We start from the raw sequence: 57,671 nt of genomic DNA, 5'->3' as shown, positions 1-57,671 counted from the left end.
TATGACAGAAACCGGGTTTATCCACTATGTTGCCGTCCAGGTAGATGACGTGGCATCTCCGAATGTCCCGGAGGGAATGGTTCAATTTGAAGTTCCGGCACATGATTATGTGAAATATAGCTATATCAAAGGAGAATCCATTGAATCTTCTTATCATTTAATCTATGCATGGATTGAAGAACAGGGACTTTTTCTATCGAATGAACCGCTTACGCATTATGAAGTGTACCCCATGAAGCAGGATTCCAATGATCATGAACCTGAGTTTAACATTTTTGTACCGGTAAATAAAAAAAGTTAGAGTAACGACACAATAAGCCACAGACCGCGTCACAGCGGTCTTTTTGACATGTCTGACGATGTGAATGATCTGAAAACTTCTTGGAAATTAAAGAAAAATTAAGGAATTGGACTACACATGTTAAGCGATATGCCTTTTAATAGATAGAGAGCTTAATGGACTAAGTCATATTTAACATATTGACGAATACATAAAGGAGAACCTCTAAACCATGAGTCGAACACTGAAAAGAGAACGAATCCCGGAGTTAAATCTCGTACGGGCTGTGGCGATTATCGGTGTGCTATTTGTACATTCCACCTCCAATGCTACGCTGGAAATGACCAATTCCAGTTACTATTGGTTGTACAACTTTGTTAATATTTTCATGAAATATGGTACACCAACCTTTATTTTTTTGAGCAGCTTTGTGCTGTTCTATAATTATTATACCCGTCCGCTAGACAAGAGATTAGTCACGAATTTTTACAAGAAGCGCTTTGTCTACATTTTGTTGCCTTACTTCCTGTTTTCGATTATGTATTTTGTTGTGCTGCATTACCTGTATTACCAGGGACGCCCGTTTAATGAGTCGTTGATTACTTTTATTGAAAGGCTGTTTACAGGCAAAGCCTACACACATCTATATTTTGTTTTTATTAATATGCAATTTTATCTCATCTTCCCACTGGTGCTATGGCTATTGAAGAAACATCCTTCTGTTGTAAAGTGGTCTATCCCGATCGGGCTTTTTATTCAATGGGCCTTCATCGTCAGTAATAAATACGGGTTCCAGGTGCCCAACAAAGGAAGCTGGGCTTTCTCTTATTTCTCCTATTTCATGCTTGGAGCTTTTATGGGCGTGTATTTCCCGCAGATCAAACAATGGTTTGTGATCAGCCGGGCGAATGCAACTAAAATCCGCGTAGTTTCATGGATTGTGCTGTGGGTTGTGTGGATCACGGCGGGACTTGCTCACGTATATATTTATTATTTGCTACGGTTGAAAATTGCGACCTATAACACATTATGGTATGAGCTTTTCTGGAATGTGCATACCTTTGCCTGCGCACTGGTCATTATCCAGATTGCATACTTGCTCTACCGCAAAGGTCCTGCACTAATCGTCAAACCGCTAAATCGACTGGGTGCATTATCCTTCGGCATTTATCTGATTCATCCGTTTTTCCTTTTGTTTTATCGTGAGCATCCACCCCAAACGGGGGTATCCTGGTTGATTCATCTGTGGTACGCCGCCGGATTTGGTATTGCACTGATCGCTTCATGGATTGTGGTCGGGCTGGCGGCACGATTCCTGCCACATGCCTGGATTATCTTTGGTAATTTGCCCAAACCGAAGCCGCGTCTTGTACCGCAACAACATTCGGGGCAAGTGGATGTATGATCTTGAAGTCAGATCATACCTGATTAAAAGCCATTTTCCGGTTCAGCCTTAGGCTGAGCTCGAGAATGGCTTTTTGTTGTGCTGAAGTGATTCCGGGGTTTTGCAGATACTATGGGTGTTTATCGTGGGAACGAATGTTTCTTTTTCAGAATACAAGGGTAATCATAAGGCGGAAAGATAATAACTACTATATAAGTTGAACTATTTATTTACACAGAAACGGAGAGGACAGAAAAATCCGGGGATAACAGCAATGGGAAGGTTATTCTGTCGTCGTAGTGTTCAGTTTAGATAGCTTTTAGTTCAATTTATAGAAAACTTCGAGAACAGGATCAAGGTGATCATACATGACAAGATGTGAACAATGCGGGAAACCGATGCAAGATATATTGGAATATGTGGAGCACATTCTCCACGAATGCAGTGAGCAGGCAACTGAATTTAAGTCGGAAGAATACAAGTCTTATAGCTATGAGGGTGTTCGCGAGCAGTTGTGATACAATAGAAAGAAACCGGATTCATTCGGAACCGAGGTGATAACCATGGAGACAGGATCAGCCCCTTTCCGCGAAGGGAAGACAGCACACGAAACGCGACAAACCAAGACATGTATGCATTGCGGAGAGCGACGGCCTGCGTCGGAGTTTCGGCGTAGAACGGGAAGGCGTGCGAGTTCCGGAGCCAGACGCGGAGCCTGTCGCCGTTGTCGTCAACTCGGTGTACGAGAGCAACATAACCGTGATATGCGAGTAGCCCAAGCATCTCCATCTGCAAAGCTGGAGCGTCGTGGACAAGATGGGATGGACAGCGACCTTCGGGAAGACATGGTGTCATCTCTGGTGAAGAATGAACGGGAACGGAATGAGCGGATTGCGCTGCAGGGGTCAGCCGCAGGTAAGGAACAAGGCCGTGATTTGGGGAAACACGTAAATTCACATGCTGAAGCTGGGGCTGTGCTGATCGACCAGATGGAGAAGGATGTAGCGATCGTTTCGGTTAGTGATACGCCCAGCCAGCGGAAAAAACGCCGAAGACGGCGGAAAAAGAAGCCGTCAGAGGTGATACATGCGCATGCCTCTGTTCAGGCAGAGAGCGAGAGTGAGGCATCCACCGATCTGTATGCGGTGGATAGGAGGCTGCCGGGCGGGGAGCTTCCGCCCGGCGATGTGCATTCGCCAGGCGTAGCCGCTGCGAATGGCAAGGGCAGTGCACAGCGGGCGCGCAAGCGAGCTGCCGCTGCAGTTCCGGCCGCCGAGCAAGCATCGGCGGCCCAAGCCCTGCTGCCGGCTACGCCGCAAGGCCCGGCAGCAGGGCCAGCGCCTGTGGCTGCGGACGAGCCACCCGCAGCCCGGCGCAAACGCAAGCGGCGCCGCAAGCTTGCAGCGGCGCTCGCGCCCGGCGCAGGACAGGCCCGCAGCGGAGCTGCTGAGGCCCATGCGCCGGAGCCTGGCCTTGCCCGTGACGAGGCCAGCACGGGCAAGGCTTCTTCGGCGGCGAAGGCACAGCCAGCCGCCGCCGGGCGCGAGCCATCGCATGCCAGCCGCAGTCACGGGGCTGGCATGGATGGCCGACCGCGGCGTCATCACGCGCCGCCGGCAGCGATTGACCCGGAAGATCCGGCTTCGCTCCGGACCAACCGTCAGGGCATGGTGCGCATGCGCGGCAAAACGGACAAAGGACGCCGCTGGCATCAGGAAGTGGATATGGAACTTGCCGTTACACTGGTGAAGGAAAAAGCTGCCGTTGTGATTAATCGCTATACCATTCGCCGATTGTTCAGCAACAAGGATTTCAAGCGGTTTATTCTGGACCGTGACAAGTATACCTGTTACTTCTGCGGCTCCTATGGAGATACTATTGATCATCTTCTTCCACGGGCCAAAGGTGGACATACAACACCGCTCAATTGTGTATGTGCCTGCAATCTGTGTAATCAATCCAAAGCGGCGATGGATGCGGACGAGTTCATGCGTTCGGGCATTCCGGAGTGGAATGCAGCCCATCAGGCAGAACTACTTGCGCTGGAGGTACAGGAAACGGGATTGGAATAAGCGATAGACAAGCTATGCTCCTGAAGTTTCAGGAGCTTTCATATGTAGAGCACACCTGGGTGAATGATCAGGGTGTGCTTTTTTGATGTGCTCTCCTATTCAAATATTTCTTCAAATTGACAACGATGCGACATCCTAATGTACGTTATACTTGGAGGGCGGCAGTCGAATTGTTTTTTAAAACGTACTGCTTTTATAGATCGAATAGATTGGATGGATGCGGATGACACCAGCAGCACTTGATATTATGTCATACATCACGGAAGAAAATATTCGGTTCTGGCTGGAGAAGTTTCGTTCTCTCGGTCCATTGCCGGGCATTTTGCTTACGTTTATGAAGTCTTTTGTACCACCGCTTCCAACGTTATTAATTGTGGGTGTGAACGGAGCGGTGTACGGGTTGTGGGCAGGATTTTTGTACTCCTGGATCGGCATGGTGCTTGGCTGTACCGTGACATTCCTGATCGTGCGAGAGATCGGGAAGTCTGCTTTTGTGGAAAAGTGGGCACGCAAACCGCGTGTACAACGCAGCATGGTATGGATTCGTAGAAACGCATTCAGTTATGTATTCCTGCTAAGCATTTTTCCTGTGGGGCCATTTGTCATTATTAATGTGGCTGCAGGTATCGCCCGTATGCGATTGTTATCCTTCCTGCTTGCGGTGGGGCTCGGTAAAGGTATTATGATTTTCTCTGTAACGTATATTGGTTCAAATGTAGAGCAGTTTCTGGAGCATCCGGTACGCTGGATCGGCGTCGTGTTATTTATTGCACTATCTCTGTGGGCGAGCCGGAAATTGGAGCGTCACTTCACCCGGTTTAACCCTGATCAGGATGAACGACATCCGATACATCAGGCTTCAGAAAAATCGATTTCCTCATAAGAAGACAAGGCATACGATTGGGAATACCGGGTGCGTCAGCTTGTGCTTCAAGGCAAGCTCGATGTGGAGGGTAATCCGCGTGAGATGCGTTTCTATCGTGTTCGAATAGCAGGGGGAATGTAGCTCCAATCGGAAAATCTTCCCCCTGCTTATATGGTTTTCATTACGACAACAACTCAAACCCTGTGATTGAGCCACAGCTTGGTTAAAGGCCCGCCTTCCCCATACACGGGGTCTGTGCCCGGTACAGGAACCTCTAGAATTTCTTGCAACGCCTCAGGCCGCTCCCCTGGTTTGCCTGTTCGAGTGTTGTAACCCATACCTCCAGGATAAGCTCCCGCGATCCGAAAATCGGGACTGGCTTCCAGACGTTTATGGCCGGTTCCGGCAGGCAATACAACCACGTCACCACTCTCCAGATAGACCTTCTTTCCGTTCTCACCGCCTATAATTAACTTCACAAATCCGCTCATTACCGCAAGCGCCTCGTGCGCATTGCTGTGATAATGATGATAATCGTATACACCGTTGATCCAGCTATTGCCCCATCCATTCCGGTTCAAGTCGGATTCGGCACGGGTAGGTTCGGTACGCCAGACTCCTTTGTACAGAAGTACTGGCAGATGCGGATGATTCGGAATGACTCCGTCGTCTTGAAATTTCATGGACTGGATATCGCTATAATCTTGCCTTAGATCTCTCATTTGGGTTCACCTCTTTCCATGTATTAACCTTTCAGGGAATAAAGGAATAAAAAATATTTGTGAAATGATACAAAATGTATCATTTTCAGGTTATACTCGATACAGACATTCTCTTTAAAGCGCCCGATGAAAAAAGGAGTAGGGGGAAAATGTGTGAACATTGTGGTTACAGGAGCTTCAGGATTTGTTGGATTTAATCTTTCACAGTTTTTGGCGCAAAAGGGGCATCAGGTCACTATGCTAGATCAGGATGACTACTGTCAGAGACTTGTTTACCGCTCTCCATTGCACGACATGCCATTCATCAAGTGTAACCTTGCTAAAGACAATATTCATTTACCCCAGAACATAGATTACATCATTCATCTTGCCGCCATGCCTCACGTCGACTATTCGTACCATCAGCCCGCAGAGGTATTTCGCAATAATACCCTCAGTACACAAGCTATCCTGCAATATGCTACCGATCGCGACATTCCTCTTTTACTCGCTTCGTCCGTTGAAGTGTACGGTGGCGAATGGGGCAGAGTTTACAACGAATCAGACCCTTATGCACCTGTCTCCCCTTATTCTGCCTCGAAAGTCGCTTGCGAGACACTAGCCCAATCCTACGCTCAATGTTATCAACTTCCGGTGAAAACATTCCGTCTGACCAATTTATACGGACCATGGCAACTTCCTGATCGCATTATCCCGCGTAACTTCGGGCGCATGCTGGATGGATTGCCACTGGATATTCAGGGATCAGCTGTACGTGATTTCCTGTATATCGATGATGCGTTGCGAGCGATCGAGCAGATTATGACCCATGGCCAAGATGGACAGACCTATAACATCTCTACCGGTATTGGAACGACAATGCAAGAGATCGGGATGTTACTGGAACCTCTCGATCGATCAGCAACAGCGAAGGAGATCAGGGAACTGGAGCCTACGCAATCCAGAGGTTCCAGCTTGGTTGTACACTCCGGCAAGTTGCGCGCATCGTTTGGCTGGTATCCCCAGACTACACTGGAGCAGGGTCTGGAGAGAACATTCCAATGGTACCAGGAGCATGCCGACTGGGTTAGACTATTCAACCGGGAGTACCATACAACACGTACAAGTCGCAGCTTTATCATTGATATGGCACGGTATTCCGTACCAGCGTTATAAAACAAAAAAAGCCAGGGAAGGGTGGTTGTTCGACACCTTCCTTGGCTTTTTTTTGCGCCCCCGTCATCAGATTCGGATTCAGATGTTCGGCGTATCCGAACGAATTGAGCCCAAACTTCGACGGTCAGGCTGGTTTGCCACTCTTGCGGTCTTCACACAAGGTGCGTAAAGATGATCCGAGAATGCAAACCAGAATATATTATTCGTGATGTTTTTTCACATCGGCCACTTTATCTTGAACGGCCCCTTTGGCCTTATCCATTTTACCCTCAGCCTGAAGGGACTTGTTGTTCGTCGCGTTACCGATCTGATCCTTCACTTCGCCTTTGGCCTTGTTAATGCCTGCTTTAATTTTATCGCCAGTTGAATTACTCATATCGAACATCTCCTTCGTTGTCTGGTGTAGTCCTTATTAACCGGGCTGAGAATAATTTAAACGTTCACGATTACAAGAGATTTGAGAAGGGGTTCTAACCTGAAGTTGTGAGCGCACCTTCCTAGTGTGGAATTTTGCATTCTCTTTCGAGAAGGTCCATACTTGCTTGAGTAAGATGTTTGAACGGGGAGAATAAGGCTGAGGCTGTCGCTGCATAATAACCAAAGTGACCAAATTCGTTGCATGAACGGCAGATTTTTGGAAATCCATTCCTGAAAAAACGTTCAATATGCACTTTCATATGTGCTTTTCGTACATATGGTTTGTTGTGATCATGTCTTAATACCACATATGGTAGCTCGTGGCGTTTGGAAAAGAAATATGACCCGTCGAGACAAGCCAACACTCCTTGACAAAAAAATCGATTTTGTTACAATGTTCACAATATCTTCACAAGTGTAAAAAATTTCTTTTTCATGTTCATGTGTAAGAGGTGTAATATAAGGGTATAGAGTTCGATTTCGGCCTGCTTGTCGTTTTGTGCGTCAACATGTGTTGTGCGCAACAGACCCAACATACCATGCATGCGAGAGAGTGGTCTTTCTGGATGCTCTTATCCTAATGTGTGAAATTTGGTACATTTAGTGTATTGATGTATTTGTGGTTCGGCTCAGCTTGACAGGCATCATGAAAGTCGCGGACTTCTATCCCAAAGTAAAGGAGGACTTTCTCTTATGTCACAATCGCCTACTCAACAAGAGGTGCCAGTAACAGAAGGCGCAGAGCGCCAGTCCCTGGACGTACTGGATCAACTGATGAAGCCCGAGGTACAGGAGTCTTTAACTGTATTGGTGGAGAACCTGCCTAAATTGGCTGAAATGGTTACTGCAATGACGAAAGCTTACGACTTCGCACAAGGTATCGCTACAGACAAAGTTCTGATCAGCGACACAATGAGTGCAATGGGTGAGTTCGCTAAACCTGTTGTAGACAAAGCCAAAGGTGTAGCTTCTGCTGCCATCGAGGCAAATGACCGTGCGCAAACCGAACAATCTTCGGTTGGCCTGTTCGCTATGCTTAAAATGCTTAAAGATCCAAACGTACAACAATCGCTTCGTTTTGCTCAATCTTTCTTGAGCATCTTGAACGAGCGTCAACAAACGAAACGTTAAGACTTAGAAAGAACGGAGGATGGATATGTCGAAGCAAATTTTGATCTTGGGTGGAGGATACGGCGGTCTGTTGACTGCGCTGACTGCGCGTCAATACTTGACTCCGGAAGAAGCGACAATTACTGTCGTGAACCGTTACCCTACACACCAAATTATTACGGAACTGCACCGTCTTGCAGCAGGAAGCATTGCTGAGCAAGCAGTTGCTCTCCCGCTTGAAAAATTGCTGCGCGGTAAAGATGTGAACCTGAAAATCGATACGGTGGATACAATCAAGCCGGACGAGAAAAAAGTTCTCATGACTAGCGGCTCCACATACTCTTACGATGCACTCGTTGTTGCTCTGGGTAGTGAAACAGCTTACTTCGGAATTCCGGGACTGCAGGAATACAGCTTCACGCTGAAATCTGTTAGTGATGCAAACCGTATTCGTGCGCATGTTGAAGCACGTCTGGATGCATACAAGCAATCCGGCAACAAAGCAGACGCTACATTTGTTATCGGTGGCGGCGGCTTGACAGGTATCGAGCTTGTCGGCGAATTCGTTGATCTTCTTCCAGGTGTATGTAAAGAAAAAGGTATCGATTTCAACGATATCTCCCTCTACACTGTTGAAGCAGGTCCTTCCATCCTGGCAGGTTTCCCGCCAGAGCTGGTTGATCGTGCAAAATCCAGTCTCGAAAAACGCGGCGTAAACTTCATTGTTGGCGTGGCGATTACAGAGATGAAAGAAAACGAAGTTATGCTGAAAGACGGCAGCTCCATCCCTACGAACACACTGGTATGGACAGGTGGCGTACAAGGTAATGCCGTTGTTGCCAACAGTGGAATCGAAGTGGATCGCGGCCGTGCAAAAGTAACGGAAGTTCTGCAATCCACATCTCACAAAGATGTGTTTGTTGCTGGTGACAGCGCAGTAGTCTTCCCTAGCGAAGGCGCTCGCCCTTACCCTCCAACGGCACAACTGGCTTGGCAAATGGGTGAAACCATTGGTCACAACCTGGGCGTAATGTTCAAAGGTGGCGCAATGGAATCCTTCTCGCCAATCTTCTCCGGTACGCTGGGAAGTCTGGGTCGTAAAGATGCTGTCGGCATGATCGGTGGCAACCAGACTCGTCTGAAAGGTCTGCCTGCAACCATGATGAAAGAAGCAAGTAACATCCGTTACCTGTCCCACATCCATGGCTTGTTCGCACTGGCTTATTAATCTATAACACCAACGTTAAAGGGCGCCCATTGGGCGTCCTTTTTTTTGTTATGCTCTTCTGGACTTGAACTTGCTTGATATGATCTAAGCAAGTAAGAGGAGAGAGGCTTCATGCAGATGATAAGCGAAGCACGGAGATACTCACAGGTATGAACACAAGGCTTTATACAGATATTATACGGAACGTTAGAAACCGACAGGACAGTACGTACGCACGTTCCAAAGAATTCTGTTGATATACCGTATTACGATATATCAAGGAGCCAAGAGTGTAGCGTCGAACGCATCAGCTAGCGCTTAAAAGCAGCTGCTTTCGTTTAAAAGATAAGGTAAGGCTTTTACATTAAAAGTCTATAAGATAAACAAAAATATAGCAGACAGGGAGCAATGATATCGCTCTTTTGCGCAACCTGAGAGGAGAATGAACAATGAACGTACTGGTGATTGGAGCAAATGGACAGATTGGTAAACACCTGGTGGAACAGCTGGGACAGGAAGGCAAACATCAGGTTACGGCCATGATTCGCAAGCCGGAGCAGGCAGACGCACTGAAGGAACTTGGAGCACAGGTTGTCATGGGTGATCTGGAGGATACCGTGGATGAGATTGCCGAAGCGATGAAAGATCAGAATGCCATCGTGTTTACAGCTGGTTCAGGCGGCTCAACGGGTCCGGACAAAACATTGTTAATCGACCTGGACGGTGCAGTGAAAACGATGGAGGCCGCAGAGAAACAGGGCATTTCCAGATATATTCTGGTCAGTGCCTATGGTGCCGATCAGCGGAGTAAATGGCCGGAAGAAATCAAACCCTATTATGTAGCGAAGCATTTTGCGGATCGTGCACTGTTCGCCAGTGATCTGAACTATACCATTATCCGTCCCGGAGGTCTGAAAAATGAACCGGGAACCGGCAGAGTGGCCGTGGGTACTGACCTGAAACCGGGTAGCATTGCTCGTGAAGATGTGGCACGTGTCATTGCTGCATCCTTGCAGGAAGAGAAGACGTATCGGATGGCCTTTGATCTGATAGCTGGAGATCATGCTGTATCGGACGCTTTAGGCAAATTGTAAACAGATGTTGTAAACTAGCGGGAGAAGGATATGACGGGTGAGGGGGAATCAGCATGAATGAAGCTGTGCTGGTCATTGAAGATGAGCCCAAGATTGCAAGGTTGCTTGAACTGGAGTTGCAGTACGAGGGGTATCAGGTCACGAAGGCAGGCAGTGGGACGGAAGGGCTGGAAAAGTACAGTGAAGGACAATGGGATCTGATTCTATTGGACATCATGCTGCCAGGCCTAAGTGGTATTGAGGTTTTGCGGCGGATTCGAGCGAGAGATACAGCTATCCCAATTCTTATGCTGACAGCGAAAGATTCAGTGGAGGATAAAGTGTCCGGTCTGGATCTTGGTGCCAACGACTATATCACGAAGCCTTTTCAGATTGAAGAGTTGCTGGCCCGAATTCGTGCAGCGCTACGACTTGCTGCAGTTTCTACTGCCAGAACATTGAATCATGCTCCAGGGCAGGAAACGGTGCATGAGTCAGTAGGTCAGCAACAGGAAACAGACACAGCGTGGTTAACTGCAGCTGATTTAAAACTGCATGAAGGGACGCGTGAGGTTTTTCGAGATGGACAAGCCATAGAGCTTACCCCTCGTGAGTTTGATCTACTGGTGTATTTGCTACGCAACCAGCGTCAGGTGCTCAGTCGGGATCAGATCGTACAATCCGTGTGGGGATACGATTATTATGGCGATACCAATGTGGTGGACGTGTATATCCGTTATGTGCGCAAGAAGGTGGATAACGGATTCACGCCACCTCTAATACATACCGTAAGGGGCGTAGGATACGTCCTGAAGGAGCAAACATGAGCCTGCGCAGTAAAATCTACGGATACTCGTCGGTTCTATTTGCCGTGCTGTTAATTGCAGTGAATCTGTCTGTCTACCTCGTATTTGAGCGAGTATCCATTAATAATGAGATTCGCCGAGTCGAAGCAGAAGCCGAGTCGATCGTCGCAGGAGTACGTCAGTCCGCTGGCTCGATCCCGCCAGACGACCTTCTTCGGGCTTATGCCCCCGTGAACGGCATGCTGCGCATCGTACATGAAGATGGCAGCAGTTCACCAGTAACCACAACGGGAGCATCCGAACAACTCAGCAAGTTATCTTACCAGTATGAGAATGAGAAAAAGGCAGAGTATACCCAGGTGGATCAGGTCGGATATGTGTGGGTATCCATGCCATTAATCTGGCCGGACGGCGAAGTGGTAAATCTGCAGGTAACTCAGAGTGTAGCTGAAACAGAGAGTGGACTTGCTACCTTGCGTACAGTTCTAGTCATCGTGACTATTGTTGCCCTGATTCCTGCGGTGATCTCCAGCCGAATTTTGGCGAATCGCATGACAAGACCGATCCAGCAAATGACACGTACAATGAGTGATATTCAAGCGAGTGGGCAGTTCAAGCGACTTCCGCTGGAGGCAAAATCAAAGGACGAACTGAACACGATGGGACAGACGTTTAATCGCATGATGGACCTGCTGGAATCAAACTTTGAACGGCAGGAACGTTTTGTCTCGGATGCATCACATGAGCTAAAAACACCGCTGACGATCATTGAGAGTTACGCCAGTCTGCTCCAGCGCCGGGGGAAGGAGCGGCCTGAAGTCTTTGATGAAGCTGTGGAAGCGATTCTGTCTGAATCGGTACGCATGCGTGAGTTGACGGAGCAACTGTTGCTCCTGGCCAAGCAGCCGGAGCAATGGAATGTACAACTGGAACGCGTAGATATTACGAAGTTGGCTACGGATTCTACGCGAGCATTCCGCGAAGCTTATCACCGAGAAGTACGGTGCGACGCTTCAGGCCCCATCTGGGCGATCAGCGATGAGAGCAAGCTGAAGCAGCTACTGTTTATTTTGCTGGATAATGCCCGGAAATATAGTGAAGATGCCATCGAAGTCAAACTGGAGAGCCAGGGCGAACAGTGCCGGATACGGATTGTGGATACAGGTATAGGTATGCGGCAGGAGGATCTGGAGAAAGTGTTTGACCGTTTCTACCAGGTCGATGTCTCTAGAACTAGAAGCGGAAGTGCCAGTGGGTCTGGTCTCGGACTGTCGCTTGCCAAGGAGTTGGCAAGCGCTGTCGGAGCACAGATTGAGCTAACGAGTACCGAAGGTGTTGGCACGGAGGCATGTATTATTTTACCACGATCCAAATCGGACAGCCGAGGCAACTCACTCTCATGAAATTCTCATTCTTCTCTTCTATACTGATGACATACAAGGCTAGTTATAACTTTTCAACGAGAATACTCAGATCAGTTGTGGAAGAATGTGAGGGGGAAGTGCGTATGACAGAACAGGAACAGAGGCCTGAAATGAAACGAAGTGATAACAAACATGAGCTTAGGCATGGAGATAAAAATACCAAAAGAAGTCATACTGGTAAAGGGTCACGAAAATTACTGTGGCTGGGGGCCGGAACACTGGTTGTCGTAATTGTTGTAGCTCTGGTGTGGTGGAAACCGTGGGAACCTGCTCGTGAGCAGTTATCTGCTGATGCAGTCGCGCAATCTGTGCTGAATCAATATCCAGGGGAGATCATTCATTCTACCTTGAAAGACGGTACGTATTTGATGCAGCTTCGTTCGGAGACAGGTCTATACGATGTGCAGGTCGATGCATTTACGGCGGCTGTTCAATCCATCAAACGTCTGGAGTCGAGTCCGCAGGCTGAAGAGAAGACGTTGTGGAGCCGTGAGCAGATGAAGGCGGAGTTGCTGAAGCAAAGAGCAGGGGAGCAACTTATATCGCTGGAACTGGTTGAGCAGCAGGGCAGTCCTATATACACCGCAGTGGTGAAAGCGAAGGATAACAGCTGCCAAGAACTGACGCTTGATCCATATACGGGCGAGATTATTTCCTCCAAAGCGATCAAGTCACCTCCGCCATGGGCAACGGGAGGGACGGATAAAGAGCCACAGTTTCTAAGTGAGAAGCAGGCAGAGCAGAAGGCGCTTGCGAGAGTTCCTGGCGAAGTGGATGATGTAGAACTACGTGGTACGAACAGTGGCAATCCGTATTACCTGGTTGAGATCGATCTGGAAGACGGCCGGGAAGCGACGGTACAGGTGAATGCGATCTCGGGTGCCATACGTTCGGTAACCTGGGATAAGGACGATGATTAAGAGTTGTTTCTATTATGTTATTTTCTGAAAAGGGGTAAGAATACTCTCCTCATTTTCTCATCAAATTCTAATCTTTCTCTCTCTAATCTCTCATTCGCCTAGGTTAATCTAAATATGTAGACGAGAACGAGAACAATAACGAGGAGATGAATGATGATGATGAACAAACATAAACTTTGGATTGGCAGCTTGTCCGCAGCGGTGTTGCTTGGCGGATCAGCGGTCGCGGCTAGCGGTAATATGAACGGGCAACCGGCATCACAAGTACAATCTGAAACTACACAATCCGCACCAGCCTCAGTGACACAATCCACGAGTGCGAACCAGAACAACACAGGTAAACTGCTGACTGTATCCCAAGCAAAATCCATAGCGCTGAAAGCAGTGGAAGGTAAAGTGGATGATGTGGATCTGGAGCGTAGAAACGGTCAAACGTTCTATGAAGTCGAGATCGACCGAAAAGGTAACCCGGATGTAACAGTTAGGTTGGATGCCTATACAGGTAAGGTTTTGGCTGTTGTTAATGATGATGACTACGATGACGATGATGATTATCGGGATAATGGAACAGGTAACTCTTCGAGTGCGTCTGCCTCCAATCAGGTTAAATTGACGGTTGCGCAAGCTTCCAACATTGCATTGAAACAAGTGACTGGTGGCAAAGTAACCAAGGTTGAACTGGACCGTGATAACGGTCGTTATGTCTATGAGATTGAGCTGAGAACCGCTCAAGGTGAGGCAGACGTTGATATCGACGCAAACACAGGTAAGGTGTTGTCGTTTGATCAGGATTTTGATGACGAGGATTAATTGTTGAATTGCGGCAAAGTAAGAAATAGATGAAATTGATGAAATTGATTTTCGACTCTGATCACTGTTTGTGGTATATACAGCTTAGACCGATCGTATCAGCGGAAAGACGCTTCGAATGAAGCGTCTTTTTTGTCGTACTCTATAGAGTTCATAGATCCCCTAATCCAAACTGTGGTAAACTAGTAGAATTGTAGAAATAGTATAGACAAGGAGCTGGATAACGAAGTGGCTGGTGAACAAATGAGATCGGAAACGACTAGAGAACAAGTGCTGTCAATTGAAGGCTTACGTATGCGGTATAACGGGCGTTATGTATTAAACGGCATCGATCTGGAAGTGAATCGTGGGGAGATGATCGGATACATCGGGCCTAATGGAGCTGGCAAGAGTACAACGGTCAAAATTTTGCTTGGATTAGTGGAAGGTTATGTGGGGAACGTTCGTATTTTTGGACAGGATATCGCTGGCGGCGATGTGGAATATAAGCGTAGAATCGGGTATGTGCCGGAAGTGGCAGAACTGTATGAACAGTTAACTCCGGCCGAGTATTTAACGTTTACGGGAGAGTTATATGGCTTGTCTTATGAAGATGCAGATTATAAAGCAAAGCTGCTGATGGATTGTTTTGGACTGGAAAAATCATATCATTCCCGCATTGCCTCCTTCTCCAAAGGGATGCGTCAGAAAGTGCTGTTAATCTCGGCTCTGCTACATGATCCTGATCTGCTGTTTCTGGATGAACCGCTGAGCGGGCTGGACGCCAACAGTGTAATGGTGGTGAAAGAGATTTTGTCACAGCTGTCCGCAAAAGGCACAACGATCTTCTATTCGTCACACATTATGGATGTGGTGGAGAAGATCAGTAGCCGGATTGTATTGATAGCCGAGGGCCGTGTCGTGGCAGATGGCACGTTCAAGCAACTCCAGCAACAATCGATGGAAGGGTCACTGGAGGAAGTGTTTAATCAATTGACAGGCTTTAATGAACATAAGGCGATTGCTGAGCGCTTTGTGTCGATTGTGCAGGAGGTGAACTAATATGGCGAAACCCTCCGATTTTCGTACGCTCCAAGTTCTGGATCGTTTTCGGCCAATCATTACTAAGACGGGTGCTGATTATGATGTGCTACGCCTTATTTTACGGGTGAAGTTCCAGATGGATCAGCGCAGAGTGCCTACGATTATGGCCGGAAGGTCAAAGAGCAAGGAGAACAAAGAAGGTAACCAGTATGTTCGCTCTCTCTGGCTGTATGCCTTGATGGGAGCAATCATGGTTCCCTTTGTCGTCTGGGATACAGGACAATTCATGCTTCAGATGGGCATTCTGTTTGGCGTGCTGATGTTTATGATTATGACGTCGATGATTTCGGATTTTTCATCCGTGCTTCTCGACATCCGGGATAGAAATATTATTTTGACCAAACCCGTTAATGCGCGAACGGTGGGTATGGCGAGAGCCATTCATGCCGGAGTCTATCTGGTGCTGCTGACAGGTTCAGTGACGGTTGCGCCGCTGATCGCCGGGCTTGTTACGCACGGGATTGGTTTCTTTCTACTCTTTCTGTTACAGATTATTCTGATCAGCATCCTGATTCTGGTGAGCACATCTCTCATCTATCTGTTCATGATGAGGTTTCTGGATGGGGAGAAGCTGAAAGATATGATTAATATGGTGCAGATTTTGCTTTCCGTGGGGATTGCGATTGGATATCAGTTTGTCATTCGTTCCTTCGATATTATTGATTTTAAAGTAGCTTTTACGCCGGAATGGTGGCAACTGCTGTTACCTCCGCTATGGTATGCTGCTGCATACGATTGGTTATTCGCAGGAAATGGCGGGGTGTGGATCTATACGTTAACAGCGCTGGCTGTTGTTGTTCCGGTGATATGCCTGATCGTATATGTGAAGCTTATGCCATCCTTCGAGCTGTATTTAGAAAAAATGGCTCATTCCGGCCAGACATCGAGTCGCCGCCGGGGAAAGTGGGATCGTATGGTTGCCAAGCTGTTCAGTCGCTCTACCGAAGAACAAGCCTGCTTTCGTCTGTCGGCCAGCATGATGCGCGATGAACGGGAGTTCAAGTTGAAAGTTTACCCATCTTTAGGTTTATCGTTAGTTATGCCTTATATTTTCTGGTATACAGCTTTACAATCATCGACCTGGGCAGAATTCAGGCAAAGTTCCTTTGTGTACACCTTGTATATTATGCTGATTCTGTTGGTAACGGTAGTCATTATGCTACGGTATTCGGGTCAGTACAAGGCATCCTGGATCTTTCGCGCCGCGCCGATGTCTGATGAAAATGTATTATATCGAGGCGCCCTGAAGGCATTTCTAAGCAACATATTTATACCGGTATTTCTGTTGAATGCGGCCATGTTCACATGGACATTTGGACTTCGGATTTTGCCGGACATTGCGATTATTCTGCTCACAGCTACAGCGCTGATCCCGGTATCCGGCAAGTTTATGCTGCAAAAGCCACCGTTTTCCCAATCGTTCAGTGTGGCACAGCAAAGTGACGGCTGGTATATTTTCGCTGCTTTGCCTGTGTTCGCTTTACTGTGGGGTGCTCATGTCTTTTTCCGTTCTTTCTCCGGAGGTGTCTGGATGTACGGTGTGATCTTGATTGTGGCGAATGTGTTGTTGTGGACGCTGCTGTATCGTGTGAAGAAACCAGCGGTCAAGTCGGCTGTGGTCATTTAAGCTGAAGTCTATCGAGGTATTTTTTCAGAGTTGTTAGCCTGATTGAACTGGTCGCTGTCTTAAGCCGTGTAATTTTAAGTAGTGGGTCTAAGCATGATTGATGGAAGTGAGTATTTATTTTCGCCCCGTGAGCGGCTTGCAACTACCCGCACGCGGGGCTCTGTTACATAAAAGGTTGGTCCGTTGGGGGAAGAAGTGAAGGGATGGAGAAGGGTAGATTAAAATGAAAGAAATGAAGTAAATAAAGTAAGTATGCAAACAAAGTAATTGAACTGAATGAAGAAATGAAGCGAACAAAAGGAAACAAAGGAAACAAAGTGAATAAAGAAAACGGAGTAAAAAGCGTAAAAGAAGTAGGTGAACCGAGTGAAACGGGTACAGTAAGTAACCGAATACGCGGTAAATCAGATAAATAAATTATACAAGTAGGCCAATGTGCAGTAGTGACTCAAACAAGTAACCTGACGAGTAGTAGAGGGGATAAGTAACTCAAACAAATAATCCTAGGTGCGGTAGAGGCAAAAGTGTGTTGTGATTCTAACGATCTCAGATGAGCTTATTTGGGTGAAAAGTGGCCCTCATGAATTCTAATGATCACCAGGAAGCTTATTTCTGCAAAAGAGGGTGTTTTAGGCCGAAAGTGAGCTGACTTTTGCAAAATAGCGTGTCTGGTGATCGTTAGCCTGGTACAGCATGCAAAATGGGCCAAATAACGTCTCCTGTGATCGTTAGTGTGTGGTGACAACAGTGGTGCAGAAGTTAGTGTAAATGCAGATACAGATGCAAGTGCAGGTGTAGATGTAAGTGAAAGTGTAAGCAGGTGGGGAACTGTTTAGAATAAAGAGCTCTGCGAGGCTACGAATAAAAATGCTTAAACAGTACTTTCCTCATACATGAAAGACAGAGATATTGAAGTGTGACTTAATAGGCCTAGTCGTTCTGGCCTGATTCGAGAATGGCCTCGGCCAGACGATCGGCTGCATCTGCTGTGGAGATTCCAGATCGCGCAGCCTCGGCGAATACCTTGCTGAGCGTGCCTGCTATCCCCGCCACTTTCTGGCGGATCAGGTCAGGCCCAGCTCCCTGCAGTTCGCAGGCGGTGCTGATAATGCCGCCTGCGCTCAGCACGTAGTCAGGCGCGTACAGAATGCCGCGCGCCTGCATGCGGCCAGCAACCAGCTGTCGTTCACTCAGCTGGTTGTTGGCCGCCCCGGCGACAATGGAGCAGCGAAGCTCCTCCACGGTCGCCGGGGTGATCACGCCCCCTAGGGCACAGGGGGCGAACACCTTGCAGTCAGCGGCGTGAATACGGGCCGGATCGGCCGGGATGGCGCCGCTGAACTGCACAAGGGCGCGTTGTACACGTTCCGGTACAACGTCTGCCACGATCAGCCGTGCCCCGGCTGCATGCAGGTAACGGCACAGGGCATGCCCGACCTTGCCCAGTCCCTGGACGGCAACGGGAATGCCCTGCAGATCGGCTACGCCCTGGTGGCGCAGAGAGGTGACAATGCCGATGTACACGCCGTAGGCGGTCATGTCGGCAGTGAAGTCATCCTGTGCGCCAAGGGAACCCGTGGTATCCGTCACATATGCCGTCTCCACCCGGATCTGGTCCATGTCTGCCGCCGTTGTGCCCAGATCCAGACCTGTCACGAAGCGACCTTGTAATCGCTCCAGAAACCGCCCGAGAGCCCGAAACTGCGATGCGCGAATTTCTTTATTCTTCGCTGGATCTGCCAGACCTTCGCCAAACGTACCATTCACTGACGAGTCTGCTTGCGTCCTGCTAAAAGAGCCATCTTTCGTGGTGTCCATCCACACTTTGTCTTGTGCTTGTGCTTGTGCTTGTGCTCGTGTTTGTGTTTCGTCTTCCGAATTCTCCGCTATGATCCCGTTGTTCGCTTCGCCTGCTTCGTCCATTCCTGAGTTTGCCAGCATCTTGCCCAGCACATTATCTTTCGCTGAGTGCTCTAGCCCTTTACCAAATGTGTCTCCCTTAACTGATTCGATCAGCGTCCCACCAAGCATATCGCTTTTATTCGAGTCTATCAGCAAGCTATCGAAAATAGCGCTCTGCAATGAGTCCACCACGCCCCCACCGACCCGTTCCCCTGTCGTCATCTGCTCCGAAGCACCGGTTACATCCCAGACAACAGCCTTACCTCCGCCATAGGGCAAACCTGCCATGGCATTTTTGTAGGTCATGCCTTTGGCCAGCTTTATCGCATCCCGGATTGCTTCTTCTTTGGATGTATAGGCCCAGTAGCGGCATCCACCCAGAGCTGGACCAAGAGTTGTGTTATGAATGGCAATGATTGCTTGAAGTCCGCTGGAGGAATCGTGGCAAAAAACAAGCTTTTCCATACCTTCCTGCTCCATTTCCCGCCATATTTCCATGGAACACTCCTCCTTTGAAGTTCATTCGTCCCGTACTCACCAAAGGCAACGGATTTCCTTATAGAACCTGCATCCCGTCTGTATTTTGGCTCGAATATTTCTCTTGCATGGCTCGAAAGATAAGGGATCACCCTAAATCCAGTGTGATTTATACATCATATTCGCGCTACGGTTATTACGCCCCTGGGTCTATCGCCGGGTTGAACATCGACACAAACGGTTTTATAATGGCAGTTCCGGGATCGTCAGACTGGACAGATGCCTGAAAATTTACATCAAACCGTTTAGGAAGAGGGCATAACGTCCAATGATGGAGATAGAGGAATATGATGGACTACATGAGCCTGGTTTTTTTTAAAAGCATCTCCAATAAGGTGGAAATGTCCGCCATGCAGCACATAACCAAGGCCCTGATTCATCGAAAAGGTCTAGGAAAGAGGGATCGTCATTGCTTAAAATTTTGTTATTTATCTTTTTGATTCAGATTGTATATGTATCGGCCTACACCCTTCGCATGATCTTAACGCTCAAAGGACAGAAATACATCGCTGCCCTGATCAGTATGGGTGAGATTGTAATCTATGTACTGGGCTTGAATCTGGTACTTAGCTATTTGACCCAGCCGTCTGCGCTGATTGTATACGCAGTGGGGTACGGGCTTGGAGTACTGCTCGGAGCATGGATTGAGGAAAAAATTGCGCTTGGTTACGTTACCGTAAAAGTGATCTGCAACCAGATGGACGGAGGGCTTGCAAATGCTTTGCGCGATAAAGGGTATGGTGTAACCTCATGGGTTGGTAGCGGACGAGACGGAGATCGGCTGGTTATGGAAATTTTGGCGAAACGCAAAAACCAGAAACTGCTCTACCAGACCATTCTGGCTCTCGATCCCAAAGCTTTTGTCATCACCGTGGAGCCCAAACAGTTCCATGGCGGTTTCTGGACACGTTCCATCAAAAAGTAAAATCGGGCAGGTCTGCACTAGATGCGGTCCTGCCTTTTTTATTTCATTTATCTGCCCACGTGTTATTCTCTTCACGGATTTCCCATTCCTACATCAAACCCCGTTATACAAGTTAACTTGATACGATGCCAGGTTGTTTCGGGTACCATTTGCCTCCTGTCGGCCGTTCTCAAAGGGATGTGAAATCAGGATTATTGTTGTAATCGCTTCCAACATTTACATTGTGAATATGTCACTTGCGACATGACATGCCGCAGAGAGACAGGCAGGACAACTCATCATTCATCATCATACTATCGGGAGGAATCAATTCGATGAAAAAAACAGTACGAAGTTTATGTAGCACGGCTCTGGCCCTTACGCTAGGGTTCACCTTATTATCTGGACCTGCGAGTGTGCAGGCAGCGGGCAACGCGGATTACAATCTGACCGGTTTCTCCCAAGGGAACACAGGCGGCGGAATCATCAATGAGTCGAGCACGTCCACGTATAAAAAAGTGTATAATGCCACCGACCTGGCGCTGGCTCTGAAAAAGAACTCCGGTGTCAAAGTCGTTGAAATTATGAACGACCTCAACTTGGGATGGAACGAGATTCCTAGCGCGGCACAGACTGCACCTTTTGCCAAGCATAACGATGCATTGACACATCCGGTATTGAAGCAGACGGGTGTCAGCAAAATTACGGTGGACGGCTTCAATGGACTCACCATTTTCTCGGCCAATGGCTCTAAGATCAAACACGCTGCTATCACGGTGAAACGAAGCTCCAACGTGATTATTCGTAACCTGGAATTCGATGAGCTCTGGGAATGGGATGAATCGACCAAAGGGGATTATGACAAAAACGATTGGGATTACATTACTCTGGAGGACAGTAGCGGTGTGTGGATCGATCACTGCACGTTTAACAAAGCCTATGACGGACTCGTCGATTCGAAAAAGGGAACTAGCGGTGTAACCATCTCCTGGTCCACTTTCAAAGGGGATGACGGTAGTGCGAACAGCTGGGTTACCCGTCAGATTAACGAATTGGAAGCCAATAAATCTTCCTATCCAATGTATAACCATCTGCGTAGCAGTGCGGTCGGTTTAAGCAAAGAAGATATCATTGCTATCGCTGGACCGCAGAAAAAAGGGCATCTCGTCGGTGCGACCAGTCTAGAGTCGGCTAACGCTAACCTGTCGATTACTCTGCATCATAACCTATATAAAGACATTCAGGATCGCATGCCTCGTCTGCGTGGTGGTAATGCCCACGCCTATAACATCATCATGGATGCTTCAGATGCCCGTTCAGCTCAAGCGCGCATTACTAACGCTATGGCCACAGCCATTGCATCTAAAGGCTACAAATTCGGTATTACCAGCAATGGGGCTATCTCAACCGAAAGCGGCGCAGTGTTAGTTGAAAAATCAGTAATCAAGGATGTGCAGTATCCTGTACGCAACAATCAGACAGATCCGACCAACGCCACATACACCGGAAAAATCAGTGTGCTCGATACGATTTACTCTCTGGATGGAAGTTCCTTCCGTGGTAATAGTGACACAGCAGGTAGTCCACTTGCACCTGTTCCGGCTGTCATCAAACCGTTCTCGTGGAATGGTTTTGGTTCCCTTCCATACAGCTACCAGACAGATGATCCATCTACACTGAATGCACGTCTCACTGCTTCCAACGGTGCAGGAGCAGGAAAGTTAACTTGGTCTAAAGACAATTGGCTGAAGACAAGCTATTGAGTGAAGTGCTCCGTACAATCTAACGATTAAAAATAAGTAAAAAAAACAAGCGACCCTGCAGTTGTTGCGGGGGCGCTTGTTTTTAATGTTACTTGTCCATGTTACTTGCCTCAGCTCCAAATGCCTACAATTTACTGTCATGGCTTAAAGGCTTTATGTTCAGTGGTCTTCTGCTTCATAATTATTGTGTCGTTGTTGTCACTTGAGGCTGGGTCTCTGGTGCAACACTTACTGATTCACGATAGATGATATTGCCCTTTACATGGACGCGACCGAAGCTACGGTTCGGGTTGTCAATCTTTTTGAGCATGGATTGAACAGCCGTCCGTGCCATCTGTTCGATATCTACCTCAACTGTGGTGAGTTTAGGTTCAGACAGCATGGCGTAGATATCATTGTCGAACCCAACGACAGAGCATTGGGCCGGCACTTGAATACCCAGCGAAGTCAGCTTCTGCACGAGCAGATGAGCAACCTGATCACAGTTGCAGACAAATGCGGTGGGAAGCTGTTCTGGTAGATTGATCTCGATAAACGTACCTCGTTCATCCCGATCATTAAGCACCAAATCCGGATTCATGGGCATCCGGTGCTCAAGCAATGATTTGTAATAACCAAGAAAACGATCCTGAATGCTGCTTGTCGAATACAGATTACCTACATAAGCAATACTGCGGTGTCCCTGCTGGATCAGATAGTTTGTCATTTCATACGCGGCATAGAAGTTGTCCGTCACAACAGAATCGATATCGGAATGTTCATCGTAGAAATCGAGGAACATCTTAGGTACGTCCATCGACTGCACCAATTCAATATACTCCTTGCTGACCTGACCCAGCACAATGAAGCCGTCAACCTTGCTGTCACTGTACAGTTTGGGCAGGGATAGCTCCTCTTCATCCTCACTGTTCAAAATATGAAGAATACCGTAATATCCCTGTTCCTCCAGATGTTTGGTAATGCGTTGGAACACGCGTACATAGAACGATTGCGTAGGACCGGTAAACCGCTCCGGGATAATTACACCAACATTATGAGTTAAGCCTTCCTTCATTGAACGGGCTGTGGCGTTATACCGATAACCCATCTGGACGGCAAGTTGTTTAATCTTTTCCTTTAATTCGCCACTGACGCCTTCTTTGTCATTCAACGCTTTCGAGACGGTCACACTGCTGACCCCGAGCCTGTCGGCGATATCCCGCATGGTGATATTGTTCTTCAGCTTTGGTCGCCTCCTTCAAGCCGGTTTAGGTACAATGTGCTGTCATTATGATGAGCGCGTTCTTCCAACATAACAACAATCCATATTAGTATACATCGTTACCAACCTGGAATAAAGCCATTCCGGGTCTCACATCACTATTTTTCGCAAGTCCCGGAAGGTTGGACAAGGTTGATTGAGCGATGTTAGTTTCATTGATTTTGCAATAAACGTTCGTTCTGCTCAATCAGGTTTCCACGCTGGCTGGAACAGTCCAGGGAACGATAAGGGTCAGCAGGAGTATTAAACGTGTAATCCACCAATTGCTCCAGCGTGGTTGTGGCAACATGACAGCGTGTATCACTGGATGCATAGTAGATAAAGACTTCACCCTTCTCATTAACCACGGCACCGTTGCAAAAAATAACATTGGATACATCGCCTACGCGCTCGTCATCATAAGGTGCAAGGAAGTGCCCGCCCGGCTTGGCGATGATGCGTGCCGGATCATGCAGATCGGTGGCGAAGGTGTACAGTACGTACCTAAGACCTGCTGCGGTGTTCCGTACGCCGTGGGCAACATGAATCCAGCCACGGTCTGTTTTGATCGGGGCAGGGCCTTGACCATTTTTCACCTCATACACCGTGTGGTATTTCCGTTCATCTATAATGATCTCTTCGTGAATAACCGGATTCAGGATATCCTCGCACAGACCGAAGGCAATACCGCCACCGCTGCCTGTGGAGATAAATCCATCCTGCGGACGTGTGTACAAAGCATATTTACCATCGACAAACTCGGGATGCAGCACCACATTCCGTTGCTGCGGGGAGTTCGTCGTAATATTCGGAAGGCGTTCCCAACGGGTCAGGTCACGTGTGCGAACCAGACCCGCCTGTGCAACAGCGCTGGAGGTGTCGAAGGCAGGCGCATCCGGGTCTTTGCGTTCCGAGCAATAGATGCCGTAGATCCAGCCGTCTTCATGCTGAACCAGACGCATGTCATATTGATTGGTTTCCGCTGCATCGATATCGTCCCAGACAAGCGGTTTGCGGGTGAAGCGGAATCCGTCTACGCCGTTGTCGCTCTCTGCAAGGGCAAAGATCGATTTCCGATCCAGTCCTTCCGTGCGTACGACCATAATGTATTTTCCGTTGTGATAGATTGCTCCCGGGTTGAGTGTTGCGTTAATGCCCAGACGCTCCATGAAATACGGATTCGTTGTTTCGTTTAGATCAAATCTCCAGTGCAGTGGCACATGATGGCGTGTAATGACCGGATACCGATAACGCTGGTAAACGCCATTGTAGAAGGAAGAATCCACCTCATTTTGACGTGACAAAAGCTGCTCCTGCTGTTCCAGTAACGATTTGTATTTTGGGTGTATCATGCTTATCCCATCCTCTCCATGAGTTCAATGCAAAATCGGCTGTTATGATACGGACATTTCCACGGGCCGGCCATTTCATGATGATCAGGTGTGCCATTTTCGTCCACAGCCCAGTACCACTCACCGCCTGGCCGGGAATCCACGATGTGATCCTGCGTATAATTCCACAACTGTTCGACCCTTTCCAGAAATTTAGAATCCCCGGTGCGCTGATAGGCGTTATAGAAACCAACCATCGCTTCCGCCTGAACCCACCAGATACGAGTGGTATCTACATGCTTGCCTTCCTGTTCGTTCATGAGTGAACCATCCGCTTGTACGGCCACGCTCAGGATGTTGTAGGCGATATCCGTGACCATGACGGCATACTGCGGATGATCTTCAAGTCCCAGCACCTTGAGTGCTTCGTCAATCAGCCAGCTTGCTTCGATGTCATGTCCGAACGAGCGCAGATCAATGATGGATTCCCACTTTTTGTTGAAAAAAACCCCGAGGAACCTGGTGTTCTTGTCATATACCCGTTCATACAGAATTCCGAGCAGTCGCTCAAGGGATGCTTTTACTTGTGGGTCCGGCCACACCCTGTATAGGGTGGTATAGGCTTCCAGCACATGAATGTGCGTATTCATCGTGTAATCCGCAATGACCCCGTTTTCACTCAACATTTCATTCGGCTGTTCATTCCAACATCGGTCAAATTGCTCTTTGTAAGCAGATGATTCTGTGTTGAAGCCTTTGCTCTCTATCAGCGCAAAAAGCGTTTTCGCAAGTGTTAGTGCAGAAGCATCATCTGTTGCTCGGTAGTATTCGCTGAGCGCATATATGCCAAAGGACTGAGTATACACATGCTTGCTCGTATCCAGCGTTTCACCAGTGGCATCGACCATCCAGTACATCCCTCCGTGCTCTCTGTCTATCAGGTGTCCAGTGAGAAAACGATAGGCGTGTTCAGCGTGCTCCCGCCAGATATCCTCACCGGTTACCCGGTAGGCTGCGGAAAAAGACCAAAGCTGCCGTGCTGTAGCGATTCCGCCTTTGGGTGCCTGATGATTGATCTGCAGATCGTTGCCAACCCAGCCGTAGAATCCACCATGATCTTCATCTTTTAAGTTAGACCAGAACGGCATAATCTTCGTCTTCCAATGCTCCGCAATTTCTGTTTGAAGCTGATTCATCTTATGAGTCATCCAGAGCGCTCCTTCATCCGTGCAAAATCATGTTTAATTAAATTAAGTTATCGGTAACTTTATGAAATAATATTAGTTCTACGAAATTACCTTGTCAACGAATTGTATATTTTATTTTGCCGGTAAAGTAATAAATAATTGAATTGACAGGTAAGCGTTACCATAATAGAATCTAATTTGTAACCTTAACGATAACTTAATTAAGGAAGGGGTCGGAACAAATGAGGAAAAATAAAGGCTGGGTATTGCTGCTCACGATGCTACTTATCACTTCGCTGCTTGCAGCGTGTTCAACAGGAGGGGGTACGCAGGCAGGAGAAGAGATCAGCACAGATCCGGCAGATATCAAGGGCGAAATTACCGTGTTGACACAACGCACTGATATTGTTGATACCGTATTTAAGGACTATGCGGCCGAGTTCAACAAGGAGTATCCGGATGTGAAAGTGAATTTCCAGGCTTTGGCTGATTATGAAGGGCAAGTGAAAATTCGGATGAGCACCAAAGACTACGGCGACGTACTTATGATTCCGACAAGTGTTCCAATCGCCGATATCCCGGACTTTTTCGAGCCACTTGGCACGTACGATGAACTGAAAGACAAATACACTGCCATTGAAGAGCGAATGGTGGATGGTCAGGTATACGGCATTCCAACCGTCATCACGTTCTCAGGCATTATTTATAACAAACAGGTCTTCAAAGACGCAGGCATCACTGAGCTTCCGAAGACACCGGAGCAATTCCAGGCATCACTTCAGAAGGTGAAAGACAATACGAATGCGATCCCGCTCTATACGAACTATGCATCCGGCTGGGCACTTACTCAATGGGAGGCCGACCTGCCAACGGTTGCAGGAAGTGTAGACTATGTTAACGTGGATCAACCGAATACGGATGAGAACTTTGTGCCAGGGAAGCCGCACTACGAGCTGTACAAAGTACTCTATGATGCAGCCAAGAACGGTCTGATCGAGAAGGATCCGACAACTACAGACTGGGAGAGTTCCAAGGCAGATCTGGCTAATGGCAAAATTGCAACGATGGCTCTCGGATCATGGGCGATTACACAGATTCAAGGCATGACAGATAAACCAGAAAATATTGGTTTCTTACCCTTCCCGACTAATGCTAGCGATGTAATCGTACCGCTGTCCGCGGATTACAACATCGGCATGAATGTGAACAGCGAGAACAAACCTGCGGCAAAAGCATGGATCGACTGGTTCCTGGCAAAATCCAACTATGCGGTTGAGCAAGGTGGAGGCATGAGTGCAGACAAGAGCGCAGAGCTTCCGCCGATTCTGGATCAGTATAAAGATGTAAAATTCTCTACTTTAACTCCGGCTAAAGAGGGGCAAGAGGGATTGATGGACAAAATCGATAACGAAGGCGAGATTGGCCTCTGGCAGCCTGACTTCAAGAAACGAATTATTGAAGCAGCTATCGGTAACCGAAGCGAATCGTATGATGACATCATGAAAGACCTGAATGATAAATGGGTAAAAGCCCGCGCAGAGGTTACGAAATAATAGGAAAAACGAGCGTTCATACAGCAGATGTGAGCAGATGAAGCAGATGTAATACGGGTGCCGGTAGTTGTCGGATTTTTGGGCCAGGTTCGCACGGGAGTTAAACCATCAAATGAATTGATTGTGGTGAAGACTTGTTAAACATGTGTATTTACTTGGCCCACCCTGCGGTTACATCCGCGGAGCGATACGGAGCGTGTATGAACCAAGGCGGCTGAACCGCTGGGAGGTGTGGGGAGCATGAAATACTGGAGAATTTCAAACTGGAGTTACTCAGCACAACGCATATTTATTATCTGTGCCTTCTCGATTATTCCGCTGGCACTGTTATTTACGTTTGCTTATTTGCCTGTCATTAACATGTTCAAATACAGCTTTACCGATTGGAATGGATACAGCAAAAGGTTCGACTATGTTGGATTTGATAATTACACACGGATTTTTAGCGATCCGGAATACTTTAAAGTGTTTATCGTCAGTTTGTATTATTTTGTGGCAACCTTTGTACAGATGGGTCTGGCCCTCTATTTTGCTACGATCCTCAGCTTCAAAATCCGGGGCAAAAATTTCTTTAAAGGCATTCTGTTCTTCCCTTACTTGCTGAATGGCGTGGCTATCGGTTTTATCTTCCTCTTTTTCTTCAAGCCGGACGGTACGCTTGATACGCTGATGCAGGCGATCGGACTGGGACAGTACACCCAGCTCTGGCTGGGTAACCCGAATATTATTAACGTATCCCTCGCGGGTGCATCGGTCTGGAGATATATGGGCTTTAACTTCATCATCTTCCTGGGTGCGATTTCTTCGATTCCGAAGGATGTGTATGAGGCTTCCGATATTGACGGTGCGAACCGCTGGCAACAATTTCGCCATATCATTTTGCCGAGTATTACCCGCATTCTGCAACTTAATCTGATCTTGGCCATAAGCGGCGCCATCAGTGCGTTCGATATTCCATATATTATGACCGACGGTTCCAACGGAAGTATGACCTTTGTTATTCAGACCGTTCACTTGGCATTTAAATACGGCAAATTGGGACTCGCATCAGCGATGGCTGTCGTGCTGCTTCTGATCGTAATTCTTGTAACGCTTGTGCAGCGTGTCAGCATGAAAGGAGAGGAATGAACGTGAACCAATTCAAATATACCATCGCCAGCATAATCAAATACGTTTCTCTGATTCTGGCGGCGTTCATTGCACTTTTGCCTATCGTAGTGATCCTGTTTGCGTCCCTGAAGACCAATGCCGAGTATGCCAATAGCAGTCCACTAGCCCCGCCCGCCAACTGGCTTAACTTTGCGAATTATGCCAAGGCATTTGTGGATGGCAACATGCTTGTCGGTTTCAAAAATACAATCATTATTCTAATCATATCCATCGTGGGTGCAACGTTGACAGGTTCCATGATTGCCTATGTACTGGACCGCTTCAAGTTCAAAGGCAAAAAAATTATGGTTGCCGCTTTCCTGCTGGCTACCCTGATTCCGAGCGTAACGACACAAGTTGCCACCTTCCAGATTATTAACGCCCTCGACCTGTTCAACACACGGTGGGCAGCTATCGTCATGTATCTGGGAACCGATATTATCGCGGTGTACATTTTCCTGCAATTTCTCGGTTCGATCTCCAGCGCGCTGGATGAATCGGCTATGCTGGACGGTGCTTCATACTTCACGATCTATTGGAGAATTATATTGCCTTTGTTGAAACCGGCGATTGTCACGGTCATTATCGTCAAAGGTGTCAACATTTACAACGATTTCTACACGCCATTCCTGTACATGCCAAAAACCGATCTACAGGTAATATCCACCGCCCTGTTCAAGTTCAAGGGCCCCTTCGGATCACAATGGGAGGTCATCAGTGCCGGGATTATGATTGCCATTATTCCAACGATGATTATTTTCCTGTTGCTTCAGAAATACATCTACAACGGTTTTGCGCAAGGTTCCGTGAAATGATTGCGTGAAACCATTCCTTGAAATCATTCAATTAGAAGGAGAAATGAGATATGACAGTCACTGAAACGAAAAAGGTACACATGGTTGGGGATGCTTTGCCAAATATGCCTTGGGAGGATAAGCCGGAAGGAACGGAAGGCCCGGTGTGGAGACACTCGGCTAATCCGGTGGTGCCACGTAATCCGGTGAAGGGAGTTGCCCGTATTTTTAACAGTGCAGTCGTTCCTTATGAGGGGAAATTCATCGGTGTATTCCGTGCCGAGACAGTCAATGGCCGTCCACACCTGCACATGGGTTCGAGTGAAGATGGGTTATCTTGGACGATAGAGGAGGAGCGCATCACTTTTGTAGACGAACAAGGCGAACCGTTTATGCCGAACTACGCATACGACCCGCGTCTGGTCAAAGTGGAAGATACCTATTACATCATCTGGTGTACCGATTTTTACGGTGCGGCCCTGGGTCTCGCCAAGACGGAGGACTTCAAAACGTTTGTCCGTCTTGAGAATCCGATGCTGCCATTCAATCGCAATGGTGTATTGTTTCCACGCAAAATCAACGATAACTACGTGATGTTATCCAGACCAAGTGACAGCGGACATACTCCGTTTGGAGACATCTTTCTGAGCGAAAGCCCGGATCTGGTGTACTGGGGAAAACATCGTCACGTCATGAGCAAAGGCGGTCAGGGCTGGTGGCAATCCGTAAAAATTGGAGGTGGCCCCGCTCCGATCGAGACGTCTGAAGGTTGGCTGATGTTCTACCACGGTGTAACCGGAACATGCAACGGTTTTGTGTACAGCATGGGTGCGGTGATTCTGGATCTGGATGAGCCGTCCAAAGTGAAGTATCGTTCCTCCAACTTCGTGCTGACGCCGGAGAAATGGTATGAGGAGCAGGGCTTCGTTGATAACGTTGTCTTCCCATGTGCAACCCTGCATGATGCCGATACTGGACGAATTGCCATCTATTACGGCGCAGCCGATACCTATGTCGGTGTGGCCTACACAACGGTCCAAGAGATCGTGGACTATGTCAAAGAAACGGATGAAGTGATCGCTGGCGACCGCGAGGAAGGCAAACTATAATGGGGTTTTGCGCATCCAGAAATGACTAAATAAATTGAGTATAGATATGAAATGAAAAGGAAATATGCAGAGAATATGCAGTAAATTTGCTGCTATTCACCAAAAAAGCCCCTCATCCTATAGGAAGGGCTTTTTTGGCTATTTAATGGGCATACATATTATGTCGATTTTTGTTGACAAAAGGGAGGCTACTTCATATTCTTAATGAATATGAGAATCATTATCACGATAATGATCAGGTGAAGAATGAGAGAAGAGAGAAAAGGGGTTTGTATCTATGTTAGGACAACAACACAAACGTTCTACTACCCTTATGATGGTGACAACACTGTTGTTGCTGTTATTTATCGTGGGTTGCAGTAATAAAGAGAGCAGTTCGGCGTCTTCTTCTGCTTCGGGAGATCAGGCGTCTTCGGCGAAGTCGATTACGATGTCTTGGCCACGGGATATCGGTACAATGAATCCACATACGTACAATCCGTCCCAATTGTTTGCCCAATCCATGATCTATGAATCACTGGTGAGTTACCAGAAGGATGGTAAACTGGAACCGGCACTTGCTGAGTCATGGACCATCTCTGATGATGGCAAAGTATATACTTTCAAGTTGCGCCAAGGGGTGAATTTCTCCGATGGCACGCCTTTTAATGCTGAAATTGTGAAGAAGAATTTTGACTCCATCATGAAAAATAAAAAAACACATAGCTGGCTTGGCATCGTCAGTGTGCTGGACAAGACAGAGGTCGTGGATGACCATACGTTCCGTATGACTCTGACCGAGCCGTATTATCCTGTACTTCAGGATCTGTCCGTTGTTCGTCCGTTCCGCTTCCTGGGTGCGGCTGGATTCCCGGATGATGGGGATACATCCAAAGGCATCAAAGAGCCGGTAGGTACAGGCCCATGGATGCTGGCTGAATATAAGCAGGATGAGTATGCGGTCTTCAAACGTAACCCGAATTACTGGGGTACTGCACCGGCGTTCGATCAGATTACGGTCAAAATCATTCCTGATGCAGAGACCCGTGTGCTTGCTTTTGAAAAGGGCGATCTGGATCTGATTTACGGTGAAGGCGTGATTAGTCTGGATGCATTCCAGCAGCTGCGTGAGAACGATAAGTATGTAAGCGAACTGTCTGACCCTGTAGGTACTCGTGACCTGTTGCTTAACTCTTCGAATCCGAAGTTGTCTGATGTGAGAGTGCGGAAGGCACTTCAACAGGGCTTTAACAAAAAAGCGATGGTGGAAGGTGTCACATCGGGTCTGGAAGAACCGGCTGATACCGCATTGTCCAAAAACTATCCATATACCAATGTGGATCTGAAACCGATTGAATATAACGTAGAGCAATCCAAAGCATTGCTGGATGAAGCAGGCTGGAAGTTGCCGGCAGGCGGAACCGTGCGTGAGAAGGATGGACAGAAGCTGGAATTCGAATTGATTTTTGATAAAACCGATCCGATTCAGAAAGCGATGGGTGAAACCATTCAGGCCGAATGGAGCGAGCTGGGGGTTAAAGTAAACCTTACCGGACTTGAACTGACGGTACAGATTAAACGTCTGAAAGCCAATGATTTCGATCTATACTTCTGGTACAATTACGGGGCACCATACGATCCGCATTCCTTCATTAACGTCGTAGCAAGCCCGGGATTCGGAATCTCCGAGACACTTACTGCTTTGCCGATGAAAAAGGAACTGGACGAGCAGGTGCATGCAGCACTGTCTTCTACAGATGAGAAGAAACGTCAGGAACTGTATACATCCATCCTGACGACTTTACAGGACCAATCGGCGATTGTGCCGATCTCTTATGTGAAGAAAACAGCCGTATATCAGAAGAAAATTGCTAAATTTGTCTTCCCGGCCAATCGGGATGAAAGTCCGTTTGTGGGGATGCAGTTAAGCAATCCATAATCATAGTTGATGAACGTCAAAAACGTAGCAATGAACACGTAACACATCAGGCAACAAGAGCATGTGTGGCATGGTAAAAGGGGAGGAAAGTTTGGTGATCGGCTATATAGGTAAACGAATGATCGCGATCATTCCTATCGTTTTTATCGCTACACTTGTCACTTTTGGGCTAATCCATATTTCACCGGTCGATCCAGCCGAAGCGTATCTGACAGCAGCACATATTTATCCAACACCAGAACTGTTGGCGGAGAAGCGACATGAATTCGGTCTGGATCGGCCTTTGCTCACTCAGTATGTGGATACGTTGAAGAGGATGGCCCAGCTGGATTTTGGTACCTCGTATCTCACGAACAAACCGGTGATCGATGAGGTCAAGGACAAGTTCCCAGCTACAGCAGAACTGGCCTTGTGGAGCATTCTATTCTCTGCACTGGTGAGTATACCTCTCGGAATTTTGGCGGCGGTATACAAAAATAGCTGGATTGATATGGTGAGCCGGGCGATCTCTTATTTTGGTGCTTCCATTCCGCAGTTCTGGCTTGGTTACTTGCTTATTTTCTTTTTTGCCGTGAAACTAGACTGGCTTCCGGTTGAAGGGCGCGGCTCTTGGGAGAACCTGGTGCTGCCTACGCTTACGCTCTCTATGGTGATGATTGCGTTATACACCCGTATGTTGCGTACCAGTGTACTCGAACAATTACAGGAAGCATATGTGCAATACGCCAGAACCCGCGGCATACGTGAACGTGTTATCATGCTGAAACATGTGCTCAAAATTGCCATTACCCCGTTTATTACAGGAATGGGCATGACCATGGGCAGGCTGTTAACAGGAACAATTATTGTAGAGCAGGTCTTCTCATGGCCGGGTTTCGGGCGTTACTTTGTCGAAGCCATCTTCAACCGAGATATTCCCGTGATCCAATGTTATGTCTTTATTTCGGCGTGTCTGTTCATCGTGTGTAATCTAATCGTTGATCTGGTGCAGCTGTATATGGACCCGCGGATTTCGGCGAAAGGACGGGCAGAGCATTGATGAACCGATGGCGAACGATATTTCGAGGAAAAAAAATAATTTGGATTTGCGCTACGATCATGCTGCTTTTCTTCATCCTGGCATTATTGGCTCCATGGATCGCACCGCATGATCCGGTCAAAGTGAATCTGTTACAGAAGTTAAAGGACCCTTCTGCCGAACACTGGCTCGGCACAGATCATCTGGGAAGGGACAATCTCTCCAGACTTCTCTATGGAGCGCGGGTTTCGATTGGATTTGCAACGATGATCTTCCTGTCGTCTTTGATTATCGGGCTTATTGTTGGATCGATCTCCGGTTATCTCGGTGGCTGGGTTGACAATGTGCTGATGCGTTTATGTGAAGGCATATTGGCATTTCCACAGCTGGTACTGGTGCTGGGCATCGTCGGGATCTTCGGTCCAGGTCTGATGCAGATTCTGCTGGCGCTCATGATGGTACAGTGGGTGCATTATGCGCGGATATGCCGAAACATGGTGGTTAGCTTGAAGGAACGGAACTTTATCGCAGCCGCTCGAATTAGTGGTTCCTCTACCTGGACGATCATCCGTAAACATATCATTCCGAATGTGCAACGTCCCATCGTGGTCATGGGCACACTGGAGATGGGCTGGGCGATTATGGATATCTCGGCACTGTCCTTCCTCGGACTTGGCATTCAGCCGCCTAATGCGGAGTGGGGAGCCATGATTCATGAAGGCACAGGGTATATTCGCAGTCATCCGGAGCTGATGATCTATCCGGGTGTGGCTATTCTGCTAGTGGTAATGACGTTTAATATTTTGGGAGAAGCCTTATCTGATCGTTACGGCATTTCCAAAAAGTAATGGTGAAAATAAACTGAACAAGGGGGGAATGTGACGATGGACAAGGCAGAGAATGTACTTGAAGTGCGTGATCTAGAGGTTAAGCTCAAGACAGCGAAGGGAGCCGTCCCGTTACTGGAACCTGTTCAGTTGAATTTGAAAAAGGGTCAGGTCTTCGGCCTTGTCGGTGAGAGTGGTTGCGGCAAAACGGTGACTTGTAATGCGCTACTGCGCTTGCTTCATCCCCGCAGAATGGAATCGTCAGGCAGTGTTCGTCTGAACGGACGGGAGCTTAGCAACTTATCTGAAGAAGAGATGCGGCGCATACGAGGGAGGGATATCGGATTTATTATGCAGAATCCGATGAATGCTTTTACCCCCGTATATACGATCGGCTCTCAATTCATTGAAACATTACGAACCCATACGAAGATGTCCAAAGCAGAGGCGCGGGAACAGGCCATTGCCGCGCTGGCTGATATGAAACTTCCAGACCCGGCAAAGTTGATGAAACGATATCCGTTCCAACTCAGCGGAGGTATGTTGCAGCGAGTGATGATTGCCGTTTCCATGTGTCTGCGGCCAGCTCTGGTGATTGCCGATGAGCCTACAACTGCGCTGGATGTCGTGAATCAGTTGAATGTGCTACGTGAATTGGATCGGCTTCGCAAGGAGCACGGTACATCCATTTTGCTCATCTCACATGATCTGGGTGTCATCTCACAGATGGCAGACGAAGTAGCAGTCATGCAGAAGGGGCGGATTATCGAACAGGCAGATGTATACCAATTGTTCGATCATCCACAGCATGAGTATACGCGGATGTTATTGAGTGCTCGGCCGAAACTGTCCATCGGTCGCTAAAGGTGAGAAGATGTGGAGTAGTGCGGAACTGTCTGGATACGTACTATTGAAACGAAGGAAGGGGGGCGGAGAACCGGATGTTACAAGTACATGAAGTAAGTCATCGCTATGGCAAACGGAGCTGGCTGGATCGTTCGGAATCACGCCCTTCTGTTCTAGAAGATGTTTCACTCACGATTGAAGAAGGGGTTTGCCTTGGATTGCTCGGAACGAGTGGTGCAGGTAAAAGCACCTTGGGCAAAGTTATTCTTGGGCTGGAGAGACCCAGCCAAGGTCAGGTGTTATTTCAAGGCCAGGATATCTATCGAGCGGATAAAACGGTGCTCAAAGGGCTACGTCGTGACTTGCAAGTCGTTTTCCAAGACTGTTACTCCGCCGTGAATCCGATGATGACGGCCGCGCAGATTATTGGAGAGCCGCTGGACAATTACGAGCGCCTGTCTGCCAAGGAACAACAGCGCACGATTGAACAGCTGCTCGTGCAGGTCGGACTTACACCGCAGGATGCGGGCAAGCTTCCGCATCAGTTCAGCGGAGGGCAATTGCAACGGGTCAATATCGCCAGAGCCATTGCCCTTAAGCCGAAGTTAATCGTGCTGGATGAATCGATCAGCAGTCTGGATATGGTGCATCAGACACAAATTCTGTCTTTACTGGCAGATCTGCGAGCAACGTATGGGCTGTCCTATCTGTTTATCACGCATGACATTCGCGCCGCATTGACGATCTGCGACAGCATCGCCGTGATGGATCAGGGAAGGCTGGTCTATACCGGGGATGCCACGGATTCCATCTTGGAGTCGGATCAGCCTGCTGTCCGGCAGTTGGTGTCGTCGATTTTGCCTGAGCATCCGTCAGGGAGAATTGTGTTTGAATAGGTGTGAGAAACCAAAACCAATTTGAGTTACCAAAAGAACCAAGTCGAATGATCGGCCTGGTTCTTTTTTGTATGCATTGGATTCGGCTGGCGCTCAGTATTTTATTCTCTGGAAACCGTTCTAACCCTTCACCGCAAACTGATAAGATGAGGCAATAACCTCAACATAACTGTCATATCCGGCGACAAGATAATGCTTCAGATCAAGCCGGTTTCGGGGATCAAATAGTGTTCTTTTCTCCTCTAGAATGGGTGAATCTACGACCTGATAAAAGCCGGGATCGGGATGATACCTGCTCGTCTCCCAGAAGGCGAGCACATCGTCTTGCTGGCTAATCCCTTCAACCTGACCTGCATGTAGCTCGAAGAAATTAACCGTGATGCAGCGCAGTTCAGCAACGGTGTCGAAAGTGAGTTCGATTTCTCGATAATGATCTAGAGGCACATCCCCACGCGTTTGCACATCTACACGTAAAGTGACACCTCCGGATTCGGTATAGATGGCCTTCAGATCGGTTGTGGAGATGCGAAAATCTACTTTTTCAGGTATCAGTACAATGCTCATGGTCGTTCCTCCTATGTAAATGTTCAAGTACCCTCACAATCTGTCGTTCCATTATATCATTGTCTACAGAGGGATCGGAAAGGAACGAATGGTACGGGGGGAATCGCAGTCATATTGCAACCGTGGGATGAATGCACTTGTGATACGTCTCTGCCTCAGTAAGCCCCCCCTTGCAGGCCGTTCATCTGCAACGTATGATGAATAGAAATCCTGTACGGAACGGCCAGACAGAAGGGAGGGTGAGTTTATGAAGAGCATGGAAAAAACAGAGGACGCAGAGAACTTCCAGGACATGAGGAGGCTGGAGAGCACTCGGGACATGCGGAAGATGAATCATATGGAGAATTTAGCGAATGACATGTTTCCAGAGCGCTGGGTGACATCCGAAGGAACAGTGGATGAAAAGCAGGTTAAAGCACGGCAGATTCTCTATAAGGGGATGAACGGCAGGTGTGTGGAACGATTTACTGTTCAATCTGGCCAGACTTATATTTTCAAACCGCTGACGAATCCTGCACAGCATGGACGGGAACGCTGGATGTACGAGCATGTGATGGCACAATTGCCACCCGTATATCCGCAGCTCATTGCGGCTTCGGACCAGGCGGCGGCTCCGGAGCAGAGCTGGATGATCTACGAGGACATGGGACAGCTGGAGCATCACTTGTGCGAATCGACGATATTGAATGCTGCCGCACATATGGCGGCTTGGCATGCACTTCCCGTTGCAACGTGGCAAGACCTGCCGCGAGTCGGGCATAAGCCGCCCATTTGGGATATGCTGCATGAACTGCTGCAGTACCCGTCAGCAACGGATAAACTGCTACGCGAACTGCATCTGACGTTGTCTGCAGCGGACTGGGACAGACTCACCATGTTGATCCTCACGGCAGAGGACGAGCTACCGCTGGTGCTGTGCCATGGTGATCTGCACCCCGGCAACGTAGCCGAGGTGGAGGGTAGATTGGTCATTCTCGACTGGGAGCATGCTCACCTGAATACGCCATTGTGGGACGTATATCATCTGCTGGACTTGTCGCATCCGCTCTTTCCACGTACGATGACGCCGGGGCTTCGGGCGCGTGTGATGAAGATGTATCTGGACAAGCTGAAGAGCCTTGGCGTGCAGGTTGAACCGGTTTCTTTTGCTAAGTGGTACGATGCTTATGCGATTGTATTCTCGCTCTGGATGTTACGTCTGATCGACGGCGATTTACGGAATCCGGACTGTGTGTGGCCGCAGGAACAGCTGCGCAATCAATGGCATGAGACGGCTACCACGCTGGAGCAATGCATGAATCATCTGAACGAGGTAAGATAAAAGATTAGACGGTTGAAGTGCAATATGGATATAAGGGGTGAAAAGTTTGCGTAAAGTCGGACTGGTTATGCGTAAAATTCAATTCACGGAGGCTCAGGGGCCGCGGGTGTTCGCGGATCGACTGAAGCAGATCGGGCTGGAGCTGGGCGTGGACGTTGTGTTCATCTCGCCGGAGCGCCATGTGAGCGGATACGACTGGCTACCGGGGTACGAGCATGAGAAGGGTGACCTGGTGAACTATGATATCGTGCTGGATCAGATTCATAGCCAAAATATTGAGCATGTGATCTATACGGTATCGGGATTTACATTTCTGAAAATGTTTTTGCCGAAAAGTGTTCTGTTTCCGCACAGTTTCCCTGACCCGGCACTAACCGGGTATGAGATGATGAAGCCATTCTATACGATGGTGGATAAAGCGATTGTGCAGACCGAGTTTTTGAAAAGAGAGCTGGGGCGCAATTTCGGCGTGCATGACGTGAACGTCATTCCGATTGGCTTCAACGAAGAGCTGGCGCACCGCCATTATGACCCGAGTCAGGTCGTGCATAATCGCGTGCTCTGGATCGGGCGGGATGAGGCGAACCGCCGTCCCGACCTTGTGCTGGAATATGCCCGGCAGAACCCGGACAAGGAAGTGTATATGGTGTTTGGCGGTGTGCGTTATAAGGAAAGTATGAAAAAGTATGATATTCCAAATAACGTGCAGCTGAAGTTTGCACTTACTCAGGATGAAATATTTACGCTGATGAACTCGGCCAAGGTGTACTGGAGCTGTTCAGCGTTTGATACGTTTGCGATGCCACTGACGGAAGCGATGGCGATGGGGAAAATGGTCGTGAAACCCGAGCATGCCTGCTATGGTCACATCAGGTCCACGCATGCTTTTGCAGGCAATGAGGATAACTGGTTTGAACTGGTGAACATGGCCGCGGCTGCGCCGCGAAGTGTATCAGAGGACAACCGCGAGTATGCATTTGGTGCCTTTTCAAGAACGATAATGAAGGAAGGGTATCGGAACTTTTTTGCAGACTGGTTGAAGTAAGGCGCCAAGCTATGAATAAGTATAGATAAAAAGCGATCATTCTAGTTCATGCCCTATGGAGAGGTTATACCGTAATACTGCTCCGTAGCGGTCGATATGAATATCCAATTATAAGGAGAGAATTCTATGGATATCGTTATTTTGTGGACGATTGGGATGTGGGTGGTGCAATTGCTGATCGAATGGATCGTGTATCGGGCGCAGGGGCGTCAGATGACGTGGATTCAGTCCATTTTGCCGTGTCTGACATTGCTTGGCGGGGCGGGTGTGATCGTGATGAGTATCAATATGGAAAACTGGAACGCCATTGGTTATGCGCTGCTTGGTGTGGCTATAGGTACATCAGGGTTGTTAACGCTGATTACGGTTGCGATTACGGCTCTGGTGCTTCGGCGTCGTGGAAAGGACATATGATGAATAGCTTAATCATGGAATATTGGTCCGCTGAACAGCGAGAGATGCCAGGTATAAATTGCATCGCTTTTCCAGAAGGAACGGTCATTATTTTAGATATCCGCACATATTTTGACCCTAACAGCAACGAGCGAACCATGTATTGTTCTCCCGTTTGTGATACGACGATAGACAGTATTGTGAAATACAATCCGGATTGCTGGACGATGGTAGATGCATGGACAAGTGTGGATTATCAAGGTGGGAAAATCATTGGTGGAGACGGGCAAATGGGGAATGAAGGCTTCATTGCTTGTACCGATGCAGAAGGTCGTTTGGTGTGGGGGATTTTTTTGGAGGACACCAATCCCATCAAAAAATTAAGTGTTAGCGGTAACTCGTTAATTGCGATCAATGAGCATGAGGAACTGCGCGTGGAGATAAATTTGCACAATGTAGTGGATATTCGAATGACTTATATAGAGTAATTTACCTTCCGGGTAGAAGAGTGGTAGAAAATCGGAAGAAGAGCCGTGGAAGATTGTAGGAATTTAGCAAGAGTACTCAGGGAATGAAAACGGCTGATGGAGAATGGCGAATGAAAACCGTGAGCACAGCATATGACAGGGATGCTAGGCGCATGAGGTGGTTGCAGAGGTGCAACCGTCTGTGATATATTGACATTACTTATGACAAGGGAGGTGAAGACAGGTGAATCACGAGATGCTTAACAACCGTATTAGCCAGCTGCCGATTGCTATGGCTGGCATTGTTCACACTTTTTCGAACAACGGGAGAAGTCTGTCCAATTTTGAATATACGGAAGTTAACATGTACGAGAAGATGCCTGCCTTGACCTCATTCGGACGATAAGCATATTTGCTTGAATTCTGAAGGGCCGCGGAGCTAACCTCCTGCGGCTCTTTTTGTGTTGCGGTCGGGCTCTTCCACACCATAGGAGGAACCTTATTATGATGATTATTAGCGCGCAACAGTTGAAACAATATCACGGAGCACATCTGGTGCTGGACGGCATTACATTTGAAATTATGGAAGGCGACAAGGTGGCCCTGATCGGCCGCAACGGAAGCGGCAAAACCACCTTGATGCGTCTGATGGCTCGGTTATGCCAGCCGGACGAAGGCCAGTTAATGCTGAAAAAAGATACACGTGTCGGTTACGTTGCCCAAGTACCGGAAGGATTGGATGACTATTCTGTACTGGATGTACTGGGTCTTGGGTTTCAAGAGTTGATCGCTTGTCGTAACCAGATGAAGGAGATGGAGCAGCAGATGTCTGATCCGGCCTGCGCAGCAGATCCGGAGCAACTGGAGAGGTTGCTGAAACGGTATGCGGCGCTCCAGGAACGGTTTGAACGCGAAGGCGGATACGAGATGGATGCACGGATTGATCAGGTCGCGGATGGCCTGGATATTGCCAAGGCGCATTACAGCTGGCGTTTCGGTTCGCTTTCAGGCGGCGAACAGACACGTGTTGTGCTGGCTTCACAGCTGATCGTCAGTCCGGATCTGTTATTGCTGGATGAGCCGACGAACCATTTGGATCTGGAGCGGGTGGAGTGGCTGGAAGGATTTTTACGAGATTATTCGGGTACCGTCATTCTGATCTCACATGACCGCTATTTTCTGGATCGGGTCGTGACACGTACGCTGGAGCTGGAGGACGGAGAGGCCGAAATCGCTACGGGCGGATACACCGAATATATGAGGGTGAAGGAACAGCGGCTACTAAAGCAATTTGAGGAGTTCAAAGAGCAGCAGAAGGTCATGAAAAAAATGAAGGAAACCATTCGCCAACTGGAGGAATGGGGCCGTGTTGGCGGTAACGAAAAGTTCTTCCGCCGTGCAGCCTCCATGCGCAAAGCACTGGAGCGGATGGAGCAAATAAAACGTCCTGTGCTGGAACGTCGTCATGCAGATTTTGATGTGCGTCCGACGGATCGGACAGGTAAACGTGTAGCTGTGCTGGAAGACGTGGAGAAACGATACGGCGATCGAGATATTTTACAAGGCGTCTCGGCGTTACTGGAATACGGGGACAAAACGGCCTTGATTGGCCGTAACGGTTCCGGTAAAACCACGCTGTTCAAGCTGTTGCTGGGTGAAGAACAGCCGGATGCAGGCAAGCTGGAATGGGGCGCGCGCGTTGATGTGGGATATTTGGCCCAGCAGCAGGAGCCTGAGAATCCAAAGCTGAGCGTGCTGGAGCACTTCCGTCTGGAAGCAGGCGTAGAGGAAGGGGAGGCTCGTGGCATTCTGGCGAGATATCTATTCTATGGTGCAGATGTTTTCCGTTCGGTAGGGCAACTGTCCGGCGGGGAATGGACTCGCCTGAGGCTTGCGTTGCTGGTCCATCGCAAACCCAATGTATTACTGCTGGATGAGCCCACCAACCATCTGGATATTGCCTCAAGAGAGGCGCTGGAAGATTCACTTGCTGATTTTGAAGGAACCGTGCTGGCTATCTCACATGATCGATACTTCGTGAATCGTCTGGCTTCTGGTGTCTGGGAACTGGAGGATGGACAACTGACGGCATATCTCGGGGATTATGAAGCGTACCGAGAGAAAAAGCTTGATCTACAGGCACATGCAGCGAAAGAAGTTTCACAAGAACTAGGAGCAGGTCTTGCTGGAAACGGATCGGGAAAAAGTAGAAAAGCAGCAGGAATGAATACGGGAATCGACGGGAAGTCAGCGGTGACGGGAGCGAACAAAAGCACCCGACTGAAAGTAGGCGGAGACGCACCTGATGTTGCATCTGCAAGCGGAGAGATCATGTTAGAGCAAGCTCATACTGAACTCGATGCTGGACGGGTGAACAAGAATGTTGGAAGTGTGAACGGTGACCGCAGTAGCAGTCAAAGCCGAAGTGGTAGCAATCGTGGTAACCACGGGTCTGCTCAGCAACTGGAGCAGGCGATGGCTCGTATGGAGGTTCAAATCCGGGAACTTGATCAGCGACTTGAAGCATTAGCCAATGATTCGGTTGCTCTGGAGCAAGCCTGGAACGAGCGGGAGCAGTTATCGGCAGCATATGATGAGTTATTGGCTCAATGGGCTGAGATGGGATAGTGGACCGGATATGATGCAAGTAATACATCTAAGACTCGTACCATGGGGTAAATACTAGGCTGATTGTTGAGGTAATAGCTACAAGTGTATGGAACTACTAGAGTGCAAGGAAACTGAATAGAGCACAAAGAAACTGACTAGAGTACAAAGGACGTAAAGGACTGTCTCACGGTTGATGCATTTGGTGTGCATTGACTGACATGAGGAGTCCTTTTCTGTGTGGTTGTGAATCAGAATATTCTAACGATCTGAGGAGAGGCTATTTGGCTGTTTTTTAGTGATTTTAAAATTCTAACGATCACCAGGAACGTTATTTACTAAAAATGTGGAGCTTTTAGCCGATTTCACTGGTTTTTCTCCGAAATAACGTTTCTCCTGATCGTTAGCGCATGAGCAGGGGATAAAATGGGTAGGAAAACAGGTAACTACGCCGGGCATATAGGCTAGCAAGTACGCAGGGTGGAGTACAATGATAGAGAGAATCATATAAATGTCTGTGCTTCTTTTTACATGTCTCGGCGAATAGTGTAACTTTTTTCCTCCTCATGCGTTTAATACGTTTGTGTATATTGAATCGGCTCACCTACGAGCTTGCAGATTGGGAGGGAATCACCATCTATTATTCATTGATGTATCGCAGTTGGTCGGAGGATAAACAGGCAGAAACGGGCGTGCTTGAGCAGGCTTCAGTGACGCGGGATGAACTGTTTATGCGTAAGCTGGTGGATGCTACCCTGATGAAAAACAAACTATGGGCCCATCTGTCCAATGAGTGTCAGGATCGGCGGGATCACGCCATTTATGTGACTGCGTATGACCAGCAGATGCCGGAAGGGCACGGTGCTGCTATAGCGGAAGCAGCGCTGGGCAGGTGTAAAATGTCTCCCATGTACAGCCCGGAATATATGCTGTGGAATGGACGTTCCTTTGAGGAACTGGAGCTTGCGGAATCCTCGGGTTACACCATGGAACTGGCCGAACAGCTGCTGGATCACTACATGGTACGCGAAGGCGAGACGTACGAGTTTTTGTACTCCGTGCTCGATGCGGATCGGAAGAAAGTACTGTTTTTCATGAAAGAGGTGGATCTGTAATGAAGGAAGCAGAGGTGCAAAAACCTGTATCCGGGCAAGTGTCCAGAAATGTCATCGGGGATGAAATTGCGTTCACGTTAGAGCCTGGTTCTGAGACTGTAGTAGCATCTAGCAACGCATTAGAATCAGAATCATCATCTATCTTAGGCTCTGAAATAGGCTTTAAACCACACTCTACTCCAAGCGCCAAACCAGGCTCCAAAGCGAAACTGGTTGCATTCTCGCTGATGCTGGCTGTGCCTGCAGTGCTTGCGGGATGTGGTAGTAGCAATGACGAATGTGATCCCGAATATGATACAGGCTGTGAGTACGACTCCAGCAGCGGTCATTATTATTACGGCGGATCTTCTTATCGCGGAAGCAAAGACGGCAGTAGCTCTTATAAAAGCTCAACCAAATCCAAATCGAGCGGCTTTGGCAGCTTTTTCCGAAGTTCGGGAGGTTAATGACATCATGAAGCAGGCAAATATTCTCCGCATCATCCGGGGGAGGTCGGTGGGATGAGGGAAATGTACTCATTGCCGTTCAGTCATGAGGATATTTTCGCGAGCGAAGCTGGTGAGCAAATTCCATATCATCGTATGTACGGCAAACAGTACTGTGTGCCCGCATTGACGGTTTATACACCGGAAGAACTGAAAGAGCTACACACTGCGGCGGAGGCGGTGGACGCGATTTACGGAAAAGTGATGCGTTTTATTCAGCGATATATGCCAGATTCGTTTCTGGAGCATGCACTTGGCATACATCCGGGGCTGATTCCGGCAGCGCGTATGGAGGCTGTTACAGGCGGAATCACTCGTCAAGACTGGATTATTGGCGAAGCTGGTTTGAAATGTATTGAAAATAACACCGACACGCCCACAGGTATTCCTGAATCGGCGGCACTTGAACACATTTTGATCGGACGGACAGAAGACCAGGCATGGACTGCACCCTCTGTGCATATGGATGCACGTATCCGAGATTGCTTCCGATCGTGGTTATCCTTTTATGCTGAGCAAGGGTTGCAGGGGCCAGTCACATTCACCTCTTACGGTGAGCATGTCGAGGATCGTACGAATACCACCTACCTGATGGAACGCTGCCGTGAGGCTGGATATGAGGTGTTATATGCTCCGCTGGAGGAGCTTGAGATTGTGCCGGGAGAAGCGCTGTATCATCAGGGCCGCGAGATTCAATTGTTATATCGGTTGTATCCGCTGGAATACCTGATCGGGGATCGGGACGAAACGACCGGTGTAGACATTGGTGTTGCTCTGATTGAACTGGTACGAGAAGGACAGCTTGGCCTGATGAATCCTGTCCAGCATGTGCTGATGCAAAGCAAAGGTTTTATGGCTGCCATCTGGTCGCTGTACGAGCGGAATGAGCAGACGCCAGAGTACTGTGGATTTACGCTTTTTGACGAGGCAGAGTTGGACGTGATTTCACGGTATTTGCTGCCGACCTACTTCACCGCGGAGCCGTTTGAGCAGAGCGATGCACCTTACGTAGCCAAAAGCTATTGGGGGCGAGAGGGTCGTGGCACAGTTTTGCTGGATCATAATGAAGTTCAAGATCCGGGGGACGTCGTGGATACGAATAGAGATACGGGTATGGATAAAAACACAAATGCGGCACGCGGATCTACACTCTTTAGTAAAGATGATGACGAAGAAGAAGAGGTCGCCGCCTATTACGAAAATCAGCCTAAGATATATCAGCAACTTGTGCCAATGGAACAGGCTGTCATTCAGACAGAGGATGGGGAATACCGTGGTTATTTGCTGACAGGAGTATTTGTAATCGGTGGACGTTTTGCCGGAATGTTGCCCAGGGTCGGGGAGAAGGTAACCGGAGATATGGCGTATTATTGCGCAGCCGCTGTACGTAAACCAATGAATGATGAGGAGGAGAAGGAATGGAAAAGCTAGGGTTGAACCTCGTGAATGTTGCAGTGGGGATCGGCATTCTGTTAGTGGTGTTGATTGTGGGGTATTTTGCATTTAGCAAATTGACCCGGTATAACGACAGTGAGGAGATCGCCAAAGGCAACGAGGCGGCAGGTATGTACATGGGCAGCAAGCTGCTGGGTCTGTGTATTATTGTGGGTATGGTGTCGTTCTCAACGCATGCATGGCTGGATATGCTTCTGTGGTCGGGACTGGGTATCCTTATTCTGTGTCTGGTCTATATTATATTTGATTTCCTGATCCCGAAAATGCGAGTGTGTGACGAGATTGCACGAGGTAATATGGCGGTAGCACAGTTGTTACGCTCCGTGATCATCGGCGTTTCCATCGTCATTGGTACGTTTTTGATGTAAAATAAACCCTGACGTTTCGCGTAGATATGTCCGTTGAATAAGTATAGTGATATAAACGAAGGTCGTTTGGCGGATATAAAACGAATACTATACAGAAAAAGGAGCGCGGCAACATGAGAAGAGTCATCATTGATACCGATACAGCAGGAGACGATACGATTGCGATCCTGACGGCATTGCATCATTTTCAGGTGGAAGGCATTACGATAACCGGAGGGAACGTGCAGTTTGACCAAGAGGTTGAAAATGCACTGTACACCGTGCAGGTTGCCGGACACGGCGGCAAGGTTCCGGTATATAAAGGCTGCGAGCGTCCACTCATGGCCTATGGTCAGGCTCAGCATCGTACGGTAGAAGATGTGCATGGCGATGACGGTATGGGCGGCGCGCATTTCCCCAAGGCGGATCAACGTCCCGAGAGCGGGCATGCGGTTGATTTTATTATCGAGAAGGTTCACGCACATCCTGGGGAGATTGAACTGCTGGCGATTGCGCCGCTAACGAACATCGCGATGGCGATTCAGAAGGACCCAACGATTATCCCTGAGATTGCTCATCTATATATCATGGGTGGAACGAACAATGCACTGGGCAATATCACACCGGCGGCGGAGTATAACTTTTACGTAGACCCTGAGGCAGCCAAAATTGTACTGCATGCAGGCATCCCTATTACGATGGTTGGCTGGGAGATGTGTACTCAATATTCCGTTATGGATGATAACGATCATGCAGAGATTGCAGCACTCCGTACCTCGGGCTCCGATTTCTTCATTGCAATCAATAAAGTAGTCATGCAATTCAACAAATCGGTACATAAATTAAACGGAACAACCCATCCCGACACTTTGTTAATGGCGGTTGCCGCAGAAGAGTCACTCATGACGAAGTCGGGTCATTATTACGTCGACGTAGAAGCGGCAGGGGAATTGACACGCGGATACAGCGTGGTGGATATCAACGGACGTTTTGGTAAAGCGCCAAATGTACGTGTCTGTGAAGCAATTGATCGTCCGAAGTTCAAGTCCATGCTGCTGGATGTGCTGACTGCCATTCAGTAACCGCATCGTTAAACGCAGAGCAGGAGAAACGTTTGTAAATGGTTTACAGAATATGCGTAGACTAGGTTACATCTATTAAATCCGTACCTCTAACCAGGTGCGGATTTTTATTTTGCCTATTTTAACTAAACTACTTCATCTGTCGTAGTAACTGTGCTATACTCAAACTACTACGACAGATGAAGTAATGAGGGGGAATACCTTTTGTGATTAGCAGTGACGTAATACGGGGGTATAATGATACGCTGATCCTCTACATGTTGCTTGAAGGAGAATCGTACGGATACGAGATTTCCAAGAACATCCGGCAGCTAACCGATGAAAAGTATGTCATGAAGGAGACTACACTCTATTCGGCCTTTACCCGCTTGGAGAAAAACGAATATATTGAATCTTTTTATCAGGATGAAAGTCTGGGCAAACGCCGCACGTATTACCGGATCACGCCAGCTGGCCTGGACTATTACAGAGAAAAATGCGAGGAATGGAAGGTTACGCAAGAGGTCGTTAATCTGTTTATCAGGGAGCTGTGATCGGATATGGAGACAATAATGGTGTATCTGGACAATATGTTTGCGGGATTGCCGAGAAGTCCTGAGGTGGAGCGCATGAAACAGGAGCTTCTTTCGGGTATGGAAGATAAATATCTAGAGTTAAAACAGGAGGGCAGATCAGAGAATGAGGCCGTTGGCATTGTGATCTCTGAGTTTGGCAACATCGAAGAATTGATGGAAGAGCTCGGAATTCAGACTGAGGATGCTTCGGAAACATATCCTGTGCTGACCGAAGAAGAGGTTCAGGCCTATCTCGCGGCTAAGCGAAGTGCAGGCTTCTGGACGGGGCTGGGCGTGTGGCTGTCCTCGGCGGGAATAGCTTTTCTCATATTAATGGATACGCTGTTCGAGAGCTTAGGATCTTCATCAGATCAAGGTACGTTCGGCATTGGCTCTGTAATTGGCATGAGTGGTATGTTTGTGCTGGCGGCTGTTGCCGTGGGTATGTTCATCTATAGCGGTATGAAGCTGGGACGGTTCGAGTATATGGAGAAAGGGTTCCAGCTCCCACGTTCCCTGTTGATGACTATCCAGCGCAGTAAGGTAAGCTTTGCACTCACATATCGTGTGGCTCTTATTACGGGCGTGTGTCTGTGCATCCTGTCTCCTGTTTTCATATTTGCAGGGGCCTATGTGAATGATACGTATGCGGCTTACGGTGTATCGGCTCTCTTGGCTACAGCGGGGATCGGTGTGTTTTTGTTTGTCTATTACGGTAATATTCAGGGCTCCTATACGACGTTGCTTGAGGATCAGCATCTGAATGCAGCCAAGAGAGAAGAGGCACGAGCAGTGCGAGCCGTTGAGGCTGTGGTTTGGCCACTCGCGACAGCGTTCTTCCTCTTTACCGGTTTCGTCTACCAGCGCTGGGATATTAACTGGGCGATTTTCCCGATTGTCGGCATTCTCTCCGGCAGCTTTAGCAATGTATATCACATGATGAAAAATAAAAAGCCATCCTGATTCCTTAACTGCGTTCTGGATCGAAAAAGTTAAAAATACTAAACCCGCCTTATTCAATCATATAAGGCGGGTTTTCACGTGCACAACGTTCCAGGAAACGCAGTTATGAGTATGGAGTATGTACTACCCCTCTAAAAATGAGCGAATGCCTGTGGTGACGAGATCATGATCTTCCTCATCAGGCAGACCCGAAATTGTGATTGTCCCTACTTGCCCTTCCTCTTTTAGGATCAGTGGAAATGCACCACCAGCCAGTACATAATCGGAGTCAGATAGTTGGTAATCTTGCTCCAATATTTTATTTTCGCTCCGTAGTCGTAAGGCCGTATGCCAGGAGCTGGAGCCGAAGTGGTTGACCACGTTGTTTTTGCGCCGAATCCAGCTTTCGTTATCGGGGTGGGTGCCTTCCATCGCATGCAAAAAAAGACGGTGTCCCTTTAGCGTAATATCAATGGTCACCGCTTGTGAGCGGCGTTTCGCTTCCTGAACTAGATACAGGCCGAGTTGTAGTGCTGTTTCGGAGTTGAATGTATCCCATATCAGTTCCTGTTCTTCCTGCTGCATCTGTGCAAGTCTTGCAGTGATTTCGGGATTAATCGGATTCAAATGAAAGACATCTCCTTCGTATGTGTGATGAAGCTCTACATTCGACGCAGGACGGGGCTCTACCTGCCCGTAGTGAATTGCACACTTTATCGAATGTTAGAAGAGACTTAAGATCGGATCATTTGGAGACGTTATAACCGCTGTGGTAGAGTAAGAAGAACGTTATAATGATTTTTCTGCAATTGAACATAAAGAGCGGCTTAGGCAGGCAGGGGGAAAACGATGTTGTTTTATTTTATCGCGTTGCTGGTTACGCTTGTGGATCAGGGTACCAAGATCGCGGTTCGGATGTATATGGAGGTCGGCGAAGTGATGCGGCTCGGGGATTCAGGGATGCAGCTGCAACATTATGAAAATAGCGGTATGGCCGGAAGCATGTTTCAAGGGAATGCACGTTTATTCGGGGTCATTGCCGTGCTGTTTATCGTAGGTATGCTCTATTATCGGCGTAAAGGTGAGATACGGGGATTCTGGATGCAGGCCGGGGCAGGTTTCATGGTCGGCGGTGCACTCGGCAACGCCATAGATCGCTTTGTATATGCTCGTGTGACGGACTTCCTGGTGTTTCCGTCGGGGCGGGGCATATTGAATCTGGCGGATGTGGCGATTAATATCGGTGTGGTGATGATCATCATCGGCATGCTGATTCGTGCCTATCAGCGGTATCGGGAGAAACGTCTACGTAATGCGCTGCCTAAAGGGTGACATTGATGGATATCACTAATGAATGGTGGAGCATGTTCTGATGATGGTTGCAAAAGAGCCGAGGCAGAGGTTAAACCTGCTTCGGCTCTTTTTTATGGCGAATTTTTAAAAGGGATTTAGTTATTTAATTTGAATAGTTCTGCGTCAAGCTCAGCTAGTTTTGTGAAAGAGATGGTCAGCTCTTTTTGTAAGTGTAACCTGGTCAGTATTGCTTCTTCGTTTGACAATTTAGCGAAATTTTCATTGATATATTTTTTATAAATGTCTGTGTTTATTTGGACGATTTCATTTGCAAGTTTTAGGCTCTTATCTAAATTAGCAGTTACAACTAAGTCAGAATCGGATTCGCTTTGCAAAAGAAGTTTTTCAAACATAGCTTTACTTGAATTAAAGTAGATAAAACCAGGGACATAATTAAGAGTAATAGGTTCTGTCATGTCCAGAGAGAAAGCTTTTTTTCCATCAGGAGTGTTATATATCTGTACATAGCTTGCATATTGATTCTGATTCTGATTTAACTGTTCGTAGCTCTTGTATAACAATAATAATTCCTCTTTACTAATCATCTTTTTATCTATAGCGCTCTGCAAAGTTGACAAGATTGAATCTGAGGTAGAAAGAATGTTGCTTTCGTAATCTGATAGTACCTGACTGTATTGTTGATTTAAATAATCTTTTAGTTTTCCGTTACTTGAATTATAACCAACAACATTTGCAACTAGAGAGGCTACAAGAGCAAGTGTTAAAATGATAATCCAATTTTTTTGGCTCATTTTTTTCATAAGTTAAGAATCTCCTTAGAAAGTTAGGTATTTGATATCATTTTTCATATTGTCTATCATAATATAATATTTCATAATATTATATATAATTACATATTAAGGGGTTTCGAGGGGTGGAGCTTACGTTGCTCCATGTTCTTCTCTTATCATGTTCTAATCTATTGAAAATCAGTTGAAATCCATTGATCCCCAAACAAAACTATGTTATTTTGAATGAGATAATTTAATGGTTAAACAAAGTTGATCCGCTAAGAGGAAAAGAAACATAAGAGAGTTTAATTTTTCGGCTCTTTTGCAAGCGCTTCAATATAACCTTAACAGAATAACGTAGATGAATCCGGCATCGAGTGTATTCCCGTTATGTAACATACGGGCGTGAGATGGTGGTTTCTTTTACATGCAGAAAGAGGAGGACGTCTAGATAGTGCAGCGGAAAACAAGGCATTTTAACTCGCTTCGTAATCAGATCTTTGTCGGTTTTGTAATGGTCATGCTCATAGTCCTGCTGCTCGCAGGCATCACAGCCTATGACCGTGTAGCGGTTTTGTTGAAAAACAATGCCGAGAAGCATATCCATCAGACCGCGGTACAGGCCAGTGGCAGGTTGGATGCACTGATTGCACAGGTGAATTCCCTGACCGCTCAGGTTGCAGATGATGCTTATGTGCAACGTCTGCTGAATGAAGAGAAGCGAGGGCAGAAGGCGAGCTTTAATCAGCGGCAGGCGTTACTGCAGATTGCAGGTAGCTACCAGTCCTTTATTAATGGTGCACAGAGTATGGAGATATACACTACGGATTATAGTCGTATCTTTCCGATGGATGATCGTTCCTTAAGTCATAGGCTGGAGCGGAACTGGATTGTCAAAGCGGACGAGGGTAAAGGTCGACTGGTGTGGGCTGGCTCCGATCCCGACGATCCGAGCATTCTTCTGGCTGTTCGGCGGATCAGTCTGCTGGAGCGTTCCTTTGAGCATGGGGGATACGTGGTCGTACGTATGCAACGCAGTTTTTTTCAACTGAATGATTCGGCTGGGGCAGACGGCTCCCAGGATTCGATTATGCTACTGGACGGTGACGGTGAAGTGGTGACCTCCAATTTGGATGTGCATCTCGATCCTCAGGCGGTGATGAACAGTGAATCGGTTGTTCAGAATGGCAAGGAATCTTATATCGTGGTGAAGCAACGATCTGAGTTAACGGGCTGGACACTGGCTGTACTGACACCACTGCGAGAGACTACAGAAGGAGTGTCTATCCTGAGAACGGCTCTGCTTGTATCGGGAATTATCGGCGTTGTGCTTTTCTTAGTCATGTCCTTCTTCCTCTCCACGATGATTACCCGTCCGCTAATTCGGCTGATGCGGGCGATGCGCGGGGCACAACCAGGGGCCATGAGACCTAACCTCATGGTGAGTTCTACCTTAGAAATCAATGAACTGAATGACGTGTATAACCAGATGGTGTATAGGCAGAATGAATTGACGCAGGTGGTACATGAGAAAGAGGTCATGCAGTCCCGGGCTGAGATGAAGGCGCTACAATCCCAGATCAACCCTCATTTTCTGTTCAATACATTAGAAGCGTTCTACTGGTCACTGGAGGAAAAAGGAGAGGAGGAGATGGCGCGTATGGTTATCGCGATGTCTCGGTTATTTCGCTACATAATCTCCAGCCCCCATCAAGATGAATGGGTTACGATTGCGGATGAACTTGAACATGTAGAACGGTATCTGAACATTATGCAGATGCGGCTGGGCGACAGAATGCAGTGGGAGATCAGGCTGAGTGAAGAGTTGCGAAGCGTACCCATGCCTAAGTTGCTGATTCAGCCGCTTGTGGAAAACGCCGTTCTGTACGGCATCGAGAATACGTTAAAACCTGGAATGGTGAAGATCAGCGTACAACCTTCATCGATAACAGATATCGTGTGTGTGGAGGTGCGGGATAATGGACCAGGCATAGACGATGAACGTCTCCAGACGATTAAACAGGCGCTAAACGGAGGTGAGCCGTTAGCTCCAGGCCGAGGAGCTGGTGTGGGGTTGATCAACGTATATCAACGTCTACGGCTTTATTTTGGTCGTCAGCTTGGTGAGCATGCCAAACTTACAGTTGAGAGCGGAGCTGGAGCAGGGACAGTGATTCGATTTGAGATTCCGAGGGAAACGGAGGCTACACATGATTCATGAAAAAACAATATTGATTGTGGACGACGAGCCACGTACAAGAGAAGGTATACGCAAAACACTTGAAGCATGGTCTGCCGGGAAGAACCGGATTCAGACGGTTGCGAGTGGCGTGGAGGCCAGAGAGTGGCTTGCAAGCCAGCCGGCTGACCTGCTGATTACGGATGTACGGATGCCAGAGTTGTCTGGCTTGTCTCTGGTGGAAGCTATTCAACATTTTCCAAGCAAACCAGCGGTGCTGATCATGTCAGGGTATGCGGATTTTAATTATGCGCAGCAAGCGATTAAGCTGGGTGTGGTAGATTACTTGCTCAAGCCGATTGATAAAGAGCAGCTGCTTCAGACCGTACAGAAGGCACTTCTTCTTCATGAGCAGCAACGACGTATCCAAGCGATGCAAGACATCGTTGACCCGAAGCTGGTAGACATCCGGGAACGGAGAGAGCAACAGGATAATACACCGATTGGAGAAGCTTTGGCATACATTGAGACACATCTGGGTGAACCGATGACGATGCGTGAGCTTGCCGATTCCCTGCACTTGAATTCCAGTTATTTCAGTGTGCTGTTCAAAGAACAAGTTGGGCTGAATTTCAGCGAATATCTCATGCGCAAACGGGTACAGCGAGCAAAGGAGTTGTTAGTGCAGACGAACCTGCCCATCTCCGAAATTGCGGAGAGAGTAGGCTATCAGACCGATAAATATTTTATCAAAGTATTCAAAAGCCTGGAGAATATCAGTCCGAGTAAATATCGTCACTCTGTGAACGAAAAGGATTAACAGATGGAGTTAAGCAGAGTTCACTCTTTCAACAAAAAGGGAATGAATACTCAAAATAGTGGAGTTTTTCCAAATCATTCTACCCTTATAGGCGGATGATGCCCATGCTACACTTTTATTAAAGCGGTTACAAAAACCGAAATTCCACTATTGGGGGTTGGAAATATGAAAAGAAAGACACTGGCTATGATCCTGTCATGGACGCTGATTCTGGCTGTCATTTTGTCTGGATGCAACAATGCAGGTTCCGGGGCGGGCAATGATTCCGGTAGTAATGCAAGCGGCGGTGACAGTGGCGGAGATGGCAAGGTTACTCTGAAATTCATGCATCTATGGCCTGCAGGCAGCTCCGCACAACAGAACAAACTGGTCAACGATATTATCCAGCAGTATCAGACCGATAACCCAAATGTGACGATCAAGCAGGAAGTGCTGGAGAATGAACAATACAAAAACAAACTGAAAATTCTGTCTGCTTCCAATGAACTTCCCGATGTGGGCGTAACCTGGGCTGCGGGATTCCTGGAGCCTTATGTGAAGGGTAACCTGTTTGCACCACTCGATGATTTGCTTAAAGGGGATCTGGGCGAGAAGTTTATCGCCGGAACGACCGAGGCTTACGCGGTAGACGGTAAAACGTATGCACTGCCGATTGAGCTGAATATCTCTCCTATTTATTACAACAAAACGATATTTGAAAAATATAACTTGCAGACACCAGCCACCTATGATGAATTCCTGAACGTGGTGAAGACGCTGACCGATAACGGTGAAGTGCCGATTGCACTGGGGAACAAGGACCGCTGGACGGGTTCACTCTGGTACATGTACTTGGCGAATCGTGTGGGCGGGGATGCATTGGAGAAAGCCATTAACGGCTCCGGTAAGTTTGATGATCCGGCACTGACACAGGCTGCGGCTGAAGTGCAGAAGCTGGTGGATATGAATGCATTCAACAAAGGTTTTAACGGCTTGTCCAACGATGAGGGCAAATCCGAATTCATGAATGAAAAAGCGGCTATGTATCTGATGGGAACATGGGAATTGCCAAACTTTACAACGAACCCGGACATTCCGCAGGACTTCAAGGATAAGGTTGGATTTTTCAAATTCCCGACGATTGATGGCGGCAAAGGCGACATTAACAGCTGGGTAGGCGGACCGGGCGTAGGATTGTTTGCGGCTCAGAACTCAAAAGTGAAGGACGAAGCTCAGAAATTCATTCAATACTTTGTGGAAAAATGGGGCGAAAGCTCGGTGACTGAAGCTGGAGTCATTCCAGCAACTAAAGTGGATACCGCTGCAGTCCAGCTGCCACAACTTTACATCGATCTGCTGAACGAGCTGAATCAGGCGAGTAGCCTGACTCTCTTTGCAGACGTGCAGATGAAACCGGCTGCTGCTCAGGCGCATCTCGATATGATTCAGGCACTGTTTGGTAAAGCAGTAACACCGGAAGACTTTGTGAAGAATCATCAGGCTGCGATCGACAAAGGCAACTGATGTAGACCTCACCGACACGTACACCATATGAATGTTTGAACGCTTGAAGGGAGGAATACGTCTTGGACAAAGTCATGTCGAACCGCCTGGTGGCTGCGCTGTACGTGCTTCCTGCGCTGCTTCTGCTCCTGGTTCTGGTCTACATCCCCATTGTACTTACGGGCTATTACGGTTTGATGCAATGGGATGGAATTGGGGCAATGACGTTTATAGGTTTGGATAACTACGCCAGATTGCTTCAGGACAGTACGTTCTGGCAGAGTGCGAATCATACCTTTTTATTAGCCTTGTTCTCTGCGCTGAGTCTCATCGGTTATCTGATGATTGCACTCGTGCTGTCAGGCAAGATCAAGGGTGCAAACTTTTTTCGCAAAATATATCTGATTCCAATGTTGCTGTCATCCGTTGCGATTGCCCAGTTATGGCTGAAGATCTATCACCCCAGTAATGGTGTACTGAACAGCTTTCTGGAAGCCATCGGATTTAGCAATCCGCCAGCCTGGCTGGCGGAGCCATCACTGGTGCTGTATGCATTGTTCGTTCCGATTCTGTGGCAGTATGCAGGCTTCTATATTTTGATCTATTACGCGGCACTCAAAAACATCCCGGAATCACTCATCGAGGCTGCGCGTATTGATGGTGCAAACCCGTGGCAGATTGCTTTCCGGATTAAGCTGCCGCTCATTACGGAAGTGATTAAAGTGACCGTGGTGCTCGCCGTGGTTGGCTCACTGAAATATTTTGACCTCATCTATGTCATGACAGATGGCGGTCCGAATGGCGCAAGTGAAGTCATGGCTTCCTACATGTATCGTCAGGCATTTCGCAGTTTTGACTTTGGATACGGCAGTGCGGTAGGTTTCTTCCTGCTTCTCATCTGTCTGGTTGTGACGTGGTTACTGCGTAAGGCAACGGCATCCAAAGATACAATTCAATATTCCTGATGCTTACTTATAATGAAAGGAGGTCATTCCGTTGAAGATGGAACCGGCTGTTAGGTTGCCCGTTGGCCCGGAGACAGGCCATAGCCCGGTATGGACGAGAAGGCTTGGATACGTCCTGTTATACGTGCTCCTGTCTCTGGTGGCTTTGCTTCAGATTTTGCCTTTAGTGTGGTTGCTGTTATTTTCACTTAAAAATAATCAGGAAGTATTCGACATGGCTCCTTTTGCGCTCCCGGCTACGCCGCGTTGGGAGAACTATGTCAAGGTATGGACGGAAGGCAATATCAGCTTATATTTTTTCAACAGTGTATGGATTACGGTCGTTTCCGTGGTGTTCACGGTGCTGTTTGCCAGTCTTGTCACCTTTGCGATTACACGCATGCGCTGGAAGGGACGTTCACTGGTGCTGGGACTGTTCATGGTGGGTCTGATGATCCCGGTGCATTCCACGCTGATTCCGCTGTTCAGCCTGTTCTTGAAGTTAAATCTTACCGATCATCCGTTATCGGTCATTCTCTCATACATTGCATTTAATATGCCGATTACGATTATGATTCTGCTGGGATTTTATTATGCGCTTCCAAGAGAGGTAGAAGAGGCAGCGGTGATGGATGGATGCTCGGTGAACCGCATCTTCTTCCGTATCGTGTTGCCGATGACAGCATCCGTTATTGCGACAACGGCGATCATTAACATGATCTATGACTGGAACGAATTTATTTTTGTGAACACCTTCATTAGTTCGGATGCATACAAAACATTGACTGTCGGAGTGCAGAACTTTATCGGGCAGTACACCACCGATTGGGGTGCCATTGGTGCAACGTTGATGATCAGCATTTTGCCGATTCTCATTGCGTTCCTGGTGCTGAGTGAACGAATTGTCGAAGGGATCGCTGCAGGTTCGGTTAAAGGATGATTGCTTGTCAGTGCTTCCGCTGAGTATAAACGTAAGAGAGCCCTCCCACTAATCGCTTAATACGCGTGCTGGGAGGGTTTTGTTATGTCCTGGGAGGCATCATCGAGTGCCATTCAAAAGGAGTAGCCAGACGGGTTTCATGAAAGCGTTATAATACCTATTACTGGAATTTCCAAAATATTTTCAATTATTTTCGCAAAACTACTGCATTTTCAAACCACCTGTGCTAACATACCCTATGAATTGAAGCAAACGTTGGAAAGGTGAGAAAATGACAGCAATATCCTCGACCAAAGAGTCTCTCCGTTCAGATGCCCAGGATCTGAAGCTGATTCGGTTAACTTGGCCTATATTCCTGGAACTCTTTTTGTTTATGTTGATGGGGAGCGTGGATACGCTTATGCTTAGCTCGGTATCGGATAATGCCGTCTCCGGGGTGGGTGCAGCCAACCAGATTATCTCCATTGCGATTCTTGTACTCGAAGTCATTGGACATGGTGCCGCGATTGTTGTAGCCCAATATATCGGTTCGAAAAAGCTGACTGAAGCAGCACAGGTTACAGGTAATGCCATTACGCTTAACCTGGCAGTCGGGTTGATCCTGAGTGTGATCTTCCTGGTGTTTGGCGGACATTTGCTGTCGCTTTTGAATATACAAGGTGAAATTTACGATTATGCTCGTTCCTATATCAGCATTGTCGGGGGCGGAATTTTCTTGCAGGCCCTCATTAATGCACTGGCGGCAACGATTCGTACACATGGATATACCAAGGAAACGATGTATGTGTCCGTGTTTATGAACGTCATTCACGTCATTGGTAACTATGCGCTGATCTTTGGACATTTCGGCTTGCCGAAGCTGGGTGTGGAAGGGGCAGCGATCTCGACGGTAGGTAGCCGTTTCGTCTGCTTGCTG

At 47.8% G+C, this 57,671-nt stretch carries 56 protein-coding genes and 1 pseudogene (2 of these 57 only partly in view); 47 read left to right on the top strand and 10 right to left on the bottom strand.

The annotated features are described in order from the left end of the window. From MHI38_RS14905 to MHI38_RS14885, 5 genes are all read left to right on the top strand, one after another. Positions 1 to 301, top strand: partial view of an effector binding domain-containing protein gene (locus tag MHI38_RS14905; protein ID WP_154890029.1) — the 3' portion only. It extends 188 nt beyond the left edge of the window; 301 of the gene's 489 nt are visible here — the last part of the coding sequence; the start codon falls outside the window, past its left edge; it ends in the stop codon at positions 299 to 301. 211 nt (positions 302 to 512) lie between these two features. Continuing rightward, complete coding sequence (locus tag MHI38_RS14900; protein ID WP_154890031.1) at positions 513 to 1,685, top strand: acyltransferase family protein; 1,173 nt, start codon at positions 513 to 515, stop codon at positions 1,683 to 1,685. Between the two features lie 347 nt (positions 1,686 to 2,032). Then, on the top strand, positions 2,033 to 2,182 hold the full coding sequence (locus MHI38_RS14895; protein ID WP_186809694.1) for a hypothetical protein: 150 nt from the start codon (positions 2,033 to 2,035) through the stop codon (positions 2,180 to 2,182). Between the two features lie 45 nt (positions 2,183 to 2,227). Continuing rightward, entirely contained in the window at positions 2,228 to 3,736 is a 1,509-nt protein-coding gene (locus MHI38_RS28780) for an HNH endonuclease (RefSeq protein ID WP_445667213.1), read from the top strand. Between the two features lie 223 nt (positions 3,737 to 3,959). Further along, positions 3,960 to 4,619: a TVP38/TMEM64 family protein gene (locus tag MHI38_RS14885; RefSeq protein ID WP_154890033.1), complete on the top strand. Its 660-nt coding sequence runs from the start codon at positions 3,960 to 3,962 to the stop codon at positions 4,617 to 4,619. A gap of 176 nt (positions 4,620 to 4,795) precedes the next feature. Here MHI38_RS14885 and MHI38_RS14880 read toward each other — a convergent pair whose 3' ends face one another. Then, positions 4,796 to 5,323: a cupin domain-containing protein gene (locus MHI38_RS14880; protein WP_341181360.1), complete on the bottom strand. Its 528-nt coding sequence runs from the start codon at positions 5,321 to 5,323 to the stop codon at positions 4,796 to 4,798. Positions 5,324 to 5,476: 153 nt separating this feature from the next. On the opposite strand from MHI38_RS14880, the gene MHI38_RS14875 reads away from it, so the two are divergent. Beyond that, complete coding sequence (locus MHI38_RS14875) at positions 5,477 to 6,478, top strand: NAD-dependent epimerase/dehydratase family protein (protein ID WP_186809695.1); 1,002 nt, start codon at positions 5,477 to 5,479, stop codon at positions 6,476 to 6,478. 199 nt (positions 6,479 to 6,677) lie between these two features. On the opposite strand, the gene MHI38_RS14870 is transcribed toward MHI38_RS14875, so the two are convergent. After that, positions 6,678 to 6,854, bottom strand: coding sequence for a CsbD family protein (locus MHI38_RS14870; protein WP_090921556.1), 177 nt, complete (start codon positions 6,852 to 6,854; stop codon positions 6,678 to 6,680). Positions 6,855 to 7,588: 734 nt separating this feature from the next. Between MHI38_RS14870 and MHI38_RS14865 the strand changes: the two genes are divergently transcribed. The 10 genes from MHI38_RS14865 to MHI38_RS14820 all read left to right on the top strand — a co-directional run bounded on the left by MHI38_RS14865 (position 7,589) and on the right by MHI38_RS14820 (position 17,371). Further along, positions 7,589 to 8,026, top strand: coding sequence for a DUF1641 domain-containing protein (locus MHI38_RS14865; RefSeq protein ID WP_090921558.1), 438 nt, complete (start codon positions 7,589 to 7,591; stop codon positions 8,024 to 8,026). A gap of 25 nt (positions 8,027 to 8,051) precedes the next feature. Further along, the gene (locus MHI38_RS14860) at positions 8,052 to 9,233 is read left to right on the top strand and encodes an NAD(P)/FAD-dependent oxidoreductase (RefSeq protein ID WP_090921560.1); all 1,182 of its coding nucleotides are present in this window, start codon (positions 8,052 to 8,054) and stop codon (positions 9,231 to 9,233) included. 428 nt (positions 9,234 to 9,661) lie between these two features. Next, the gene (locus MHI38_RS14855) at positions 9,662 to 10,306 is read left to right on the top strand and encodes an NAD(P)H-binding protein (protein WP_154890038.1); all 645 of its coding nucleotides are present in this window, start codon (positions 9,662 to 9,664) and stop codon (positions 10,304 to 10,306) included. A gap of 53 nt (positions 10,307 to 10,359) precedes the next feature. Then, positions 10,360 to 11,112: a response regulator gene (locus MHI38_RS14850; protein ID WP_154890040.1), complete on the top strand. Its 753-nt coding sequence runs from the start codon at positions 10,360 to 10,362 to the stop codon at positions 11,110 to 11,112. Then, complete coding sequence (locus MHI38_RS14845) at positions 11,109 to 12,494, top strand: ATP-binding protein (RefSeq protein WP_154890042.1); 1,386 nt, start codon at positions 11,109 to 11,111, stop codon at positions 12,492 to 12,494. Before MHI38_RS14850 ends, MHI38_RS14845 begins: the two co-directional genes overlap by 4 nt. 104 nt (positions 12,495 to 12,598) lie before the next feature. Beyond that, complete coding sequence (locus tag MHI38_RS14840; RefSeq protein ID WP_341181359.1) at positions 12,599 to 13,435, top strand: PepSY domain-containing protein; 837 nt, start codon at positions 12,599 to 12,601, stop codon at positions 13,433 to 13,435. A 156-nt stretch (positions 13,436 to 13,591) separates the two neighbouring features. Continuing rightward, complete coding sequence (locus MHI38_RS14835; protein WP_186809697.1) at positions 13,592 to 14,245, top strand: PepSY domain-containing protein; 654 nt, start codon at positions 13,592 to 13,594, stop codon at positions 14,243 to 14,245. Between the two features lie 243 nt (positions 14,246 to 14,488). After that, complete coding sequence (locus MHI38_RS14830) at positions 14,489 to 15,286, top strand: ABC transporter ATP-binding protein (RefSeq protein ID WP_154890342.1); 798 nt, start codon at positions 14,489 to 14,491, stop codon at positions 15,284 to 15,286. Between the two features lies 1 nt (position 15,287). Then, positions 15,288 to 16,955 carry a hypothetical protein gene (locus tag MHI38_RS14825; protein ID WP_154890049.1) on the top strand — a complete coding sequence of 556 codons (1,668 nt, stop codon included), beginning with the start codon at positions 15,288 to 15,290 and terminating at the stop codon, positions 16,953 to 16,955. Positions 16,956 to 17,239: 284 nt separating this feature from the next. Continuing rightward, entirely contained in the window at positions 17,240 to 17,371 is a 132-nt protein-coding gene (locus tag MHI38_RS14820) for a hypothetical protein (protein ID WP_341181358.1), read from the top strand. Positions 17,372 to 17,885: 514 nt separating this feature from the next. On the opposite strand, the gene MHI38_RS28775 is transcribed toward MHI38_RS14820, so the two are convergent. Together MHI38_RS28775 and MHI38_RS14810 are read right to left on the bottom strand one after the other, a co-directional pair. Continuing rightward, positions 17,886 to 18,878: a Glu/Leu/Phe/Val dehydrogenase family protein gene (locus MHI38_RS28775; protein WP_445667232.1), complete on the bottom strand. Its 993-nt coding sequence runs from the start codon at positions 18,876 to 18,878 to the stop codon at positions 17,886 to 17,888. 213 nt (positions 18,879 to 19,091) lie between these two features. Further along, positions 19,092 to 19,355 (bottom strand): annotated as a pseudogene (locus MHI38_RS14810) (Glu/Leu/Phe/Val dehydrogenase dimerization domain-containing protein); the annotation flags it as partial. A 448-nt stretch (positions 19,356 to 19,803) separates the two neighbouring features. Here MHI38_RS14810 and MHI38_RS14805 point away from each other — a divergent pair. Both MHI38_RS14805 and MHI38_RS14800 read left to right on the top strand, forming a co-directional pair. Beyond that, positions 19,804 to 20,319: a DUF2179 domain-containing protein gene (locus MHI38_RS14805; RefSeq protein ID WP_090921575.1), complete on the top strand. Its 516-nt coding sequence runs from the start codon at positions 19,804 to 19,806 to the stop codon at positions 20,317 to 20,319. A 314-nt stretch (positions 20,320 to 20,633) separates the two neighbouring features. Continuing rightward, positions 20,634 to 22,061 (top strand): pectate lyase family protein, encoded by a 1,428-nt coding sequence (locus MHI38_RS14800; RefSeq protein ID WP_154890053.1) that lies wholly within the window; start codon positions 20,634 to 20,636, stop codon positions 22,059 to 22,061. Between the two features lie 181 nt (positions 22,062 to 22,242). Here MHI38_RS14800 and MHI38_RS14795 read toward each other — a convergent pair whose 3' ends face one another. The 3 genes from MHI38_RS14795 to MHI38_RS14785 form a co-directional block, all read right to left on the bottom strand. Further along, positions 22,243 to 23,265, bottom strand: a complete 1,023-nt coding sequence (locus MHI38_RS14795) for a LacI family DNA-binding transcriptional regulator (RefSeq protein ID WP_154890055.1) — start codon at positions 23,263 to 23,265, stop codon at positions 22,243 to 22,245. 209 nt (positions 23,266 to 23,474) lie between these two features. Next, positions 23,475 to 24,653 carry a glycoside hydrolase family 130 protein gene (locus tag MHI38_RS14790; protein WP_341181357.1) on the bottom strand — a complete coding sequence of 393 codons (1,179 nt, stop codon included), beginning with the start codon at positions 24,651 to 24,653 and terminating at the stop codon, positions 23,475 to 23,477. Between the two features lie 2 nt (positions 24,654 to 24,655). After that, positions 24,656 to 25,828 carry an AGE family epimerase/isomerase gene (locus MHI38_RS14785; RefSeq protein WP_341181356.1) on the bottom strand — a complete coding sequence of 391 codons (1,173 nt, stop codon included), beginning with the start codon at positions 25,826 to 25,828 and terminating at the stop codon, positions 24,656 to 24,658. 233 nt (positions 25,829 to 26,061) lie between these two features. On the opposite strand from MHI38_RS14785, the gene MHI38_RS14780 reads away from it, so the two are divergent. The 9 genes from MHI38_RS14780 (at position 26,062) to nikE (ending at position 35,929) form a co-directional block, all read left to right on the top strand. Then, the gene (locus MHI38_RS14780; RefSeq protein WP_341181355.1) at positions 26,062 to 27,372 is read left to right on the top strand and encodes an ABC transporter substrate-binding protein; all 1,311 of its coding nucleotides are present in this window, start codon (positions 26,062 to 26,064) and stop codon (positions 27,370 to 27,372) included. 240 nt (positions 27,373 to 27,612) lie between these two features. After that, positions 27,613 to 28,500, top strand: a complete 888-nt coding sequence (locus MHI38_RS14775; RefSeq protein WP_154890059.1) for a carbohydrate ABC transporter permease — start codon at positions 27,613 to 27,615, stop codon at positions 28,498 to 28,500. Beyond that, on the top strand, positions 28,497 to 29,336 hold the full coding sequence (locus tag MHI38_RS14770) for a carbohydrate ABC transporter permease (protein WP_090921587.1): 840 nt from the start codon (positions 28,497 to 28,499) through the stop codon (positions 29,334 to 29,336). The genes MHI38_RS14775 and MHI38_RS14770 overlap by 4 nt, the downstream gene beginning before the upstream one ends. A 50-nt stretch (positions 29,337 to 29,386) precedes the next feature. Further along, positions 29,387 to 30,424 carry a glycoside hydrolase family 130 protein gene (locus MHI38_RS14765; protein ID WP_090921591.1) on the top strand — a complete coding sequence of 346 codons (1,038 nt, stop codon included), beginning with the start codon at positions 29,387 to 29,389 and terminating at the stop codon, positions 30,422 to 30,424. Positions 30,425 to 30,701: 277 nt separating this feature from the next. Continuing rightward, positions 30,702 to 32,342: a nickel ABC transporter substrate-binding protein gene (nikA, locus tag MHI38_RS14760; RefSeq protein ID WP_221786707.1), complete on the top strand. Its 1,641-nt coding sequence runs from the start codon at positions 30,702 to 30,704 to the stop codon at positions 32,340 to 32,342. 94 nt (positions 32,343 to 32,436) lie between these two features. Beyond that, positions 32,437 to 33,381 (top strand): nickel ABC transporter permease subunit NikB, encoded by a 945-nt coding sequence (gene nikB, locus MHI38_RS14755; protein WP_090921753.1) that lies wholly within the window; start codon positions 32,437 to 32,439, stop codon positions 33,379 to 33,381. After that, positions 33,381 to 34,208: a nickel ABC transporter permease subunit NikC gene (gene nikC / locus MHI38_RS14750; protein WP_373323237.1), complete on the top strand. Its 828-nt coding sequence runs from the start codon at positions 33,381 to 33,383 to the stop codon at positions 34,206 to 34,208. The genes nikB and nikC overlap by 1 nt, the downstream gene beginning before the upstream one ends. Before the next feature lie 36 nt (positions 34,209 to 34,244). After that, positions 34,245 to 35,051 (top strand): nickel import ATP-binding protein NikD, encoded by an 807-nt coding sequence (nikD, locus tag MHI38_RS14745; RefSeq protein WP_221786704.1) that lies wholly within the window; start codon positions 34,245 to 34,247, stop codon positions 35,049 to 35,051. A gap of 77 nt (positions 35,052 to 35,128) precedes the next feature. Then, positions 35,129 to 35,929, top strand: coding sequence for a nickel import ATP-binding protein NikE (gene nikE / locus MHI38_RS14740; RefSeq protein ID WP_221786702.1), 801 nt, complete (start codon positions 35,129 to 35,131; stop codon positions 35,927 to 35,929). A 120-nt stretch (positions 35,930 to 36,049) separates the two neighbouring features. Here the strand turns inward: nikE and MHI38_RS14735 are convergent, their stop codons facing one another. Further along, positions 36,050 to 36,493, bottom strand: coding sequence for a hypothetical protein (locus MHI38_RS14735; protein WP_260510670.1), 444 nt, complete (start codon positions 36,491 to 36,493; stop codon positions 36,050 to 36,052). A gap of 247 nt (positions 36,494 to 36,740) precedes the next feature. Here MHI38_RS14735 and MHI38_RS14730 point away from each other — a divergent pair, with 247 nt between their 5' ends. From MHI38_RS14730 to MHI38_RS14670, 13 genes are all read left to right on the top strand, one after another. Then, positions 36,741 to 37,814, top strand: coding sequence for a phosphotransferase (locus MHI38_RS14730; RefSeq protein ID WP_154890072.1), 1,074 nt, complete (start codon positions 36,741 to 36,743; stop codon positions 37,812 to 37,814). Positions 37,815 to 37,860: 46 nt separating this feature from the next. Continuing rightward, positions 37,861 to 38,859 (top strand): glycosyltransferase, encoded by a 999-nt coding sequence (locus MHI38_RS14725; RefSeq protein WP_154890074.1) that lies wholly within the window; start codon positions 37,861 to 37,863, stop codon positions 38,857 to 38,859. 126 nt (positions 38,860 to 38,985) lie between these two features. Continuing rightward, entirely contained in the window at positions 38,986 to 39,273 is a 288-nt protein-coding gene (locus MHI38_RS14720; protein WP_154890076.1) for a hypothetical protein, read from the top strand. A 14-nt stretch (positions 39,274 to 39,287) separates the two neighbouring features. Then, entirely contained in the window at positions 39,288 to 39,740 is a 453-nt protein-coding gene (locus tag MHI38_RS14715) for a hypothetical protein (RefSeq protein ID WP_261769303.1), read from the top strand. Between the two features lie 223 nt (positions 39,741 to 39,963). Then, positions 39,964 to 40,125 carry a hypothetical protein gene (locus tag MHI38_RS14710; protein ID WP_186809699.1) on the top strand — a complete coding sequence of 54 codons (162 nt, stop codon included), beginning with the start codon at positions 39,964 to 39,966 and terminating at the stop codon, positions 40,123 to 40,125. Between the two features lie 98 nt (positions 40,126 to 40,223). Continuing rightward, the gene (gene abc-f / locus MHI38_RS14705) at positions 40,224 to 42,347 is read left to right on the top strand and encodes a ribosomal protection-like ABC-F family protein (protein ID WP_154890078.1); all 2,124 of its coding nucleotides are present in this window, start codon (positions 40,224 to 40,226) and stop codon (positions 42,345 to 42,347) included. A 629-nt stretch (positions 42,348 to 42,976) separates the two neighbouring features. Beyond that, positions 42,977 to 43,441 (top strand): hypothetical protein, encoded by a 465-nt coding sequence (locus MHI38_RS14700; RefSeq protein WP_341181354.1) that lies wholly within the window; start codon positions 42,977 to 42,979, stop codon positions 43,439 to 43,441. Further along, on the top strand, positions 43,441 to 43,887 hold the full coding sequence (locus tag MHI38_RS14695; RefSeq protein WP_318294958.1) for a hypothetical protein: 447 nt from the start codon (positions 43,441 to 43,443) through the stop codon (positions 43,885 to 43,887). The genes MHI38_RS14700 and MHI38_RS14695 overlap by 1 nt, the downstream gene beginning before the upstream one ends. A gap of 54 nt (positions 43,888 to 43,941) precedes the next feature. Next, on the top strand, positions 43,942 to 45,357 hold the full coding sequence (locus MHI38_RS14690; protein WP_341181353.1) for a glutathionylspermidine synthase family protein: 1,416 nt from the start codon (positions 43,942 to 43,944) through the stop codon (positions 45,355 to 45,357). After that, the gene (locus MHI38_RS14685; protein WP_253499327.1) at positions 45,345 to 45,749 is read left to right on the top strand and encodes a DUF350 domain-containing protein; all 405 of its coding nucleotides are present in this window, start codon (positions 45,345 to 45,347) and stop codon (positions 45,747 to 45,749) included. The genes MHI38_RS14690 and MHI38_RS14685 overlap by 13 nt, the downstream gene beginning before the upstream one ends. 113 nt (positions 45,750 to 45,862) lie before the next feature. Next, on the top strand, positions 45,863 to 46,810 hold the full coding sequence (locus MHI38_RS14680) for a nucleoside hydrolase (RefSeq protein WP_154890084.1): 948 nt from the start codon (positions 45,863 to 45,865) through the stop codon (positions 46,808 to 46,810). A 206-nt stretch (positions 46,811 to 47,016) separates the two neighbouring features. After that, positions 47,017 to 47,343 (top strand): helix-turn-helix transcriptional regulator, encoded by a 327-nt coding sequence (locus MHI38_RS14675; protein WP_154984372.1) that lies wholly within the window; start codon positions 47,017 to 47,019, stop codon positions 47,341 to 47,343. A 6-nt stretch (positions 47,344 to 47,349) separates the two neighbouring features. Beyond that, positions 47,350 to 48,327 carry a permease prefix domain 1-containing protein gene (locus MHI38_RS14670; protein WP_341181352.1) on the top strand — a complete coding sequence of 326 codons (978 nt, stop codon included), beginning with the start codon at positions 47,350 to 47,352 and terminating at the stop codon, positions 48,325 to 48,327. Between the two features lie 123 nt (positions 48,328 to 48,450). On the opposite strand, the gene MHI38_RS14665 is transcribed toward MHI38_RS14670, so the two are convergent. Beyond that, positions 48,451 to 48,933 carry a heme-degrading domain-containing protein gene (locus MHI38_RS14665; RefSeq protein ID WP_308722617.1) on the bottom strand — a complete coding sequence of 161 codons (483 nt, stop codon included), beginning with the start codon at positions 48,931 to 48,933 and terminating at the stop codon, positions 48,451 to 48,453. Positions 48,934 to 49,155: 222 nt separating this feature from the next. Here MHI38_RS14665 and lspA point away from each other — a divergent pair, with 222 nt between their 5' ends. Next, positions 49,156 to 49,638, top strand: coding sequence for a signal peptidase II (gene lspA / locus MHI38_RS14660; RefSeq protein ID WP_090921622.1), 483 nt, complete (start codon positions 49,156 to 49,158; stop codon positions 49,636 to 49,638). A 116-nt stretch (positions 49,639 to 49,754) separates the two neighbouring features. Here the strand turns inward: lspA and MHI38_RS14655 are convergent, their stop codons facing one another. After that, the gene (locus MHI38_RS14655) at positions 49,755 to 50,420 is read right to left on the bottom strand and encodes a hypothetical protein (protein WP_154890088.1); all 666 of its coding nucleotides are present in this window, start codon (positions 50,418 to 50,420) and stop codon (positions 49,755 to 49,757) included. Positions 50,421 to 50,844: 424 nt separating this feature from the next. On the opposite strand from MHI38_RS14655, the gene MHI38_RS14650 reads away from it, so the two are divergent. The 6 genes from MHI38_RS14650 to MHI38_RS14625 all read left to right on the top strand — a co-directional run. After that, positions 50,845 to 52,611: a histidine kinase gene (locus tag MHI38_RS14650; protein WP_154890090.1), complete on the top strand. Its 1,767-nt coding sequence runs from the start codon at positions 50,845 to 50,847 to the stop codon at positions 52,609 to 52,611. Then, the gene (locus MHI38_RS14645; protein ID WP_154890092.1) at positions 52,601 to 53,389 is read left to right on the top strand and encodes a response regulator; all 789 of its coding nucleotides are present in this window, start codon (positions 52,601 to 52,603) and stop codon (positions 53,387 to 53,389) included. Before MHI38_RS14650 ends, MHI38_RS14645 begins: the two co-directional genes overlap by 11 nt. A 165-nt stretch (positions 53,390 to 53,554) precedes the next feature. Beyond that, entirely contained in the window at positions 53,555 to 54,892 is a 1,338-nt protein-coding gene (locus tag MHI38_RS14640; RefSeq protein WP_154984378.1) for an extracellular solute-binding protein, read from the top strand. A 62-nt stretch (positions 54,893 to 54,954) separates the two neighbouring features. Beyond that, a complete protein-coding gene (locus tag MHI38_RS14635; protein ID WP_308722622.1) occupies positions 54,955 to 55,836 on the top strand; it encodes a carbohydrate ABC transporter permease in 882 nt (293 codons plus the stop codon). Between the two features lie 37 nt (positions 55,837 to 55,873). Beyond that, a complete protein-coding gene (locus MHI38_RS14630) occupies positions 55,874 to 56,755 on the top strand; it encodes a carbohydrate ABC transporter permease (RefSeq protein WP_260984721.1) in 882 nt (293 codons plus the stop codon). A 271-nt stretch (positions 56,756 to 57,026) separates the two neighbouring features. Further along, positions 57,027 to 57,671, top strand: partial view of an MATE family efflux transporter gene (locus MHI38_RS14625; protein WP_308722623.1) — the start only. The gene runs 765 nt beyond the window's last position; only the first 645 of its 1,410 coding nucleotides appear in the window; the start codon lies at positions 57,027 to 57,029; its stop codon lies off the right edge, out of view.

It is taken from the genome of Paenibacillus sp. FSL K6-1558, from assembly GCF_038002565.1.
Taxonomy (GTDB): domain Bacteria; phylum Bacillota; class Bacilli; order Paenibacillales; family Paenibacillaceae; genus Paenibacillus; species Paenibacillus polysaccharolyticus.
The sequence above is the reverse complement of the archived record's forward strand: the minus strand, read 5'-3'. Positions and strand labels throughout refer to the sequence as shown.

Bases quoted from the DNA above. Each gene is read 5' to 3' on its own strand.
- MHI38_RS14655 (WP_154890088.1), bottom strand. From the start codon at position 50,420: ATGAAAAAAATGAGCCAAAAAAATTGGATTATCATTTTAACACTTGCT.
- MHI38_RS14880 (WP_341181360.1), bottom strand. From the start codon at position 5,323: ATGAGAGATCTAAGGCAAGATTATAGCGATATCCAGTCCATGAAATTT.
- MHI38_RS14825 (WP_154890049.1), top strand. From the start codon at position 15,288: ATGGCGAAACCCTCCGATTTTCGTACGCTCCAAGTTCTGGATCGTTTT.
- nikC (WP_373323237.1), top strand. From the start codon at position 33,381: ATGAACCGATGGCGAACGATATTTCGAGGAAAAAAAATAATTTGGATT.
- abc-f (WP_154890078.1), top strand. From the start codon at position 40,224: ATGATGATTATTAGCGCGCAACAGTTGAAACAATATCACGGAGCACAT.
- MHI38_RS14645 (WP_154890092.1), top strand. From the start codon at position 52,601: ATGATTCATGAAAAAACAATATTGATTGTGGACGACGAGCCACGTACA.
- MHI38_RS14845 (WP_154890042.1), top strand. From the start codon at position 11,109: ATGAGCCTGCGCAGTAAAATCTACGGATACTCGTCGGTTCTATTTGCC.
- MHI38_RS14785 (WP_341181356.1), bottom strand. From the start codon at position 25,828: ATGAATCAGCTTCAAACAGAAATTGCGGAGCATTGGAAGACGAAGATT.
- MHI38_RS14735 (WP_260510670.1), bottom strand. From the start codon at position 36,493: ATGAGCATTGTACTGATACCTGAAAAAGTAGATTTTCGCATCTCCACA.
- MHI38_RS14685 (WP_253499327.1), top strand. From the start codon at position 45,345: ATGGAAAAGCTAGGGTTGAACCTCGTGAATGTTGCAGTGGGGATCGGC.
- MHI38_RS14765 (WP_090921591.1), top strand. From the start codon at position 29,387: ATGACAGTCACTGAAACGAAAAAGGTACACATGGTTGGGGATGCTTTG.
- MHI38_RS14730 (WP_154890072.1), top strand. From the start codon at position 36,741: ATGAAGAGCATGGAAAAAACAGAGGACGCAGAGAACTTCCAGGACATG.
- MHI38_RS14840 (WP_341181359.1), top strand. From the start codon at position 12,599: ATGACAGAACAGGAACAGAGGCCTGAAATGAAACGAAGTGATAACAAA.
- MHI38_RS14820 (WP_341181358.1), top strand. From the start codon at position 17,240: ATGAAGCGAACAAAAGGAAACAAAGGAAACAAAGTGAATAAAGAAAAC.
- MHI38_RS14790 (WP_341181357.1), bottom strand. From the start codon at position 24,653: ATGATACACCCAAAATACAAATCGTTACTGGAACAGCAGGAGCAGCTT.
- MHI38_RS14895 (WP_186809694.1), top strand. From the start codon at position 2,033: ATGACAAGATGTGAACAATGCGGGAAACCGATGCAAGATATATTGGAA.
- MHI38_RS14680 (WP_154890084.1), top strand. From the start codon at position 45,863: ATGAGAAGAGTCATCATTGATACCGATACAGCAGGAGACGATACGATT.
- MHI38_RS14800 (WP_154890053.1), top strand. From the start codon at position 20,634: ATGAAAAAAACAGTACGAAGTTTATGTAGCACGGCTCTGGCCCTTACG.
- nikE (WP_221786702.1), top strand. From the start codon at position 35,129: ATGTTACAAGTACATGAAGTAAGTCATCGCTATGGCAAACGGAGCTGG.
- MHI38_RS14690 (WP_341181353.1), top strand. From the start codon at position 43,942: ATGAGGGAAATGTACTCATTGCCGTTCAGTCATGAGGATATTTTCGCG.
- MHI38_RS14695 (WP_318294958.1), top strand. From the start codon at position 43,441: ATGAAGGAAGCAGAGGTGCAAAAACCTGTATCCGGGCAAGTGTCCAGA.
- MHI38_RS28775 (WP_445667232.1), bottom strand. From the start codon at position 18,878: ATGGACGAAGCAGGCGAAGCGAACAACGGGATCATAGCGGAGAATTCG.
- MHI38_RS28780 (WP_445667213.1), top strand. From the start codon at position 2,228: ATGGAGACAGGATCAGCCCCTTTCCGCGAAGGGAAGACAGCACACGAA.
- MHI38_RS14850 (WP_154890040.1), top strand. From the start codon at position 10,360: ATGAATGAAGCTGTGCTGGTCATTGAAGATGAGCCCAAGATTGCAAGG.
- MHI38_RS14860 (WP_090921560.1), top strand. From the start codon at position 8,052: ATGTCGAAGCAAATTTTGATCTTGGGTGGAGGATACGGCGGTCTGTTG.
- MHI38_RS14630 (WP_260984721.1), top strand. From the start codon at position 55,874: ATGGAACCGGCTGTTAGGTTGCCCGTTGGCCCGGAGACAGGCCATAGC.
- MHI38_RS14770 (WP_090921587.1), top strand. From the start codon at position 28,497: ATGAACGTGAACCAATTCAAATATACCATCGCCAGCATAATCAAATAC.
- MHI38_RS14640 (WP_154984378.1), top strand. From the start codon at position 53,555: ATGAAAAGAAAGACACTGGCTATGATCCTGTCATGGACGCTGATTCTG.
- MHI38_RS14715 (WP_261769303.1), top strand. From the start codon at position 39,288: ATGGAATATTGGTCCGCTGAACAGCGAGAGATGCCAGGTATAAATTGC.
- MHI38_RS14780 (WP_341181355.1), top strand. From the start codon at position 26,062: ATGAGGAAAAATAAAGGCTGGGTATTGCTGCTCACGATGCTACTTATC.
- MHI38_RS14865 (WP_090921558.1), top strand. From the start codon at position 7,589: ATGTCACAATCGCCTACTCAACAAGAGGTGCCAGTAACAGAAGGCGCA.
- MHI38_RS14870 (WP_090921556.1), bottom strand. From the start codon at position 6,854: ATGAGTAATTCAACTGGCGATAAAATTAAAGCAGGCATTAACAAGGCC.
- MHI38_RS14775 (WP_154890059.1), top strand. From the start codon at position 27,613: ATGAAATACTGGAGAATTTCAAACTGGAGTTACTCAGCACAACGCATA.
- MHI38_RS14720 (WP_154890076.1), top strand. From the start codon at position 38,986: ATGGATATCGTTATTTTGTGGACGATTGGGATGTGGGTGGTGCAATTG.
- MHI38_RS14885 (WP_154890033.1), top strand. From the start codon at position 3,960: ATGACACCAGCAGCACTTGATATTATGTCATACATCACGGAAGAAAAT.
- MHI38_RS14670 (WP_341181352.1), top strand. From the start codon at position 47,350: ATGGAGACAATAATGGTGTATCTGGACAATATGTTTGCGGGATTGCCG.
- nikA (WP_221786707.1), top strand. From the start codon at position 30,702: ATGTTAGGACAACAACACAAACGTTCTACTACCCTTATGATGGTGACA.
- MHI38_RS14900 (WP_154890031.1), top strand. From the start codon at position 513: ATGAGTCGAACACTGAAAAGAGAACGAATCCCGGAGTTAAATCTCGTA.
- MHI38_RS14795 (WP_154890055.1), bottom strand. From the start codon at position 23,265: ATGCGGGATATCGCCGACAGGCTCGGGGTCAGCAGTGTGACCGTCTCG.
- MHI38_RS14700 (WP_341181354.1), top strand. From the start codon at position 42,977: ATGTATCGCAGTTGGTCGGAGGATAAACAGGCAGAAACGGGCGTGCTT.
- MHI38_RS14855 (WP_154890038.1), top strand. From the start codon at position 9,662: ATGAACGTACTGGTGATTGGAGCAAATGGACAGATTGGTAAACACCTG.
- nikD (WP_221786704.1), top strand. From the start codon at position 34,245: ATGGACAAGGCAGAGAATGTACTTGAAGTGCGTGATCTAGAGGTTAAG.
- lspA (WP_090921622.1), top strand. From the start codon at position 49,156: ATGTTGTTTTATTTTATCGCGTTGCTGGTTACGCTTGTGGATCAGGGT.
- MHI38_RS14830 (WP_154890342.1), top strand. From the start codon at position 14,489: ATGAGATCGGAAACGACTAGAGAACAAGTGCTGTCAATTGAAGGCTTA.
- MHI38_RS14835 (WP_186809697.1), top strand. From the start codon at position 13,592: ATGATGAACAAACATAAACTTTGGATTGGCAGCTTGTCCGCAGCGGTG.